Raw genomic sequence first — 56,533 nt, 5'->3', positions numbered from 1 at the left:
ATGGCTGTGCTCCTGTCGTCAGTACCCGACGCCTCCCGGAGTGGCCCGGTCGGCTGCCTTCTTTCGCCGAGAACATACCATACCCCCCTAGGGTACCGAGAGGCGTCGCTCAGCACTGGTAAACAGTACCCCCCTAGGGTATGTTCGGCGACGTTCTCACCGGGGTCGTCGACCGGCGCGCTTGCCGTGCCTGTCGCGGAAGTTGACGACCACTGAGGTCGCCGCCGGCCTCTCCGTCCACGGCTGATACCCCCAACAGGTAGGGAGTAAGAGATGGCAATCGACAACACCGGGCCGAACCCCCGGAGGTGGCGCGCACTGGCGCTGATCGCCGCCGCGCAGTTCGTGGTGATCATGGACACCTCGATCATCGGGGTGGCCCTGCCCAAGATGAAGGACTCACTCGGCTTCGGCCAGGAGAACCTGTCCTGGGTCTTCAACGCGTACGTGGTCGCCTTCGGCGGCCTGCTGCTGCTCGGCGGCCGGCTGTCCGATCTGCTCGGCGCCCGCCGCCTGTTCAGCGCCGGCTGGGCGATCCTGGGCGCCGGCTCGCTGCTCGCCGGCCTCGCCCAGAACGTTCCGGCCGAGCTGGCCGGCCGCGCCGTCCAGGGCCTCGGCGCCGCGCTGATCGCCCCCTCGGCGCTCACCCTGCTGATGATGCTCTTCGGCGGCAGCCCGAAGGAGCTGACCAAGGCCTTCGCCCTGTACGGCGCGGCGGCCCCGGCCGGCGGCACCGCGGGCGTCTTCCTCGGCGGCCTGATCACGCAGTACATCAGCTGGCCCTGGGTGTTCTACATCAACATCCCGGTCGCCGCGGTCGCCCTGCTCGCCACCCCCTCGCTGATGCCCTCCGCACCGCGGCGCAGCGGCGGCATCGACGTCCTCGGCGCACTCACCGTCACCGGCGGCCTGGCCGCCGCCGTGTACGCCATCGTCCGCGCCCCGGAAGCGGGTTGGGCCTCGGCCCCGACCCTGCTGACGCTGGCCGGCGCGGCCGTGCTGCTGATCGCCTTCCTGGTCATCCAGGTCAGGCGCCGCGAGCCGCTGATGCGGCTGGGCATCTTCAAGGTGCCGAACCTCGGCGCCGCCAACCTCGCCCAGTTCCTGCTGGCCGCCGCCTGGGTGCCGATGTGGTTCTTCCTGAACCTCTACCTGCAGCAGGTGCTCCACCTGGGCGCCTTCGCCAGCGGCGCGGCGCTGTTGCCGATGACCGTCGCCATCATGGGCATCATGATCACCCTGGCGCCCAGGCTGATCGCCCGCTTCGGCCCCAAGGCACTGGTCGTCACCGGCATGCTGGCCCTCGGCGCCGGCCTCGGCGGGCTCTCGCTGGCCCGCCCGGACGGCAACTTCTGGACCGACGTACTGCCCGCCTCACTGCTCGCCGCGATCGGCATGGCACTCGCCTTCATCCCCTCCCTCGGCACCGCGATCTCCAGCGCGCCCCCGGAGGACGGCGGCCTCGCCTCCGGCATCGTCAACACCGGCTACCAGGTCGGCTCGGCGCTCGGCCTGGCCGCGATGACCGCCATGGCCGGCGCCCAGACCCCCGACACCACCGTCGAAGGCCTCACCTCCGGGTTCTCCGCGGCCTTCGTCGGCTCCGCAGCGATCGCGGTGGCCGGCGCCCTGCTCGCGGTGGCCACCCTGCGCACCCCGCGCCCCGACGGTGCGGCCGCCTCGGCCGCGTCGGCCGCCGAGGCGCGGTCCGCGGCGGTCGGGTGAGGCCGTGCGCCGTCCCACCGCGGGGCGGGCCCCGACCGGGCGGCCGTCCCGCCGGGCCCTTGCCGCTCCGGGCGCTCGGCGTGCCAGGGTTCTCCATACCCCGTACGGGTATAGCGTGATCAGCGCCCATCAGAGCCCCACGGCACAGCCGCAGGCTCCGGCACCGGCACCACGGGAAGGCGGACCCCCATGCACGCGATCCTGCACGCGCTGTCCATCACCGGGTCGATGACCTGGGAGATCACCTGGGCCCTGATCCTCGGCTTCCTGCTCTCCGCCGTCGTCCAGGCCGTCATCCGCAAGTCCACCGTCGTCCGGATGCTCGGCGACGACCGCCCGCGCACCCTCGCCGTCGCCGCCGGTCTCGGCATGGCCTCCTCCTCCTGCTCGTACGCGGCTGTCGCGCTGGCCCGCTCGCTGTTCCGCAAGGGCGCGAACTTCACCGCCGCGATGGCCTTCGAGATCGCCTCGACCAACCTGGTCGTCGAACTCGGCGTCATCCTGGCCCTGTTGCTCGGCTGGCAGTTCACCGCAGCCGAATTCGTCGGCGGGCCGGTGATGATCCTGCTGCTCGCCGTCCTCTTCCGACTGCTGCTGCGGGACCGGCTGCTGCGCGAGGCCCGCGAACAGGCGGAGCACGGCCGGGCGGGGTCGATGGAAGGGCATGCGGCGATGGACATGTCGGTGGGCGGGGAGGGCTCCTTCGCCCGCCGGCTGCTGTCCGGCCGGGGGCTGACCTCGGTCTCGCACGTCTTCGTGATGGAGTGGGCGGCGATCCTCAGGGACCTGGTGATCGGTCTGCTCATTGCCGGCGCCATCGCCGCCTGGGTGCCGGATTCCTTCTGGCAGGCCTTCTTCTTCGTCGACCACCCGCTCGCCGGCAAGCTCTGGGGCCCGCTGGTCGGCCCGCTGGTGGCGATCGCGTCGTTCGTCTGCTCGATCGGCAACGTGCCGTTGGCCGTCGTGCTGTGGAAGGGCGGCATCAGCTTCGGCGGCGTGGTCGCGTTCATCTTCGCGGACCTGCTGATCCTGCCGATCCTGAACATCTACCGGAAGTACTACGGCGCCCGGATGACGCTCTTCCTGCTCGGCACCTTCTACGTCGCGATGGTCCTCGCCGGGTACGCTGTCGAGTTCCTCTTCGGCGCCCTCGGCCTGGTGCCGGACCAGCGGGACGCGGAGGTCCCGATGTCCGGCGTGGAGTGGAACTACACCACCTGGCTCAACATCGCCTTCCTGCTCCTGGCGCTGGGACTGCTCATCCGCTTCCTCCGCACCGGCGGCGCCGCGATGCTACGGATGATGGGCGGCGCCCCGGATGCGGGCGAGCACGCGGGCCACGACCACCACTGACAACACGTGCGCGAGAAGTCGGCCCGGCCGACTTCTCGCGCAACGATGTATCAGGCGCCCGGAAGGTTCCCGGCCTTGATGGCGGTGATGAACGCCGTCCAGGCGTCGGCGGGGAAAGCCAGAGCCGGACCGTGGGGGTCCTTCGAGTCTCGGACGGCCATGCCGCTGCTGACGACGCGCCCGGTTTCTACGCACTCCGTCGCCTGAGCGCTGTAGCTGCTCTTGTACCAGCCCTGGGTGGGGATCTCCGGCATGGTCATACGCTCACCCTCTTGTTTGATCTGGCACTCACGTCTCTGCCGCGATGGCGGTGATCATATCGAGTGACTGGGTCGGGTTGAGGGCCGACGACCGCAGGTAGTCGAAGACGAGCCCGTAGCCGTCCAGCTCTGGCTCCTTCTCAAGGTAGTGACTGCTGGTAAGCGTTTCGAGAGCCACCGCGCCCGAGGCCGACGAGTCTGTGAACCCGAGCATCACAAACCCACCGCAGGCTCCGGCCGTGGCGCCGACATCCAGCGGCACGACCTGCATCGTGACGTTTGGGAGTTGCGATGCCTCTGCGAGGGAGTGCAACTGTGCTCGGTGCACCTCGGCCCCGCCCACAGGACATCGAAGGGTCGGTTCCCAGATGATTGCCCAGAAGCGTGCCGGGTCCGGCTTGGTCAGAACCGCCTTGCGCTCCATCCGCACCTTGACCAGCTGATCGATGCGTTCCGGGCGAACAGCGGCGGGGTTCGCCTCCAGCAAAGCCCGGGTGTAGTCCTCGGTCTGCAAGAGGCCTGGGATGACCAGGGGTTGCCACGTTCGGATGTACCGGGCGTCGCCCTCCAGATCAAGGTAGTCGGCGTAGGCAGGCGGGACCGTGTCGCCGTAATCACGCCACCAGCCACGCTTCTTGCCTTCCCGGGCGAGCGTTTCAAGAGCGTCCCTGTCGCGTGACTCCGTGACACCGTAGAGGTCCAACAGGATTCCGAGATCCAAGCGCCGGATCCCCACCGAGCCGGTCTCTATCCGACTGATCTTCGCGCGGGAGCACTTGAGCGCGCCCGCAGCATCGTCGGTCGTCTTGTTCGCCGATTCCCGGAGCCGGCGAAGCTCCGACCCCAGACGACGGCCGCGCACGGTCGGCCTCGATTCGTCGGTCACGGTGTTCCCTTCTTGAGCCCATCCCAGTCTGCCTTGTGACGAGGCATTGGATCCAGGCTAGTAAATCTGCACTGATGCAGAAACGCTTGTTGCGAGCCGCACTGATACGGGTGCATGCTACTCGTCGTAGTGCGATGCAACACACAGCGTGATCCTCGCGGCTCATGACTCGGGCATCCCTTTGCCCTCCGCCGCCCCTCGGATCGCGAACTTTCCCACCACCCCCGGAGGAGGCCCCGCCATGCCCGGAACGTTGGAGAAGCCGCCCGCTCCCACCAATCCGTACTCCTGGTGGCTGCCCAGGCACCACAAGTCCGCCGGCTTCGCCCGGCGGCTGCTCCGAACCTTTCTCACCAACCAGCCCGATGGTGAACGGTTCATCGAAACCGGCGAGTTGGTGCTCGGCGAGCTCGTCACCAACGCGGTCCTCCACGCCAAGACCCCGCCGGGGCGGCTCATCTTCATCTGGTTCGAGCTGCGCCCCGACTCGCTCCGCATCGAAGTGCACGACGCCGACGCCAACCGGCCGTCCGTGCCGCGCCCCGCTGCCGAGTACGACGAGACGGGGCGCGGGCTCTGGCTCGTCTCCCACCTGGCGTCCGGCTGGGGCTGTTGCCCGCGTGCGGGTGGCATCGGCAAGGTGATGTGGGCGCTGATCGGTGGGGGCGCGCAGTGAGCGTCGAACTTCCCTTCGCCGTCACCGTCGAGATCAAGGGCGTCACGAAGGCCGCCACCTTCGCCAAGCTCGCCGATGCCCTCGATGGCATCCGGACCAGCCTGGCCCGGCTCCCGTTGGACGACGACCAGGCCGGCTACCTCGCCGACTACTTCTCCCCGGCCTCCACCGGGCGGATCGCCCACCAGCTGGTCGAGTTCGGCGAGGTGCGTGCGATCGCCTTCATCGGCGTGGAGTCTGCCCACCCGATCTGCCTGTGCGCGGCGGCGCCCGAGTGATCGGGCAACTCGCCTGGGCCCGCGTCGAGATGTGGTGGTGCCTCAGCGCCCAGTTCTCCCGTCCGATCCGTGCCATCAGCCCGCGCCGCCAGGCCGCCCACGCCGAGATGCAGCTTTGGTCGGCCACCCCGGGCAACCCGGAAGCCCTCCTCCTCGCAGTGCTCCGGCAAGCCGCACGACACCCGTTCGCGTAAACCTCGGTGCCGGGCGTTCCCGTGGGGGAACGCCCGGCCCTGTTCGTGCGGGTGTTGCTCAGTGCTGGTGGGCGCCGGCAGCCTCGGTCGGCTCGGCGGGGGCCGAGGCGGGGGTGCCGGTCGTCGTCATGGTGAAGGCCGCCGTGTGGACGGTGCCCTGGTGCTGGAAGTCCAGGAAGAGGCGGTAACTCCCGCTGCTCGGGGCGGTGGTGGTGAAGCCGATCTCCGGGCCCGGGGTGGTGGTGTCCGGGTGGACGTGGAGGTAGGCGAGGTCGCCGGCGCGGAGCGCGACCAGGTGGCCGTAGGCACCGAGGTAGGGCTGGAGGTCGGTGACCGGTGTGCCGTCCTTGCTGACGTTCAGGGTGAGCCGGCCGCTGCGCCCGGGGGTGAGGTCGCCGCCGAGGGTGACGGTGTAGCCGTCGACGGTGACGGTCCGTCCGGTCTCCGGCAGCGGGGCCGGGCGCAGGTCGCCGGCGGCGTGCAGGTCGGCGCCGAGGGTGAGGCCTTCGGCGTCGCCGGCCGGGGTGAAGTCGGCGAAGACGCGGTACTCCCCGGCGGCGGGTACGGCGGTCGTGGCGCTCCAGGTGCCGTCGGCGGCGAGGGTCGGGTGCAGGTGCTGGAAGGTGGACAGGTCGCGCGGGGCGACGATCAGGTGCAGTTCCTTGTCGTGCTGCTGCTGGTAGGCGGTGACCGGCTTGCCGTCGGCGCCGAGGATGCGGAACCGCAGGTCGGTGGGGGAGCCGGCGGTGACGAAGGGGTTCTCGACGCTGAGCGTGTAGCCGCGTTCGGAGATCTGCAGCCCGCCCGGCAGGTGCTCGGCGGCTGCTCCGCCCCCCGCGTCCTCGGTGTGTCCGGCGTGTCCGCCGGCGTCGTGTCCCGCGTGCCCGGCGGTGGCGGGCTTGGGGGAGGGACCGCTGCCGGTGGCATTGCCGACGCCGAGGGCGAGGCCGAAGGCGGCGGCGAGGCCGGCGGTGAAGGCGGTGATACGCAGCGCGGTGTTCATGGCGGGTTCTCCTCGGGCGGTCGGGTCTGCGGTCGTGTCGGCGGTCGTACAAGCGGTCGTACGGACGGAACGGAAGGGGCTCAGGCGCGCATGAGCCGGGCGATGGCCTGGGAGGCCTCGGCGACCTTCGCGTCGGCTTCGTCGCCGCCGCCCGCGATGGCGTCGTGGACGCAGTGGGCGAGGTGGGAGTCGAGCAGTTGCAGTGCGACGGACTGGAGGGCTTTGGTGGCGGCCGAGACCTGGGTCAGTACGTCGATGCAGTAGGTGTCGGTGTCGACCATGCGCTGGAGGCCGCGGATCTGGCCCTCGACGCGGCGCAGTCTGCGCAGGAGCTGGTCCTTCTCGGTGCGGTAGCCGGCCATGCGGTCCTCCTCGGGATTCCGGCGGGGTGTGCGGGGGGTGCAGGAGGCGCGGGGCTGCGGCGGCCCCGGCTCGACACCCTCGAGTGAATACCCCGTGGGGGTATCAAGTCAAGCAGTCGGGCGCCGCGAGAAATACCTGCCAGGGGTATCGCCCGGGGCTTGCCCTCGATACCCCATGGGGGTATAAATGAACCCGGCACCGCCCGCTACCCCTCCTGGGTATGAAGGCCCGGCCGCCGAACGAACCGCACGACGACTGTGACGAGGAGCGACGATGACTACGCAGGCACCCGCCTCCGCGGAGGTGGAACTCTCGATCGGCGGAATGACGTGCGCCTCCTGCGCGGCCCGCATCGAGAAGAAGCTCAACCGGATGGACGGGGTCACCGCCAGCGTCAACTACGCCACCGAGAAGGCGAAGGTCTCCTTCGAGGACGGCGTCGAGGTCACCGACCTGATCGCCACCGTCGAGGCCACCGGCTACACCGCGGCGCTGCCCAAGCCCCCGGCCACCGACGGCCGGGCCGACTCCGGCGAGCCGGCCGAGCCGGCGGACGACCTGGCCCCGCTGCGCGCCCGGCTGTTCACCGCGCTGGCGCTCGCCGTACCCGTGATCGCGATGGCGATGGTGCCGGCCCTGCAGTTCGACAACTGGCAGTGGCTGTCCCTGACCCTGGCCGCCCCGGTGGTCACCTACGCCGCCTGGCCGTTCCACCGCGCCGCCTGGACCAACCTCAAGCACGGCGCCGCGACGATGGACACCCTGGTCTCGCTCGGCACCGGCGCCGCGTTCCTGTGGTCGCTGTGGGCCCTGTTCTTCGGCGACGCCGGGATGCCCGGCATGCGCCACGGCTTCGAATTCACCATCGCCCGCAGCGACGGTGCGTCCAACATCTACCTGGAGGCGGCGGCCGGCGTCACCGCCTTCATCCTGGCGGGCCGCTACTTCGAGGCCCGCTCCAAGCGCACCGCCGGCGCCGCGCTCAAGGCGCTGCTGGAACTGGGCGCCAAGGACGTGACGGTGCTGCGCGGCGCGACCGAGGTCCGCATCCCGATCGCCGAACTCGCCGTGGGCGACCGCTTCGTGGTCCGGCCGGGCGAGAAGATAGCCACCGACGGAGTGGTGGTCGAGGGCGCCTCCGCGGTGGACGCCTCGATGCTGACCGGCGAGTCCGTCCCGGTCGAGGTCGGGGCCGGCGACAACGTCACCGGTGCCACCGTCAACGCGGGCGGCCGACTGGTGGTCGAGGCCACCCGGGTCGGCTCGGACACCCAGCTGTCCCGGATGGCCAAGCTCGTCGAGGACGCGCAGAACGGAAAGGCCGCCGCGCAGCGCCTCGCGGACCGGATCTCCGCGGTCTTCGTGCCGATCGTGATCACCCTCGCGGTGGCCACCCTCGGCTACTGGCTGGGCACCGGCGAGGGCTGGACCGCCGCCTTCACGGCAGCAGTGGCCGTGCTGATCATCGCCTGCCCGTGCGCCCTCGGCCTGGCCACCCCGACCGCGCTGCTGGTCGGCACCGGCCGCGGCGCCCAGCTCGGCATCCTCATCAAGGGCCCCGAGGTCCTGGAGTCCACCCGCAAGGTCGACACCATCGTCCTCGACAAGACCGGCACCGTCACCACCGGCCAGATGACCCTGCTCACCGTCCACACCGCCGGCACCACCACCGAGGCCGAGGTGCTGCGCCTGGCCGGCGCCCTGGAGCACGCCTCCGAGCACCCGATCGCCCGGGCCATCGCCAACGCCGCCGCCAAGGCCGGCGAACTGCCCGCCGTCGAGGGCTTCGAGAACGTCCCGGGCCTGGGCGTCCAGGGCGTGGTGGACGGCCACGCGGTGGTGGCCGGCCGGGAGGCGCTGCTCAACGAGTGGTCGCAGTACCTGCCGGAGGGCCTGGCCGAGGCCAAGCGCACCGCCGAGGCCGCCGGCCGTACGGCGATCGCGGTCGGCTGGGACGGTGAGGCGCGGGCCGTCCTGGAGGTCGCCGACGCGGTCAAGCCGACCAGTGCCGAGGCGATCCGCAAGCTGGGCGAACTGGGCCTCACCCCGGTGCTGCTGACCGGCGACAACCGGCTGGTCGCCGAGGCCGTGGCGGCCGAGGTCGGCATCAAGCCGGAGCACGTGATCGCCGAGGTCATGCCCCAGGACAAGGTCGACACCGTCAAGCGGCTGCAGGCCGAGGGCAAGGTCGTCGCGATGGTCGGCGACGGCGTCAACGACGCCGCGGCCCTCGCCCAGGCCGACCTGGGCCTGGCGATGGGCACCGGCACCGACGCCGCGATCGAGGCCGGCGACCTCACCCTGGTCCGCGGCGACCTTCTGGCCGCGGCGGACGCCATCCGGCTCTCCCGCAAGACCCTCGGCACCATCAAGAGCAACCTGTTCTGGGCCTTCGGCTACAACGTCGCCGCGCTGCCGCTGGCCGCCGCCGGGCTGCTCAACCCGATGATCGCGGGGGCGGCCATGGCCTTCTCCTCGGTCTTCGTGGTCGGCAACAGCCTCCGGCTCCGCCGCTTCCGCTGAGTCCGACTCCTGCGGGCGAGGCCCCGGAACCGACACCGGTTCCGGGGCTTCGGTGCGTCCGGGCTGCCGGGCCTCGGGGCCGCCGCCCGCGGGGCCGCCGTTACGCACCGTAGCGGCGAGTCGATGGCCGGCCGACTCCTCCCAGGTGGGCCGCTTCCTCCCGTTCCGGCCTGTTCTTGAAGGGTGTTTTGCGTTCACTTGGGGTAGCGCTCACCAAAGTCCTACCCTGTCGCGACCGGACCGAGATGTGACGCTCCGACACTTGTTAGGCAAGCCTTCCCTGCCCTAGGTTCTGGTGTCGCCAGCCCGGTCCCCCGCGTCGACCGCGGGCCCGTACGGCCGACCCCCGCCACCCTCGGAGGACCCTCACCATGCCCGGAACCACCCTGCCCGGCACCGTCCGACCCCTCGCGGCCCTGTCCCTCCTCGCCGCCTGCGCGCTCGCCCTCACCGCCTGCGGCAGCAGTGGCTCCGGGAACACCCCCACGGACTCCGGCACGGCGTCGGCCGGCCAGACCATCACCGTCTACAGCGGTCAGCACGAGCAGACCGTCAAGGCCCTCACCGAGGACTTCACCAAGCGCACCGGCATCAAGGTCGAGCTGCGCTCCGGCGACGAGGCCGAGCTCGCCAACCAGATCCTCCAGGAGGGCGGCGCCTCCCCGGCCGACGTCTTCTACGCCGAGAACCCGCCCGCACTCACCGTCCTCGGCGACAAGGGCCTGCTCTCCAAGGTCGCCCCCGACACCCTCAAGTCCGTTCCGGCCGCCGACAGTTCCGGCAACGGCGACTGGGTCGGCATCTCCGCCCGCACCTCCGCCTTCCTGGCCGGCACCGGCAAGGGCGCCGACACCGCGCCGCCCGCCTCGGTGCTCGACCTGGCCAAGCCCGAGTGGAAGGGCCGCCTGGGCATCGCCCCCGGCGAGACCGACTTCGCCCCCGTCGTGACCCAGGTCCTCAAGGCCAAGGGCGAGGACGCCGCCAAGCAGTGGCTCAAGGGCCTCAAGGACAACGCCAAGGTCTACGACAGCAACGAGGACCTCTCCGCCGCGATCAACAGCGGCGAGGTCGAGGGCGGCGTCATCGACCACTACTACTTCTACCGGATGCGCGACGAGAAGGGCGCCGCCGAGACCCACGCGACCCTGCACTACTTCCCCAAGGGCGACCCGGGCTCGCTGGTCGACGTCTCCGGCGCCGGCGTCCTCAAGCACGGCAAGCACCAGGCCGCCGCCCAGGCCTTCCTCGGCTACCTCGCCTCCGCCCCGGCCCAGACCGTCATCGCCGACTCCGCCAGCTACGAGTACCCGCTGGTCCCCGGCGTCCAGGGCAAGCCCGAACTGCCCGCCCTGGACGGCCTCGGCACCGTCGCCGACCCGGCCCAGCTCGGCGACGGCAAGCAGGCCCTGGCCCTGCTGCAGGACGCCGGACTGCTCCAGTGACATTCCCCCGCGACCCGCTTCGCGCCAAGGGCCCGTCCCCGCTCCGGCGGTGGCGGGCCACCGGCCTGCTCGCACCCGTCGCCGTCGCCGTCGTCGCGGTGGTCGCCTCGCCGCTCGGCTTCGTCATCGCCCAAGCCGCCCAAGCCGGTTGGGGTCAGACCCGGCGACTGCTCGGCCGCCCGCTGATCGCCACCCTGCTCGGGCACACCCTCGGCCTGGCCGCCGCCGTCACCCTCGCCACCGCCGTCCTCGGCTTCGGCGCCGCCTACCTGGTCGAACGCACCACCATTCCCGGCCGTCGCGCCTGGACCGTCGCGCTCGCCCTGCCGCTCGCCGTACCGGAGTTCGTCCGCGGCTACTCCTGGGTCTCGCTGTTCCGCTCCGTCCACGGCTACTGGGGCGCGGTCCTGGTGATGACCTGCTCGCTCTACCCCCTGGTCTTCCTCCCGGTCGCCGCCGCCCTGCGGCACGGCGACGCCGCCGCCGAGGAGGTCTCCCGCTCGCTCGGCCACGGCCGGCTCGCGACCCTGTGGCGAGTCACCCTCCCGCTCACCCGGCCCGCCCTGGCCGGCGGCGTCCTGCTCGTCTCGCTCTACCTGCTCGGCGAGTACGGCGCCTTCGCGATGCTGCGCTACACCACCTTCGCCACCGCCGTGTTCACCCAGTACAAGCTCGGCTTCGACGCGGCCTCCGCCTCCCTGCTCACCCTGGTGCTGGTCGGACTCGCCCTCCTGCTCGTCGCCCTGGAGGCCTGGGCCGGCCGCCGGGCCCGGATCACCCGGCACGGCGCCCTCGCCCGCCCCGCCGTACCCGTACGCCTCGGCGGCTGGACCCTCCCGGCCCTGGTCGCACTGGCCACGCTGGTCGGCGTCTCGCTCGGCGTGCCGCTGTACGCGCTGGCGTACTGGCTGGTCAAGGGCAGCTCCACCACCCTGCCCTCCGCCTCCGTCCTCGGCGCCACCCTCGCCACCCTCGGGTACGCCCTCGGCGCGGCCCTGGTCGCGACGGTCTGCGCCATCCCCGTCGCCCTGTACGGCTGGCGGCGCGGCACCCGGCCCGCCCGCGCCGTCGAGCGGATCGCGTACCTCACCCGGGCGCTGCCCGGCATCGCGGTCGCCCTCTCGGTGGTGTTCTTCGCCGTCCGCTGGGCCCAACCCCTTTACCAGCAGCCGCCGATGCTCATCCTCGGGTACGTCCTGCTGTTCTTCCCCCTCGCCCTGACCGCGGTACGCGCCGCCCTCGCCCAGGTACCGCCCGGCGTCGAGGAAGCCGCCCGCTCGCTCGGCACCCGGCCCCTCGCCGTCCTCGGCCGGGTCACCCTGCCACTGGTCCTGCCCGGCCTCGGTGCCGCCGTCGCCATGGTCGGCCTCACCGCCTCCACCGAACTCACCGCCACCCTGCTGCTGCGCCCGACCGGCACCCAGACCCTGGCCACCCAGTTCTGGGTCTACACCAGCGGCCTCGCCTACGGGGCGGCCGCGCCGTACGCGGCGCTGATGGTGGCGCTGTCCGTCCCCTCCGTCCTGCTGCTGACCCGTCGAAGCCTAGGGAGCACCCGATGACCGGGTTGTCCGTCGTCGACCTGCACGCCGCCCACGGGCGCAGCCCCGTCCTGCACGGCATCGACCTGACCGTGCCGGACGGCGCCCTCGCCTGCGTCCTCGGCCCCTCCGGCTGCGGCAAGTCCACCCTGCTGCGCGTACTGGCCGGCTTCCATCCGGCCGCCGCCGGGCAGGTCGTGCTGCACGGCCGCGTCCTGGACGACGGCCGCAGCCGGCTCGCCGCCGAACGCCGGGGCATCGGCCTCGTCCCGCAGGACGGAGCCCTGTTCCCGCACCTGAGCGTCGCCGCCAACATCGGCTTCGGACTGCCGCGTTCGCAGCGCCGTGCCCGGGTCGAGGAGCTGCTGGAGCTCGTCGGCCTGCCCGGCCTCGGCGAACGCCGCCCGCACCAGCTCTCCGGCGGCCAGCAGCAACGCGTCGCCCTGGCAAGAGCGTTGGCGCCCCGCCCCCGACTCCTGCTGCTCGACGAGCCGTTCGCCGCCCTGGACGCCGCGCTGCGGGCCGAACTGCGCCGCGAAGTCGCCAGTACCCTGCGGCAGGCCGGCACCACGGCGGTCCTGGTCACCCACGACCAGGACGAGGCGCTCTCCTTCGCCGACACCATTGCCGTGCTGCGGGATGGCCGGATCGCCCAGTCCGGCAGCCCCGACGAGCTCTACCATCGCCCGGCCGACGCCGCCGTCGCCGGCGTCCTCGGCGAGGCGAACCTCATCCCCGCCGAGGCCGGGGGAGTCGACGCCCGCACCGCCTTCGGTGTCCTCCCGCTCGCCACCCCCGCCTCCGGAAGTGCCCTCGCCCTGCTCCGCCCCGCCCAACTCCGCCTCACCGCCACACCGGTGGCGGGCGCCGTCCCGGCCAAGGTGCTCGGCAGCGACTTCCGTGGCCACGACCACCGGGTCGAACTGCGGCCCGAGGCCGTCGACCTGCCGGACGGGCTGATCGCTTCCGCCGACCGCCCGTGGCCGGTCGGCGGCGAGGCGTACGTGAGTGCGGTCGGCCCGGTCCACGTCCTGCCGGAGGCCTGATCGGGCCTCGACCCGGGCCGCCTTCGGCGCGGTGGACGACGCGGCCGACCTCCGCTGCGCAGACGGGCGGCCCTACGGCTCCTCCGGCAGCTCCACCGCCTGCCAGCGGTAGGCCGCGTCCTCCTGCCACACCTGCAACTCGCCCTCCACCACCGCCGCCAGGCAGAGCCGCCAGTCGTCGCCCATCGCGAGCGCGACGCGGGTGGCCGGGCGCAGGGTCGGTCGCCACCAGCGCGGCCGGCGGGAGGCGCCGCCGGCCGGCAGCCGCAGCCGTACGCCGCCCGCGCCGGCCAGCGCGATGGTCGGGCCGCCGCGGTGGCCCGCCATGGCGATGCCGAGGGAGGGCTCGCCGTCGCCGATCTCGGTGCCCGGCCCGGCGGTGCCGAGGGTGTGCAACTGGACGGAGCCGTCGGGTCGCAGGGTGGCGGCCTGCGGTCCGGCGGAGGTGCGGGCCAGTGCCCCGGCGCGCGGCGCGCCGTTCGGGCCGAGCGGGGCGGGCGGTTCGGCGGAACCGGGCCGCCAGCTCAGGACCCGGCCGCGGTGCTCGACCAGGACCAGCCACCAGCCGGGCCGCTCCTCGACGGCCGCGAGCACCCGGTCGGCGGGGCAGCCGGGCAGCTCCTGGCCGGTGAGGGTGAGGCCGGGTGCCCAGCGGTAGGAGCGCAGCGCGCCGCCGACGGCCGTCCAGACCGTCATCTCCCCGGCCGGACCGACCGCTCCGGCCAGCCCGTTGACCCCGCGCGCGGCCTCCCACCAGCCGGCCGACGTGCCGATCCACAGGGTGTTGCCGCGGTCCTCGGCGCAGACCACCAGCTCGCCCTGGCGTCCCGCCCAGCCGGCCATCAACTCCCGTACGGCGCCGGGCCCCTGGCCGGTGGGCAGTCGGTGCCCGGCGCGGCCGGGGCCGGCCAGCGCGGTGCCGTCACCACCGCCGGTGACCACCAGGGGGCGTCCGGCCCGGTCGGGCAGGACGGCCAGGCCGGCGGTGCGGGCCACCGGCCGGTGGGCGCGGAGCAGTTCGCGGCCGCGGCCGGCCCACGGGCCGAGCGGGGAGGGGCGGCGTTCCGGGGCGCGGGCCAGCGGCTCGCACGCCCAGCGCGCCAGCTCCTCGCCGTAACCGGCCGCGAGCAGTTCGGCGCGGGCCTGTTCGGCGGCGAGCCGGTGGTCGAGCCGGCCGTGGTCGGGCAGCAGCAGGGTGCGGGCGAGGGTGCCGACCGCGAACAGGTCCTTGGCGGTGGTCGGGAAACCGCCGACCTGTTCGGCCTCCGGCGGGACGTGCCCGGGGGTGAACACCGCGACGGTCAGGGTGTGGTCGAGCGGGGCGAGGAAGGTCAGGTCGATCAGCTTGACGTGGCCCTGGCCGTCCACCAGGACGTTGGCGGGGGAGATGTCGCGGTGCACCCAGCGCTTGCGGTGCAGCTCGTCGACGATCCGGCAGAGCCCGGCCAGGACCTCGGCCACCGCCGCCGGACCGCCGCGCTGGGAGCGGGCCCAGGTGTGCAGCGGCACGCCCTCGACCCAGGGCGAGATCTGGTAGCCCAGCAGCGCGCCGGAGGGCACCGCGCCGGGCCGGTGCGGGGAGGGGCCGAGCAGGAAGCTGGGCACCACCAGGTCGGTGACGTCCAGCCGGTGCGCGTTGTGCGAGACGTCGTCCCAGCGCCCGAGCCAGCGCCGGACCTCGGAGGGATCGCGCTCCAGCATGATCTTCGCGGCGACCAGCTCCTTGCGGCCGTTGTGGCCGGTGCGCACCGCCCGCCACACCTCGGCCTCGCCGCCCCGGTGGTGGAATTCGAGGAGTTCGTACTGCTCGGGGTCGAACTCCGGCCCGAACCGGAGCCCGGGTACCCAACGAGACTCGGACACAGGACCCCCGACGCTTCTGACCGCTCGACGCTGACCGCTCGACGCTTCCGACTGCTCGGCGCTTTTGACCGCCCGCCGCTTCCGACCGCAGTTGACGCGCTTGTTCACGTCCTGCTGACGCGTTGCCCAGGATAGTGCTCTTCGCTGTTCGTCTGTCCGACCGAGGGCCTATTCTGATGGCGCCCGAGCAACATCACGACACAACGTCAACTCATGATCGGTCGAACCTCATTGATCATGGAGTGGGCGACATCCTGACACAGGGGGACGGTGCATGGCGCTGCTAGCGGTGCTGCTGATCGTGGTGGCACTGGCCGGAGCGGCCGCCGTCGTACTGGCGCGCCGCCGACGGGCCCTGGACGCCGCGACGGTGACGAAAGCCCTGGCCACGGCCGCCGAACGGCTCGCCGCCGGCAAGGCCGCCCAGGCCCGGCGCCGCTACGCCCGGCTGGCGAAACAACTGGCCGCCGGGCCCGCGGAACTGGGCCCGCAGCGCGGCCTCGCGCTGATCGGCCAGGCCGAGGCCACCCTCCCCACCGGCGACCAGCAGGCCACCCTCGCCCTGCACCGCGAGGCCTTCCCGCTGCTCCCCGACCCGGCCCGCCAACTGCCCCGGTGGAGCCTGCGCCACCTCGCCGAGGAACGGATACAGGCCCCGGACGGCGACCTCGGACCGCTGCTCGCCTTCCTCCAGGCCACCGACGCCGGCGCCGAGCCCGGCGAGGAGGCCGACGCCGCCGCCCGCACCCTCGACTGGCTGCAGCGCCGGTGCCGTGACGGCGCCCCCGGGCAGCGCGACGACGCAACCGCCCGCGCCCTCGCCGCCCTGCCCGGCCGCGACTGGCCGGTGCTCGCCCGCGCCGCCCTGCTCCGCGACACCGACCGGGCCGCCGAGGCCGAGGCCCTGCTCGCCGCCGCGGCCCCCGCCGGCAGCGGCGAACTCTGGTTCCGCTGGGGCGCCCAGCTGTACACCCTGCACCGGGACGAACCCGCCATCGCGGCCTTCGACGAGGCGCTGCGGCGCGACCCCGGCGAGCCCTCGCCGTGGGGACGCGGCCCGGCGCTGCGCACCGACAGCCTGCTCTTCCGCGGCCTGGCCCGGCAGCGGCTCGGCGCCACCGAGACCGCCTGGACCGACTTCGCGTCCGCCACCGTCGAGAACCCGACCGACCCCCGCCCCCGCTACGCCCTCGGCCGGCTCGCCCTGCTGCTCGGCGCCGACGACCAGGCCCGGGAACAGTTCACCGCCGCCCTGACCGTCCAACCCTCCTTCGCCCCGGCCCGGTTCGGCCTCGCCCTGGTCCACGAACGGGCCGAGCGCCCCGCCGAGGCCGCCGCCGACTACCGCGCCGGCCTCGGCCAGGCCCCCGACTGGCGCCCCGCCCGGGTCCGGCTCGGCGCCGCCCTGCTCGCCGCCGGGCAGGCCGAGGAGGCCCAGCCGCTCCTGCGCGCCGAATCCGACACCGAACCCGGCTCCCGCTGGACCCGGATCGCCGCCTTCCACCACGGCCTCGCCCTCGCCCGCACCGACGACCCGGCCGGCGCCCTCGCCCGCTGGGAACCCCTGGACGACGCGGACCTGCGCGAGCGCCAGGCTCTGGCCCGCGACACGCTCGCCCGCACCCGCCTGGCCACCGACCCGGTCGCCGCCCGCGCACTCTGGCAGCGGGCCACCGCCGAACACCCCGCCGCCCCCGGCTACCGCACCGCGCTGCGCGAAGCCGCCCTGCGCGAGGCCGCCCACCTGCTGGTCACCGGCCGCGACCGCCCCGAGCAGCGCGAACGCGCCACCGCCGCGCTCGCCCTCGCCGACACCCTGCCCGGCGCCCTCACCCACCGGCAGGCCCGGCTGCGCGCCGCCCTCGCCCTCGCCGAGGGCACGCCGGAGACGGTCACCACCCTGCTGGACGCCGCCGGCGGCCTGCGCGACCGCTACCACCTGGCCGCCGTCGCCCTGCTGTCCGGCCGCCCGGCACAGACGATCGCCCTGCTCGGCCCGCCCGACCCGACCGGCGACCCGGCGATCGCCCGGCTGCGCGCCCTGCTCGCCGAACGGGCCGGCAACTGGGCCGCCGCACTGGACTGGTACCGGCACTTCCTGACCGCAGGCACCGCCCCTTCCCCGGGCACCGCCCCGTCGGGTTCAGCGGATGCCGCCGGCGACTGCGCGGTCTGCGACCGGCCCGCCACCGGCTCCTGCGGCGGCTGCGGCCGCGAGGCCTGCACCGACCACCTGCACACCCCCGACGGCGCCGGCTCACCCCGCTGCGTCCGCTGCGCCGGCCCCGCGCTGCGCGCCGTCCTGGACTGCGCCCGCCGCGTCGGCACGCCCGAACAGGCCGAACCCGTCCTCGCCGCCTGGGCGGCGGCGCTCGGCGACAGTGCCGCCGCCGCGCCCGTCCGGCTCGACCTCGCCCTGCTGCGCGCCGAACTCGGCCGCCACGACGAGGCGCTGGCCGAACTGCCGCCGGACGCCACCGCCGTCCGCGCCGCCGTCCTGGTCCGCCGGGCCGGCGCCGCCCTCGCCGCCGAACAGCCCGGACGGGCCGCGGGGGACCTGCGCCAGGCCCTCGCCCTCGCCCCCGTTCACCCGCAGGCGGCGGGCACCCTGGTCCTGCTCGCCGAGCACGAGGCGCACCAGCACGCCACCGAGGGCCGCCACCGCGAGGCCTGGGAGGCCTACCGCGAGCTGCTGCTCAAGGACCCGGCTCACCCACGGCTGCTGCACGCCCTCGGCCTGGCCGGCTACCGCCTCGCCGCCGCCGCGTCCGCGTCCGCCGCCTCCGTCACCCCCGGCGTCTCCGGGACAGCGGACGAGGAGGTCTGGGCCTGGACGCTCGGCTGCCTGGTCGCCGCCCTCTACCAGCCCGAGCTGTGGGCCGAGTCCGCCCGGATCACCGGCCGCACCGCCGAACCGCAGCGGCTGGCCGCCGCCCGTACCGGGCTCATCGACCGCCTCCGGGACGACCTGCGCGCCGTCGACCGGGCCGCCGGCCGCAGCGGCGACGAGGTGAGCGCCTGGACGCTGCTCCTCGGCATGGAGGCCCACAGCGCCGACGCCTTCGCCGGCGAGGACGTCCGAATAGCGCTGCCCGGCCGCCCCGCCCGCCGCCTGACGGCCGGCCCCACGCTCGACCGGCTGCTCCGCGCCGAGCCCGAACTCGCCGCCTGGGGCGAGGCCTTCGAGCAGGCCGTCCGGGTCTGGCGGCGGCCCGCCGGCCCCGACGCCCCCGCGCCCACCCGCGCCCTCGCCCTGTTCGGCGCCCTCGGCCCGCAGCGCTACCTGCAGCTGCAGGGCCGGCAGGCGGCCGCCGTCGCCGCCCTGGACGCGGTGGCAGAGAGCGAGCGCGGCGAGGGCTGGCAGGCGCTGCTCGGCGAGTCCCTGGTCAGCCAGGCCCGCGAGCACCACCGCAACCAGGACTGGCGCGAGGCCCTGGACTGCCTCACCCGCGCCCGCTCCGTCCCCGGCGCCGTCCTGCCCGCCGACGCCGCCGCCATCGCCGCCGAGTCCGGCGTCCGGGCCGCCCGCGCGCTGCTCAAGAAGACCGTCGACGACCAGCCCGGCGCGGCCGAGCTGCTGGAGAAGGCGTTCGCGCTGGCCCCCGACGACCCGGAGGTGCGCGGCGACCTCGGCGCCACCTACGCCCAGTGGGCCCGCAAGATCAACAACGAGGACAAGGACTACACCCGCGCCCTCGACCTGCTGCAGAAGAGCATTGAGCTCGTCCCCGGCGACCCGACCGCCCGGCACTTCCTGGAAGCCGCCCTCGGCAACCGGGCCGGCCAGCTCAGCCGCCCTGAATCGACCGACGCGGAGCTCGAGGAGGCCGCCGACGCCTGGCGGAAGCTGATCTCCCTCAACTCCGACCCGGACCACAGGCTCGGCCTCGCCTTCGTGCTGCGCCAACTCGCCCGCTCCGCCGCCTTCGCCGACGACCGCGTCCGCGCGGTGCGGCGGATGGCCGAGGCGCTGGACGCCGACCCGGAGTGGGACGGCGACGTCGAGCGCGAGGCCCCGCGCCGGGTCGCGGTGATGCTCGCCAACCACGTGCTGGACGCCATGCAGGACAAGCCGTTCACCGCCCAGGCCGCCATGCTGCAGAAGGCCAAGTCCTACGACGACTCGACCGACATCCGCCGCCTGATGGTCAGCGTCTGGCGCGGCGAGGCCATCGGCCACTACGAGGCCCGCCGCTACCCCGAGGCGATCCGGCTGCTGGAGGAGGCGGTCAGCCTCTCCGACACCCCGGAGGACACCGGCAAGCTGCACCGCGAACTGGGCATCGTCTGCGGCTCGTTCGCCGTCCAGCGGGCCAACGCCCGCCAGCTGCGGGAGGCCCGCGACCTGGCCCGCAAGGCCGTCGAGTACAGCCCGGAGGACACGGAGCTGCGAGCGATGCAGCGACGGATCAACTCGCTCTACTGACCACCCCGACCGGCGGCAACCGCACGGCAGTTGCCGTCGTCCTAGACCGTGCGCGCCACCGGCCCGTCCGACCGTCGTCCCAGCCGTACCGATCGAGGCGCCATAGCGATCGACCCGCTGCACCGAGCGTCCCCGTCGTACCGATCGACCCCGTCGCCGTGAGGAGAGAGACCGCCCGCCATGCCACTGCCTGAACCGTCGCCGTACGAGGTCCTGGGCATCCCGCTCACGGCCGGTGTGCGCGAGATCAACCTCGCCGTCGGACCGGCGATGCGCACGGCCCGCTACACCCGCCAGCAGATCCAGGAGGCCGCCGCGCTGCTGCGGAATCCGGACCGGCGGCTGGAGGCGGACCTCCAACAGCCTCTCCCGCCGGAGCCCGTCGGCCAGGCCGCCGAGCTGCTCGCGCCCGCCCTCGCCGAACCGCTGCTGGTGATCGAGCGCCCGCCGCTGCCGCCTGTCCCCGCCCTGCTGGCCCTGCACCGTGCCGAGCTGGCCGCCGACTTCGCCGAGCCCGCCCCGGGCGGCGCCGACCCCGAACCGCCCGTCCCCGCCCGCTACGCGGCCGACCTGTCCGTGCTGCCGCAGATCGAGGTACCCGAGTGACCGACGCAACGACCGCATCCCTGCTCGACGGCCATCAGCGGCTGGAGCTCCCCGCTGGCGTCGAGGATGTCGACCTGGAGCAGAAGTTCGGCCAACTGCTCTTCCGGGCATCCCTGTTGGGGAACAAACTGGCCGAACAGCGGCAGACCGCCCGGGCCGAGCAGCGCGAACTGCTGGGCATCCTGGTCGACGTGGACGACGCGCTCGCCGCCCTCGGCCTGGACCGCGAACTGGTCGCGCTCGGGCGCGGCGAGGGCATCGAGGCCACCCGGCGACGGCTGCTCGGCCGGCTCGCCAAGGCCAAGGTCCGCCCGATGCGGCTGGAGGGCATGACGGCGGACCCGGATCTGGCCGAGATCGTCGGCGTCGAGGCCCGGCCGGGGGTGGCGCCGGAGACGGTGGTGCGGACGGTCGTCACCGGGTTCTTCTGGGAGAACGAAGTGCTGCGGCGGGCCCAGGTTGTGGTCGCCGCACCGGAGTCGGCGCAGGAGCCGGCCGGGCCCGTGGCACCCGCCGAGCCGGCCGTGCCCGAGACACCCGCCGAGTCGGCCGTGCCCGTGGCACCCGCCGAGCCGGCCGTGCCCGAGGCACCCGCCGAGCCGGCCGTGCCCGAGGCACCCGGCGCACAAGCCGTCCGCGCCCAGCCCAAGCAAGCCCCGCCCCGGGCCCGTCGCAAGGTCACGGTCGCGGGCAAGCGGGCCAAGCGCAAGAAGTAGCCAGAACCACGAGGGGCAAGAGGGGAACGACATGTACCGCACACTCGGCATCGACCTGGGCACCACCAACTCCGTGGTCGCCCACCTGCGCCGGGGCGAGCCGGAGATCATCTTCAACCGGCAGAACCAGGAGGCCACGCCCTCCGTGGTCGGCAGCGGCCGCAAGGGCGAGCTGCTGGTGGGCTCCACCGCGCGCGGCCGGGTCGCCATCGACGGCGCCAACGTGATCCGCTCGGTCAAGCGCTTCATGGGCCGCAAGTTCAAGGACCCGCAGGTCCAGGCCGCCCTGAAGGAGGTCGACTACAAGGTCACCGCGGGCACCGACGGCGACGTCAACGTCTGGTTCAACGGCCGCTCCTACACGCCGATCGAGATCTCCGCGATCATCCTGCACCGGCTCAAGGAGGACGCTGAACAGCGCTTCGGCGAGCCCTTCCCCCGGGCCGTCATCACCGTCCCCGCCTACTTCGGCGAGCGGCAGGTCGCGGCCACCCAGGAGGCGGGCCGGATGGCCGGCCTGCACGTGCTGCGGATCATCAACGAGCCGACCGCGGCCGCGCTTGCCTACGGGATCACCTCGGAGGCGGGCGACGAGGGCAAGACCGTACTGGTCTACGACCTCGGCGGCGGCACCTTCGACATCTCCATCCTGCTGCTGGTGCCCGGCTCGGTCTCGGTGCTCGGCATCGAGGGCGACAACCTGCTCGGCGGCGACGACTTCGACCGCGCGATCACCACCGCGCTGCTGGAGGACATCCGCGAGGAGTACGGCTCGGACTACCAGCCCGACCTGCGCGACCGCCCGAAGATCGCCTCCACCGCCGAGACCATCAAGATCGAGCTGTCCAACCAGGAGTCCTCCGAGGTCATCCTGCCCGGCCTCGGCGCCGGACAGCTGGTGCTGGAGACGGAGTTCGAGCGCGCCCGCTTCGAGGAGCTGATCGAGGCCCAGATCGAGCGCACCATCGAGCTGACCCACAAGGCCATCATGCAGGCCAACCTGACCGTCGGGGACATCGACGAGGTGGTGCTGGTCGGCGGCTCGACCGCGATCCCGCTGGTCGCGCGGCGGCTCGGCGAGGTGTTCGGCCCCCGCCGGATCCGGCGCGGCGTCAACCCGATGCAGTGCGTGGCGCTCGGCGCGGCCGTGCAGTCCGCGCTGGTCGGCGAGGTGGAGTGCCCCGAGTGCCGGGCCCCCGGCGACCTCTCCGCCTCCAACTGCGCCAACTGCGCGACCTCCCTGCTCGGCGGCGACCGGGTCTCCTGCCCGACCTGCCACATCCCGGTCCACTCCGAGGCCGCCGACTGCCCCAAGTGCGGCCAGGACATGGCCGGTTCGGGCGCCGGCGGCACGGCCATCCCGAAGCAGGCGCAGGCCGCCACCGTGGTGCGCAGCGACAACTGCCCGCGCTGCGGCACCCCGGCCGCGCCCGGCGTCACCGCCTGCGAACTGTGCGGCGAGGCGCTCAACTCGGCGGCCCCCGGCCAGACCAAGGTGATCGCCACCGCCGCCGAGGACGTCGGCCTGCGCTGCGCCTCCTGCGGCCAGGTCAGCCCGCCCGGCAGCGAAATCTGCACCGGCTGCGGGGAGTTGATGCAGGTCACCAACCCCTTCGACATCACCCCGAAGAACCTCGGCATTGAGCTCAACGACGGCCGCCTCGCCGTCATCATCCCCAAGAACTCCAGCTACCCGACCAGTTCGCCGGTCAGCCGGGAGTTCGTGGTCTCCGGCAGCGGCCGCCAGCGGCTGGAGATCGCGGTCTACGAGGGTGAACACGAGATCGCCCAGCAGAACGAGCTGATCGGCCACCTCACCCTGCGCCTGCCCGAGGGTCTCGGCGGCCGCACCCCGGTCGACGTCTCCTTCGGCCTCGACCGCGACCGCACCATCACCCTGTCCGTACGGATCCAGGGCGGCGCGGAGAAGACCGTCAAGCTGGAGCGGGTCACCCTGGACCCCGAGCTGAAGGTCCAGGTCGAGGAGCAGCAGCGGCAGATCGAGACCTTCACCGACCGCTGGGGCGGCGAGCTGACCGAGGCCGAGATGCGCGAGGCCCAGCGGCTGATGGACGCCCTGGACGACCTGGCGGCCGGCCAGACCCGCGGCCAGTCGGTGGACGAGGCGCTGGAGCGGGCCCAGCGCCAGCTCAAGGCCCAGCGCTGGGTGCGCGGCTCGGAGGCGTACCTGAGCCTGTTCATCCACTACTGCGAGAAGCACCTCGACCCGAGCGACCTGGACCGGCTCCGGTCGGTCTCCGCCGAGCTGCGGCTGCGCCGCGAGGCCGCCGACTGGGAGGGCGCGATGCGCGCGGCCCAGCGCGCGGACGAGCTCTGCGACGCGCTCGGCCACACCATGCGGATGCTCACCATGTGCAACGTCTACGTGACCCAGAACATGGTCTCGCCCGCCCTGGGGCAGCTGATCATGGCCGAGCTGCGGGGTCTGGACGCCGCGGTGGAGGCGCCCAACATGGAGGAGGTCAACAAGCACATGTCGAACCTGCTGGCCCTGTACGCGCAGGCGCAGCGCGAGCTCGGCAGTGAGCCGGCCGCCGAGTCGCTCGGCCCGGTGCGCCCGGAGGAGGCGGGGCCGCGATGAGTGCCGTGGTGGACCTCGAGGTGCCCTGCCCGCTGTGCAAGGTCGCGGCGGACCCGCAGAGCCTGTGCTGCCCGTCCTGCCGGGAGGACCTGTCCGCGCTGTTCCGGCTGCGTTACGCCGGTCGGATCGATTACAACCGGGCGCTGGAGGCCCTGGCGGCCGGTGACGAGGCGACGGCGCGGTTCCGGCTGCGCGGCGCTTTGGAGGCGGAGCCGGGACTGCATCCGGCCCGGGAGCTGCTGGAATCACTGAGCGTGCCCGGGTCCGCCAGGCCCGCGCCGGCGGGGCGGGACGGCGACACGCCCTCTGAGTGACCAATTCGGACGCTCCCGGCCTGCCGTCGAGTTCGATCGGTGCGAGTGTGATCGTCACACGGATGTTCGCCATCCTCACAAGGAGTGACGCAATGCGTATTCGCACCTACCTCGCCGCCCCGGCCCTCGCCGCGGTGTGCGTGCTCGCCGGTGCCGGTACCGCCGCCGCCGACGCCGACGCCCATGGTGTCGCCGTCGGCTCGCCGGGTTTCCTGTCCGGCAACGTGATCCAGATCCCGATCCACCACCAGATCAACATCTGCGGGAACTCGGTCAACCTGTTCGGCATCGCCAACCCGGCCGTCGGCAACACCTGCGTCAACGCGTGACCCGAGCCCTGGGGCCGTCCGTCGAGCACGACGGGCGGCCCCAGCGCCGTGCCCGGCTCGCGTCGTGTCCGGCTCGCGTCGTGTCGTGCGCGGGTACCCCCGTTCGGGGGTGGCGGGGTGGCCCGTGGACCGGGACCATGGTCCCCGACCCGCCCCGCCGTACCCAGGAGTCACCACGTGCCGACCACGCCGACCCCGCGCAGCTACGCCTCCGGCACCTCGGACGTCCCGCTGCTCGGTGACACCATCGGGGAGAACCTCGACCGCGCGGTACGCGCCTTCCCCGACCGCGACGCCCTGGTCGACCGCCCCACCGCCCGCCGCTGGACCTACGCCGAACTCGCCGCCGACGTCGACGCCCTGGCCCTCGGCCTGCTGGAACTCGGCATCGCGAAGGGTGACCGGGTCGGCATCTGGGCACCCAACTGCCCCGAGTGGACACTCACCCAGTACGCCACCGCCAAGCTCGGCGCGATCCTCGTCACGGTCAACCCCGCCTACCGCGCGCACGAGTTGGAGTACGTGCTGAACCAGGCCGGCATCCGGCTGCTGGTCGCCGCCGATCGGTTCAAGACCTCCGACTACGCCGCGATGGTCGAGGAAGTCCGGCCACGCTGCGTCGAGTTGGAGCGCGTGCTGCTGATCGGCAGTCCGGCCTGGGACGACACGCTCGCCGCCGGCCGACGGGCCACCCCGGCGCTGGCCGCGGAATTCGCCGAACGCCAGGGCGAGTTGGCCACCGACGACCCGATCAACATCCAGTACACCTCGGGGACCACCGGATTCCCCAAGGGTGCGACCCTGTCGCACCACAACATCCTCAACAACGGGTACTTCGTCGGCGAGCTGCTCAACTACACCGAGCAGGACCGGATCTGCATCCCGGTGCCCTTCTACCACTGCTTCGGCATGGTGATGGGAAACCTGGCCGCCACGTCGCACGGCGCCTGCATGGTCATCCCGGCCCCCTCCTTCGAACCCGGCGCCACCCTGGCCGCCGTCGCCGCCGAGCGCTGCACCTCGCTGTACGGCGTGCCGACCATGTTCATCGCCGAACTCGCCGACCCCGACTTCGAGCGCCACGACCTCGGCAGCCTGCGCACCGGCATCATGGCCGGCTCACCCTGCCCGAGCGAGGTGATGAAGGAGGTCATCGGGCGGATGGGCATGGCCGAGGTCTCCATCTGCTACGGCATGACCGAGACCTCGCCGGTCTCCACCCAGACCCGGGTCGACGACGCGGTCGAGCGCCGGGTCTCCACCGTCGGCCGGGTCGGCCCGCACCTGGAGGTCAAGGTCGTCGACCCGGCCACCGGCCGCACCGTCCCGCGCGGCGAGCCGGGCGAACTGTGCACCCGCGGGTACTCCGTCATGCTCGGCTACTGGAACGAGCCCGAGCGCACCGCCGAGGCCGTCGACGCCGCCCGCTGGATGCACACCGGGGACCTCGCGGTGATGGACGAAGACGGCTACCTCGCCATCACCGGGCGGATCAAGGACATGGTGATCCGCGGCGGCGAGAACCTCTACCCGCGCGAGATCGAGGAGTTCCTCTACACCCACCCGGACATCCTCGACGTCCAGGTCATCGGCGTCCCCGACCCGAAGTACGGCGAGGAGCTGATGGCCTGGGTCCGGATGCGCGAGGGCGCCGAACCGCTCACCGCCGAGGCCGTCCGGGCGTACTGCACCGGCCGGCTCGCGCACGTCAAGATCCCGCGCTACGTGCACGTGGTCGAGGAGTTCCCGATGACGGTGACCGGGAAGATCCGCAAGGTCGAGATGCGGGAGGCGGCGCTGCGGATCCTGGGGCTGTAACGCCCCGGGGCGGTGGTGTGTCGGGCCGGTGGTGCGTCGCATGGCGGGGCGGCGCGTGCCGGGGGTGTGCGCTCGTCCGGGTGGGTGGAAGAGCGGGCCATGGAGAATGCGGCACCGTCGGGGTGCGCACAGTCCAGCCATGACCGCTCACACCCCGGTCCGCTCGCTGCTCGCGGACGCCGCCCTCGCCGTGGTCCTCGCCCTGGCCCTCGCGTACCCGGCCGCGCCCGCCCTCGCCGACCCGGCAGGACCCACGGCCGCCTGCGCCCGCAACCCCGTCGACCGGCACCCCGTCGACCGGCACGGCGACGCCGCCGACCCCGCTCCGGCCGGCCCCTGCGCCCGCTGACCGGGCCAGTCCGGAGAGCGGACCCGCACACCCGGCGGGACAGTGTGATCATGCCCCTCGACGTCACAGTGGAACACCTGATCCCCCTGCCGCCCGCCACCGTCGCCGGCTACGCCATGGACTGGCGCCACGACCACGAGTGGACCCAGGGCATCCGCAACGCCACCCTCACCCGGGAGGCCGACACCGGCGGTTTCGGCGTCGGCGCCGAGGTCACCCGGACCGCCCACTTCCTCGGGCGGCGCTTCGACTACGTGCTACGGGTGGCGGGCTACCACCCGCCGCAGATGCTCGACATGGTCTCCGTCGCCGGGCCGATGCCCATGCACGTCACCTACACCTTCGAACCCACCCAGGCCGGAACCTTCGCCCGCATCCGCGTCCGCGGCGGCACCTCCCTCCACCACCGGCTCACCGCGCCGCTGATGTCCCGCCAGGTCCGTACCTCCCTCACCAAGGACCTCCGCGCGCTCGAGGCCCGCCTCACCAACTGACCTCCTCACCAACCGGCCGCCTCATCTCCTGGCCGCCGCATCGACGTCGCACCTGCCCCTTCGCCCTGTCCCCGCCCGTCCCCTGCCGTTCCACGTCCTCCGGTATCGTGCGCCGTCGTCCAGGCCCGACGAGGAGAGGTGCAGGTCGATGAGTGGGGTGGCGTCGGGGTCGGCGGCCGGGTCGGGTGAGCTGCGGCGGCACCTGGGCGCGTTCGACGCCGTGGTGATCGGGCTGGGGTCGATGGTCGGCGCCGGCGTGTTCGCCGCGCTGGCGCCCGCGGCGGCCGCCGCCGGGTCCGGGCTGCTGATCGGGCTGGCGCTGGCCGGCGTGGTGGCGTACTGCAACGCGACCTCCTCCGCCCGGCTCGCCGCTCGCTACCCGCAGTCCGGCGGCACGTACGTCTACGGCCGCGAGCGGCTCGGCGAGTTCTGGGGCTACCTCGCAGGGTGGGGCTTCGTCGTCGGCAAGACCGCCTCCTGCGCGGCGATGGCGCTCACCGTCGGCTCGTACGTCTGGCCGGCCCAGGCGCACGCCGTCGCGGCCGCCGCGGTCGTGGCGTTGACCGCGGTCAACTACGTCGGCGTACAGAAGGCGGCCTGGCTGACGCGGGCGATCGTCGCCGTCGTGCTGGCCGTGCTCGCCGCCGTGGTCGTGGCCTGCCTGACCGGCGGCGCTGAGGACACGGCCCGCTGGGCGGTCGGTGCCGACGCCGGCTTCCACGGCGTGCTGCAGGCCGCCGGCCTCCTCTTCTTCGCCTTCGCCGGGTACGCCCGCATCGCCACCCTCGGCGAGGAGGTCCGCGACCCGCAGCGCACGATCCGCCGGGCGATTCCGCTCGCGCTCGGCATCACCCTGGTCGTCTACACCGCCGTCGCACTCGCCGTCCTGGCCGTCCTCGGCCCCGAACGCCTCGCCCACGCCGCGGCGCCGCTGGCCGACGCGGTCCGGGCCGCCGGGGCCCCCGGACTGGTCCCGGTGGTGCGCGCCGGGGCTGCGGTCGCCGCCCTCGGCTCGCTGCTCGCGCTGATCCTCGGCGTCTCCCGCACCACGCTCGCGATGGCCCGCGACCACCACCTGCCGCACCCCCTCGCCGCCGTCCACCCCCGCTTCGGCGTGCCGCACCGCGCCGAGCTCGCGGTCGGCGCGGTGGTCGCCGTCGTCGCGGCCGTCGGCGACGTGCGCGGCGCGATCGGCTTCTCCTCCTTCGGCGTGCTCGCCTACTACGCCGTCGCCAACGCCTCGGCCTGGACCCTCACCCCCGCCGAAGGCCGCCCGGCAAGGCCCGTCCCGATCGTCGGCGCGGCCGGCTGCCTCACCCTGGCCCTCGCCCTCCCGGCCGCCTCCGTCCTCTGGGGCGCCGCCGTCCTCACCCTCGGCGCCGCCGCCTACGGCGTCCGCAAGGCGGCGGCCCGCCGCTGACGGCCGCTCGGCCGACGCAGCAGACGCTGCCCGGCACCTCGGCGAACGCGTCGCCGTTCGCGGTGACGACGCACACCTCCCAGCGCTCATGGCCCGGGCGCCGCCACTTGCTCGTACGTCCGAAAACGCCGACGGCCGGCGCGGCCTTTCCGCCTCGCCGGCCGTCCGTGGGTCGTGCGAGTTACCGGGCGCCCCACTCCTGGTCGGTGTGGACGATCTCGCGGCCGAGCGGCATCAGGGAGATCGGGATCATCTTGAGGTTCGCCCAGCCGAAGGGGATCCCGATGATCGACAGGAACAGCGGAACGCTGGTGATCAGGTGTGCGAGGGCCAGCCACCACCCGGCGAACACCAGCCAGATGACGTTGCCGACGCAGGACGCGGCCCCGGCGTCCGGCCGCTCCACCGCCGTCCGCCCGAACGGCCACAGGATGAAGCCGGCGATCCGAAAGGACGCAATGCCAAATGGGATGGTAATGACAAGCAGGCAACAGATAATTCCGGCGACAACATAGGCCAGGGCCATCCAAATTCCGCAGAAAACCAGCCAGATGACATTGAGAATGAATTTCACCGCACTCATACGTGGCACCTTCTCACGGCTGATGGCGTTGCACTACGACCGTGCCATGCCCACTGGCGAGCGTGTCTACGCCCTTAGGGGTTGTTCCTCAGGGGGCGGTCCGGGTTCCCGCCTCAGGTAGGGGCTCCTTCGGCCTCGGCAGCCGCAGGGAGGGCCAGGTGGCCACGAAGGCGTAGTAGCCGAGCATGATCCGCTCACGCGCCGGGTTCGCCGCCCGCGGGGTTCGGGCCGGGCCGTCGGCCTCGATGACATCGCTGCGGCTGCGCGTGAGGTGGACGACCGTGACGAGGATCGCGGCCAGGAAGATCACGCTGGTCACGGCGGTGCCCAGGCCCAGGCGATACGGATTCCAACAGGTCGCCCGCATTGGTCCGGACGGGCGAAGATCCAGAGATGTCCGTCATGAAGGGGAACCCTCTCGCCCTTGATGGCGCTGAGATGTGGAGTTCCCGGGCCGAGCATAAGCTGTCGGGAGATCTCCCAGCGGCCGGTATTCAGTCTTGAGGCTGCCCTCATTTCTACTCTGCCCATCCGTCGTCCTGCTTTCCAGAACTCCCCCTTTCGAGCAGAAGGTTCAGCAATGACCACGATCACCACCGCCGACGGCACGGACATCTTCTACAAGGACTGGGGGCCGCGCGACGGCCGGCCGGTGGTCTTCCACCACGGATGGCCGCTGAGTGCGGATGACTGGGACAACCAGATGCTGTTCTTCCTGTCGCACGGCTACCGTGTGATCGCGCACGATCGCCGGGGTCACGGCCGGTCCACCCAGACCTCGACCGGCCACGACATGGACACCTATGTGGCCGATGTCATCACGCTGACCGACGCTCTCGACCTCCGGGAGGCCTTCCATATCGGCCACTCGACCGGCGGCGGCGAGGTGGCACGGTACGCAGCGCGCGCCAAGGCCGGACGAGTGGCCAAGGCGGTGCTGGTCGGCGCGGTGCCGCCGATCATGGTCAAGTCTGATAAAAACCCTGGCGGTACGCCGATCGACGTCTTCGACGGGTTCCGCGCAGCGCTCACCGCCAATCGCGCGCAGTTCTACATCGATGTCCCTACGGGCCCGTTCTACGGCTTCAACAGGCCGGGCGCGGAGGTCTCGCAGGGCCTGATCGACAACTGGTGGCGCCAGGGCATGATGGGCGCGGCCAACGCCCATTACGAGTGCATCAAAGCCTTCTCCGAGACGGACTTTACCGAGGACCTCAAGCAGATCGACATCCCTGTTCTGGTCTGCCATGGCACAGGAGATCAGGTCGTCCCCTACGAGGACTCCGGACCGCTTACCGCGAAACTCCTCAAGAACGGAACCCTCAAGAGCTACGAGGGCTACCCACATGGGATGCTGCAGGTCCACCCGGACGTCCTGAACCCCGACATCCTCGCCTTCCTGAAGTCCTGACGGTGCTGGCTGCCGGAGACGATGGCCGCGTTGGGTCTGCGCACCTTCCCGATCCCGCTCGAACTCGCCCCGCTGGAACCGGGGATGGCCTGGCATCCGCGCAACTCGGCGGATCCGGGCCATCGTTGGTTCCGCGAGCACCTGGCGGCGGCGGTCCGGCAGGCGCGGGGGGACTGAGCGAGGCGTTGAGGGGATGTGGGCCGGGCGCGGTACGGATCCCACTGTCCGTACCGCGCCCGGGAATCGGCTGAACCGGCAGCTACCGGCGGCTACCGGCGGAGCGGTCCCTCGCAGGTGTAGTCGGCGGTTCCGGCCTTGCCGTTGGTCCAGACGTCGACCTTGCCGAAGCTGCAGTTCATGTCGTTGAGGTTGTTCGCTTCCTCGACGTTCTTGGTGCGGGTGAGGATGAAGTAGTCCACGGTGTCGGACATGTCCTTGAAGACCTTGTCCGGGTTCTTGGCGTCGGAGAGGTTGGCGGTGATCTTGCCGGTGCAGATGAAGCGCATCGGCTTGTTCGCCCAGTCGCCGTTGTTCTTGCAGGTGGGGGTGGCTCCGGTGGCACCGGCGAACTCGTCCTGGACGTCGGAGGCGTCGGAGAGGTCGAGAGCGCCGTCGGCTATGAAGGAGGTCGACGGGACGTACAGGTTGTCGACGTTCTTGATCTGCGCGTCGAGGAAGGCGGAGTACTCGCCCTGCAGGGCGGCGTCGGCGCCGACGCGGTCGCGCCAGGCGTCGAAGCCGGCCGGGTCGTCGGCGCGCTGGTAGCCGTACATCTCGCGCAGCAGCGAGGGGTGCTGCTGCCAGAGGAACTCGAAGAAGGTGCCGGCGTAGTTGTAGAAGTGGAACGCCGGGGTGTCGGTGTAACGGGCGTGCAGGAGTTGGGCGATGGTCATCCGGGGGATGCCGGCGGCCTCGTCGGCGGCGAGTTTGCGGACCAGCGACTTGCGTACCAGGATGCCCTGGTCGCGGGTGGAGCCGTCGAAGAACTCGGCGGTGCCCTCGTCCATCGCGGTGGTCTTGTCGTTGGCGTACCAGCGCGGGTCGCCGAAGTAACCCGGCACCGCCCAGCGGCCGTTGAGGTAGTGCACGTACTCGTGGCGGAACAGTTCCTCGAGGGTGAGCATCGAGTCCTGCGGGACGCGCCGCTGGTAGGTGTAGAAGGTGGCGCCGCTCTCGATGTACATGCCGCCGTTGCTGGTGCTGTAGCCGGTGAGGATCGGCTGGTAGACCTCGTAGTCGGCGCGCGAGGCGTACAGGTGGATGTGCAGGGTGGAGTTGACGTCGCCGGCGAGCGGCTGGTCGGTGCCGAGGACGCGGAAGTACTGGCTCTTGACCTGCTTGCTCGCGTAGTACATCTGGTCGACGGTGGCCTTGTCGAGGGCGGTGCGGACCTCGATGGCGCCGTTGTCGTAGGTGTACGTGTGCGGGAAGAGCTTCGTCTCCAGGTCGGAGATGCAGACGCCGTACTGCTTGCAGACGCCGTAGGTGTTGGCCCAGCCGATGGCCTTGGCCCACGGGTCGGACCACTCGCCGAAGGCGGTCTTGGTGGCGGCGATCACCGGGCCGAGGTCGGCGAGGGTGGCGTCGCGCAGGGCCGGGACCTGCCCGAAGCGGCCGTACTCGGCGACGGCGTCGCGGGCGGCCCAGGCGTTCTTGGTGCCCTTGAGGTGACCCCAGGAGGCGTAGGCGCGGAACGCGGCGCGGTAGTCGGCGTCGGCGGCGACGGCGGCGAGGAAGACCGGGTCCTGGTTGTAGATGCCGAGGTAGTTGAGGTTGAGCGCCTGGAGGACGGCGTTGCCCCAGGGGCCGCTGTCGGCGACGGTCGTGCCGGGGGCGAGGACGCCCAGGATGCGCCGGGCGAGGCCGAGGTTGTGCTGGCGCAGGCCGTCGGCGCCGGCGGTGATGGCGGTCTCACGCAGGATGTTCGCGGCGAGGTCCGTGCGGTCGAAGGCGTGCGCGCTGCCCGCGTACGCCGTGATCGCCTGCTGGACGGAGCCGAGGGTGGCCGGGTCGCCGAGGTTCAACTCGTGGTGGCCGTAGGCGTGGTAGGCCGTGGCGTGCAGGTACGTCCACAGCTCGTACAGGTGTGAGGCGCCGGTGCCGTCGTCGGTGGCGGACAGCTGGGTGATCCGGTCGGCGACCGCCCGGACGTGGGCGTTGTCCATGGTGGTCGTGAAGCGGGCGTCCCAGGTCCAGATGACGGAGCGCAGGCAGCCGTCGGCGGTGACGGCCGGGTCGGTGAGGAAGGCGGTCAGCTGGTCGGCGCCGAGGCCGGTGAAGCCGTCGACGGTACAGGGCACGCCGGCGGCGGTGCGCGGTGCGGTGGCGGAGGGTGCGGCGGCCACCTGGTCCGCGGTGGGGGCGGGGGCGCCGACGTGGTCGGGCAGCAGGCCGGGGACGAGGCCGGTGCCGAGCGAGCCGCCGCCGGGGGCCGGGGCGGGGGCGCCGGGCTTGGCGGTGGCGGTGCCGAGGTGTTCGGCGTCGTCGTAGGCGGTGGGCTGGTCGGCCGTGGCCGGGGTGGCCGGGCCGGCCGGGGTGGGGTTGGCAGCGGCCGTTGTGGTGGAGGCGGTGGCGGAGGGGGAGGTGGTCGTGGGTGTCGGGGTGAGGGCCTGGGCCGTCTGCAGGGTGGGCAGGGTGAGGGTGACGGCCATGGCGGAGGCGAGCAGGACTCGCCTGGCAACGCGGGAAGTTGACACCGGATCTCCTGGAGGGGGAAGTGGCAGGGCGGTGCGCGGCGGCAGTGCCGTGGGTTCCGGCCCGGGACTGCCGGGGGAGGCGAGGGCGGGCGTTGCGGGGTTGGGGCGCCCTCGAGTGAGCCGTAACATAGCAATGTGAAATTGCACCTGCCAAGAGGGTGAACGGGGTTGACTCCGAGTCGGTCCGCCGCCGCAGTTCGCGATACCCTGTGGGGGTACACGCGGGCGGAAGTGGACGCGGAAGCGGTCGGGAGGCGGAGGATGGCGCAGCGGCAGCCGTTCGGTCCCTCGGTGCCGTGGGCGCTTCGCCTGCTGCTCCTGGCCGCGCTGCTGCTCGGTGTCGTGACGATGCACACGCTCGGCCATCCGACCGGTGGACACGGCGGGTACGGCGGGTACGCGGATCACGGCGGGCACAGGGATCCGGGGCCTCGCGCGGTCGCGGCGCAGCAGCCGCCGGAACACCACGTGATGGCCGGCCGGCCCGGACCTGCCGAGCCCGTCCGGTCCGCGACCGCCGACCCGGTCTCCTCCGACGGTGGCATGGACCCGATGACGGTCTGCCTCGCCGTCCTCGCCGCCTGGACCCTGGTGCTGCTCGCCGCCGGCCCGCTGCTGCGCCGCCGTGGCGACGCGGCCGCCGACGTGCGGGCCCGCCTGCTGCGGGCCGTCCGCGCGCTGCCCCCGCCCGGGGGCGGCCGGATACTCCTCGCCCGGCTCTCGGTGCTGCGTCAGTAGGCGCGCGCCCGCCGTCCCGTGCCCGCGTGCGCTCCGAAGCGCTCGCGCCCGCGCGGGGAACGGCTGACGCGAAGTCCTGCATGCCCACACCACCACCGCACGAGGTGCACTCCGTCATGCGTACACCCACCCGTCGTACCGTCCTCGGCGCCGCGCTCGCCGCCGCCGGGACCGGCCTGCTCACCGCCTGCTCGTCCGACTCGATGAAGGGCATGGACCACGCGTCCATGAACCACGGCGCCACCGGCGACACGGCCGGTGCGAGCGCCCCGGCCGGTGCGAGCGCCCAGGCCTCCGCCGCCCCCGCCGGATTCGTCGCCCCGAACGGTCCCGAGGTCGCCGCCGCCGAGGCGAAGCGCAACCCCGGCCCGGAGCGGAAGATCACGCTCACCGCCACCGAGACCACCCTCGACCTCGGCGGCCGCACCGTCCGCAGCTGGGCGTACGGCGACCGTCTGCCGGCCCAGGAGGTCCGCGCCACCGTCGGCGACACGCTCGCCGTCACCCTTGCCAACCACCTGCCGCAGCCCACCTCGCTGCACTGGCACGGCCTCGCGCTGCGCAACGACATGGACGGCGTGCCGGGCCTGACCCAGGCCGTCGTCAAGGCCGGCGCCTCCTTCGACTACCGCTTCGCGCTCGCCCACCCGGGCACGTACTGGTTCCACCCGCACTCCGGCGTCCAGCAGGACCGCGGCCTGTACGCGCCGCTGATCGTCGAGGACCCGAAGGAGCCGCTGCGCTACGACAAGGAGTGGGCCGTCGTCCTGGACGACTGGGTGGACGGCATCGACGGCAGTACCCCGGACGCGGTCCTCGCCGAACTCGCCCAGGGCATGGGCGGGATGGACCACTCGGGCGGCTCCGGCGGCTCGGGCAACTTCGGCCATGACATGTCGGGGATGACGGGGATGACGGGGATGCCGACGATGCCCGGGACGGACGCGGGCGGAACTGCGGGCGCAGCCGCCGGCCCCGCCCGGATGCTGATGGGCGCCCGGAGCCCCCTGCTCGGCGGCGACGCCGGCGACGTCGCCTACCCGTTCCACCTGGTCAACGGCCGCCTCGCCACCGCGCCCGAGACCTTCACCGCCAAGCCCGGTGACCGGATCCGGATCCGGCTGATCAACGCGGGTGGCGACACCGCCTACCGTGTCGCCCTCGGCGGCCACGAGCTGACCGTCACCCACACCGACGGCTTCCCGGTCGAACCGGCCACCACCCAGGCGCTGCTGCTCGGCATGGGCGAACGCTACGACGTCCTGGTCACCGCCAAGGACGGCGTCTTCCCGCTGACCGCGCTCGCCGAGGGCAAGAACGCCACCGCGCTGGCCGTGCTGCGCACCGGCGGTGGCGCCGCGCCCGACGCCTCGGTGCGCCCGGCCGAGCTGGACGGCCGGCTGGTCACCGCCGGGCAGCTCAAGGCCGCCCCGAGTGTCCGACTGCCCGCCAAGTCCCCTGACCGCACGGTGCAGTTGGAGCTCACCGGCGGCATGGCGAAGGCCGACTGGGCGTTCAACGGCCGCCGGTACGACCCGGCGCAGCGCTACCCGGTGGCCGCGGGCGAGCGGGTGCGGCTGGAGTTCCGCAACAGCACGAGCATGTGGCACCCCGTCCACCTGCACGGACACAGCTTCGCGCTGCCCGGCGACGGCCCGCGCAAGGACACCGCGATCGTGCTGCCGGGTACGACCCTGGCCGTCGACTTCGACGCCGACAACCCGGGGCTGTGGATGGTGCACTGCCACAACGTGTACCACGCGGAGGCGGGCATGATGACCGTCCTCGGCTACCGGGCCTGAGCGCGGGGTCCGCCGGCGCCCCCGCGCCCCGAGCCGCCCCGGCGGACCCCGAGCCGCCCCGATGGACCCCGAGCCGCCCCGGCGACTCGGGGTCCGCCCGCTGCGCCGCCGGGTCCCGCACCCGGGCCACTGCACCGTGCCACCCACGCCGACCTGCGTCTTCATGACGCTTTCTTAACGCGGGCCGATGACGTCTCCTTAACGGTGGTCGCATAGCCTGGCGCACTGCCGTCGCCCGACGGCGCTTTTACGGGGTCTTTAAACAAGAGGTGCAAGGTGGTTTCGTCGGGTTCGACGGGGTCGACGGAGAAGCCGGTGGTGGCTTCTCCGTCGGCGCGAATACGCGTGCGCAACTGGCTGCTGGCGGATGTGTCCGCATCCAAGACCGCGGAGGACGCGGACACGCACGGTGACGCGGAGGCGGAGAACTCCGCGCCGCACGGCGCGCAGGATGCGCACGAGGGTCAGCGCTGGTGGCGGGTCATGTGCCTGACCGGCGTCGACTACTTCTCCACGCTCGGTTACCAGCCGGGCATCGCCGCCCTCGCGGCCGGCGTGCTGTCCCCGATCGCGACGATCGTGCTGGTGATCGTGACCCTGCTGGGCGCGCTGCCGGTCTACCGGAGGGTGGCCCAGGAGAGCCCGCACGGCGAGGGCTCGATCTCGATGCTGGAGCGGCTGCTGTCCTTCTGGAAGGGCAAGCTCTTCGTGCTCGCGCTGCTCGGCTTCGCGGCGACGGACTTCATCATCACCATCACGCTGTCCGCCGCCGACGCGAGCGCGCACCTGGTGGAGAACCCGCACCTGACCGGCGTCCTCAGCGGGAAGCAGGTCCTGATCACGTTGCTGCTGGTCGCGCTGCTCGGCGCGGTCTTCCTCAAGGGCTTCAGCGAGGCGATCGGCCTGGCGGTCTTCCTGGTCGGGATCTACCTGGCGCTCAACGTGGTCGTCGTGGCGGTCGGTGTCTGGAAGATCATCCAGGCCCCGCACGTGGTCACCGACTGGACCAGCGCACTGACCACGGAGCACGGGAACCCCGCCCTCATGGTCGGCGTGGCCCTGCTGCTCTTCCCCAAGCTGGCCCTGGGCATGTCCGGCTTCGAGACCGGTGTGGCCGTGATGCCGCACATCCAGGGCGACGCCGATGACACCCGGGCCAACCCGGCGGGCCGGATCCGCGGCACCCGCAAGCTGCTCACCACCGCCGCCGTGATCATGAGCTGCTTCCTGATCGCCACCAGCTTCATCACCACGCTGCTCATCCCGGCCGACCAGTTCAAGCCCGGGGGCGACGCCAACGGACGTGCCCTGGCGTACCTGGCGCACGAGTACCTCGGCGGCGCCTTCGGCAGCGTCTACGACCTGTCCACCATCGTCATCCTCTGGTTCGCCGGTGCCTCGGCCATGGCGGGCATGCTCAACCTGCTGCCCCGCTACCTGCCGCGCTACGGCATGGCGCCGCACTGGGCACGTGCCGTTCGTCCGATGGTGATCGTGCTCACCCTGGTCGCCTTCCTGATCACCTGGATCTTCGACGCCGACGTGGACGCCCAGGGCGGCGCCTACGCGACCGGTGTGCTGGTGCTGATGAGCTCGGCGGCCATCGCCGTCACCATCGCCGCGTACAAGAAGCGCGAGCGGGGCTGGACCGTCGCCTTCGCGGCGATCTCCGCCGTTTTCCTCTACACCACCGTGCTGAACGTGATGGAGCGCCCCGACGGTCTGAAGATCGGCGCCTGCTTCATCGCCGGCATCATCCTGGTCTCGCTGCTCTCCCGGCTGCGCCGGGCCTTCGAGCTGCGGGTCACGAACGTGGAGCTGGACGATGTGGCGGAACGTTTCATCAGGGACTACGCGCACCGTCCGCTGCGGCTGATCGCCAACGAGCCGAGCCACCGCGACCACGCCGAGTACCGCGACAAGATCCGCCAGATCCGCGCCGACAACGACATCCCCGGCGAGGACGACCTGGTCTTCGTCGAGGTGACCGTCCGCGACGCCTCCGACTTCGAGTCCGCGCTGACCGTCCGGGGCGAGGTCCTGCACGGGCGCTACCGGGTGCTCACCCTGGAGAGCTCCAGCATCTCCAACGCGATCGCCGCGCTGGCGCTCACCGTCCGGGACCGCACCGGGCAGCGGCCGCACCTCTACTTCGAGTGGACCGAGGGCAACCCCTTCGCCCAGTTCCTGCGGTTCTTCCTGTTCGGACAGGGCGAGGTCGCGCCGGTCACCCGCGAGGTGCTGCGCGAGGCCGAGCCGGACCGCTCGCGCCGCCCGCGCGTACACGTCGGCTGACCGGCGGCCCCTGACCCCCTCGGCCCCCCCGGCGCCTGCACCACGGCCCGTCCGCTCCCGGTGAGCGGGCGGGCCGCCGTCGTTCCCGGTGCTCGCGGCGGTGCTCCCGGCCGTCTGACAGCGTGGCGCCGCCCACGCCCGGGAGGGGAGGGCGTGGGCGGCGGGTCGGGAGGGGGGTCAGGACGGGAGGTCGAGGACCATGCCGGGCTGGATGAGGTCCGGGTCCTCGCCGACGGTGCGGCGGTTCAGGGCGTAGAGGGCGGGCCAGCCGCCGGGCACGTGGAGGCTCTCGGCGAGGTCGGCGAGGTTGTCGTTCTCGCGGACGGTCCAGGTGCCGTCCGTGGAACCGGAACCGGAGGCGGAACCGGAATCGGAGGCGGAGACAGCGGGGGCGGAATGGGAAGGCCGGGCGGCCGCGGGCGGCGGGGTGGTGGCCCGGGGCGGCAGGGCGCCGTCGCGGTCGTGGCGGCGGGTGGCGCGGGCGCCGCAGACCGGCCAGGGGGAGAGGCCGCGGCGGCCGGCGAGGTGCCGGGCGACGGCGATCTGCTGGTCGCGGGTGGCGAGGTCGGGGCGCGGGGCGTAGGCGAGGCCGCCGTTCTCGCGCCAGGTGGGCTGGTCGAACTGGAGGCCGCCGTAGTAACCGTTGCCGGTGTTGACGCGCCAGTTGCCGCTGCTCTCGCAGGCCGCCACCCTGTCCCAGTCGTACCGGTCGCCGCCCGGCCGGCCGGGGTCGGACCCGGTGGCGGGGCCCGGTGGTGCGGCGTGGGCCGCAGGGGCGGCGAGGGCCACGGTGAGGGCGCAGAGCGCGGTGGGGACGAGGCGACGGAGACAGGCGGTGGCAGGCATCGGCGGCTCTCAGGTTCGGGGACAGGACGCGCGCCGTCCGGAGGCGGCGCACTTCCACCGACGCACGACTGATGGGGCGCCGCGCCGCCGACACGTCCGGCAAGTCACCCGCACGGCCGCCCGGGACCACCCCGCCGGCCCGCGGCCAACCGGCCGTACCCCCCTTCACCCGCCGATCCCAGAGTGACCGGGACGTTCCTCGAAGAAGAGTACGAACGATGACGATCGATCAGGGCACCGTACGGGCCGAGTTGGGCGTGATCGGCGGCACGGGGCTGTACGTGCTGGGTGATCGAGGGGCCGCGCTTCTCCACCCGCGCCGAATCCCGCTGGTTCACCGCCGACGGCTGGTCGGTGGTCGGCATGACCGGACAGCCGGAGGCCGTGCCGGCCCGTGGACTCGTCCTCTGCTACACCTCGTTCGCGCTGGTCACCGACCTCGACGCGGGCGTGGAGAGCGGCGAGGGCGTCACCCACGCGGAGGTGCTGAAGGTCTTCTCCGGGAATGTCGACCGGCTGCGCACCGTGCTCTTCAAGGCGCTGGAGAGCCTGCCCGCCGAGCGGGACTGCGTCTGCTCGCACGCCCTGGACGGGGTCGCCACCGGCCTGCCGGGCGTGGTCACCGGCTGAGCACCGCGTTCGTCGGTCGGTTCGCCGGTCAGTCCGCCTGTCAGTTCGCCCGTGAGGTCGCCCGGCAGGTTGTGTACCGAAGGTTTTCCGGCCGACCGGTGTTCAGCTGCCGTTCGCCGTCCGCACGGTCGGGTGTGGTCCGGCCGTGCGGTTCGGCTGGGAGCCTCCTGGGCGATTCCCGGAGCCCTGGAGGCGGCAGTGGTGGCACACTCTTCGACACGTCCTTCCCGTAGAACGGTCCTTCGGACGGGGACGGCGGTCGGCGCGCTCGCCGCGCTGCCCGCGTCCACGCTGCTGTGGACGCAGCCGGCGGTCGCCGGCACCCCCGGTCCGGAGCAGATCCACCTGCAGTGGGGCGCCGAGCCGTCCCGCGAGATGACGGTCTCCTGGGCGACGGCCGCCTCCGTACAGCGCCCCCGGGTGCGGATCGGAACCCCGCGCGAAGGCGCCGGCCGTACGGTGGACGCGCGCACCCGCAGCTACGTCGACGGGCTCAACAAGGTCGAGACCTTCACCCACCACGCCCGACTGACCGGCCTGCAGCCCGACACCACGTACGTCTACGAGGTGCTGCACGACGGCGCCCAGCCGGTGCGCGGCACCTTCCGCACCGCGCCCGCGCGCGGCCGGGCCGCGTTCCGCTTCACCAGCTTCGGCGACCTGGGCACCGGCGACAACGTGTTCAGCAAGTCCTCGATCCACGGCGCGGCCGCCGTCCGGCAGGTCGAGCAGTTCGCACCGCTGTTCCACCTGCTCAACGGCGACCTCGCGTACGCCAACAACAACCCGCAGCGCCAACCGCAGGCGTGGAACGCCTTCATGAACAACATGGCGACGTCGGCCGCCAACCGCCCGTGGATGCCCACGCCCGGCAACCACGAGGTGGAGGCGGGCGGCGGCGACCTCGGATACGCCTCCTACCTGACCCGCTTCGAACTGCCGGACAACGGCACCCGCGACCACTGCGGCAACTGGTACGGCTTCCAGGTCGGCTCGGTGCTCTTCGTGAGCCTGGACGGCAACGAGATCGCGGTCGAGGACGACGCCAGCATCGACCCGGCCACCGGGCAGTCCATCTACATCAGCGACTACAGCGAGGGCGCCCAACTCCGCTGGCTGGACCGGCTGTTGTCACGCGCCCGGGGCGGGCGCTCGGTGGACTGGATCGTCGTCTACCTGCACCAGTTCGCGATGTCCTCGTCGGCCGCCAGCCACGGCGGCGACATGGGTATCCGCGAGAAGCTGCTGCCGCTGCTCGACCGCCACTGCGTCGACCTCGTCCTCGCCGGCCACGACCACGACTACGAGCGCACCCACCCGGTGCGCGGCACCGAACCGGGCGGCCTGCTCACCCCGGCCGTCGCCGACGACGACCTGCGGCAGATCGACACCTCGCAGGGCACCGTCCACCTCATCCTGGGCGGCGGCGGCACCGCCGGCCACGACGACGTCTACCTGCCCGCCGACGAGAACGGCGTCCGCGAGGCGAGCGTGCGCACCCAGCGGCTCACCTTCAAGGCCGACCCGGACGCCAAGGAGAAGGCCCACTGGTCGGCCGTCACCGACCCGGACACCCAATTCCCGTACGGCGTCGCCGTCTTCGACGTCGACCCCGGGCTGGTCCCGGGCGGCCGGACGACCATCACGGTGTCCTACTACCACTCGGTGCCGGCCACCGCCGCGAACCCGGCCCCGACGCCGGTGCTGTTCGACCGCTTCACCCTGTACCGCGACCGCAGCGACGGCTGGGACGGCTGGGACGAGGACGACCAGGGCGAGGACGGGAACGCCCGGGGCGAGCGCGCCGCCGCCCGGCGGTAGCCGTTCTTCCAGGAGGGCCCGCCGCCCCGGGGCGGCGCGGCGGGCCCTGTCACGTGCCGGTGGCCCGGACGTAGACGTCGGCGGGCTCCGTCGCCGCCTCCGCCAGTGGACGCGCTGTTCGTCAACACCGGCGTCACTGCGTCCGCGCCGTTCGACTCGACGACGGAGGAGATGTAGGACGAGCTGTTCGGCATCAACGCCGAGGGCCCGTACTTCACGGTGCAGGCGTTGGTGCCGCTGTTGCGCGAGGGAAGCGGTGTGGTTCTCACCACGTCGGTGGTGAACGTCCCGGGGCCTCGACGCGCTCAGTGTCCTGGGCCGTGTGGGGGATCAGCAGGCGGTGACCGGGGCCATGGCGGTTCGGCGGGCTGGTCAGGCGGCCGTCAGGAGTCCGGTGGCCGTGCGGGCCTGGTCGTAGCGGTGGAGGATCAGTCGGGCCACGGCGGGGTGGGCCGCCAGTGGGGCGCCGGTCCAGGTGGCGGGGGTGGTGGCCGCGCGTCGGGCGAAGAAGCCGGGTGAGAGGAGGTAGGTGGCGAGGGCGACCCGGGGGTGACCGGTGGCCTGGAGCTCGGCCACTGCCTGGTGGGGGGTGGGGGTGGCGGCGGAGAGGTGGGCGGGGGTGACCGGGCGGCCGAGGTGGGCGGCGAGAAGACCGGCCATCCGGGTGGTGTCGGCGAGCGCGGTGGGGTCGGAGGAGCCGGCTCCGGCGAGGACCACGGAGGCGTCGGGCGGGGCGCCGGCCTCGGCGAGGCGGTCGGCGAGGGCTTCGGCGAGCAGCGGGTGGGGGCCGAGGGCGGGGGCGAGCCGGGCGTGGGGGAGGCCGGCGCGTGCGAGGACGGCGGGGATGTCGACCCGGATGTGGTAGCCGGTGCCGAGGAGGAGGGGGACCAGGATCGGTTGCCGGCCGGAGAGTCGGGCGAGCGCCTGGTCGAGCGAGGGGCGGGCGAGGTCCAGGAAGCAGCAACGGACGGTCAGTTCGGGGCGGAGTGTGCGAATCAGCCGCAGCACGGCGCGTGTTGCGGTGACCGCCGCCGGGTCCCGGCTGCCGTGGGCGACGGCGAGCAGGACCGGCTTCATCAGCCCGCCGCCAGCCGGTAGCCGCGCTTGGGGACGGTGCGGATCAGCGTCGCGTGCGGCCCCAGCGAGGCGCGCAGCCGGCCGACGGCGGCCTCGACGGCGTGTTCGTCGGCGCCGGTGTCCGGCCAGGCGGCGCGCAGGAGTTCGGCGCGGCTGAGCACCCGGCCGGGGTGTTCGGCGAGGGCGCGCAGGACGGCGGCGCCGCGCGGGCTGAGCAGGTGGCTCTGCCCGTCGACCAGTGCGGCGTTCCCTTGGAGGGTCAACAGCTGTCCGGCGAGGGGAACTTCGCGCCTGCCGCGGCCGGGGAGGACGTCCGCGAGCAGCCGGACCAGCGAGCCGAGCCGGCCGCGTTCGGGGTGGACTGCGGGCAGGCCGAGGTCGGTGAGCGGCCGGGCGCACAGGGTGCCCACGCAGACCGGCAGGACGTCCTCGCGCAGGGCGTCGACCAGCGCCTCGTACAGCCCTTCGGTCTCGGCGGCGGCGAGCAGGGCGGTGATCGCGGGGGCGCTGGTGAAGGTGAGGGCGTGCAGTTGGCGCCGTACGGTCTGGTCGAGCAGGCGTCTGACCGCGCCCGGGTCCTCCGGGGGCGCCCAGCGGTAGACCGGGACGGAGATCACCTCGGCGCCGCGCTCACGCAGCGCCGCCGCGAATGCGTCCAGCCGCACCCCGTGCTCCTGGACGGCGATCCGGCGCCCGGCCAGCGGGCGGGCGAGCAGCCAGGTCAGCAGCTCGTCGGTGGCCTCGGTGCCGGGGGAGTACCCCTCGTCCAGCCCGCTGGCGCGGACCGCGCCGGTGGCCTTGGGGCCGCGGCTGAGCACCACCGCGCCGCGGCAGGCCTCGGCGAGCGCGCTGCCCCGGCCCCAGCCGTCGGCCGCGCTCATCCAGCCGCGCCAGCCGACCCCGGTGGTGGCCACCACGTAGTCGAGGGGGGCGGCCAGGCAGCGGTCGGTGGCCTTGCGCAGGGCGAGGTCGTCGGCGAGCGGCAGGATGCGCAGCACCGGCGCCTCGACCACCTGCGCGCCGCGCCGGGTCAGCAGGGCGGTGAGTTCCTCGCGGCGGCGGGCGGCGGTGACCCCGACGGTGAAGCCGGTGAGCGGTCCTGGCTGGGTGAGGGTTGCTGCCATGCGGGCCAGCCTCCGCCGCGCGTGTTACGGCATCATTGCCCGCCCGTCACTTGCCGGTAAGTGAAAGTGCCGCTCCGGTTACGGCAGATGTCCGGCCGTGCACCCCGGTGGCCGGGCGCCGTGAGCGAGGTGTACCGCGCCCGCAACATCGGCGACCCGATCGCGAAACAGCGGGTGGCGAAATTTCTCGGCATGACGTTGACCAGCCCCATCGCCGTTGTGGCCGACCCGGCCGGCGAGCCCGCGGTGGCCGCCACCGACACGCACTGCCCGTACTGCTCGCTGCAGTGCGGCATGCGGCTGTCGCCGGTCGCGGGCACGTTGGCCAACCCGGGCACGGGCACCGCGGCCCCGGACCTGCCGGTCGAGGTGCTGGAGCGCCCGGACTTCCCGGTGAACCGCGGCGCGCTCTGCGGCAAGGGCCGTTCGGCGCCTGCGCTGCTGGCCCGGGACGTCCGGCTGACCGGCCCGCTGCTGCGGGACCGGCCGGGTGGGCCGTTGCGCTCGGCCGGCTGGCCGGAGGCGCTGGACCGGGTGGCGGCCGGGCTGGCCCGGACGCGGGCCGAGTACGGGCCGGACGCGGTCGGCGTGTTCGGCGGCGGCGGGCTGACCAACGAGAAGGCGTACCTGCTGGGCAAGTTCGCCCGGGTGGTGCTGGGCACCGCCAACATCGACTACAACGGCCGGTTCTGCATGTCCTCGGCGGCCGCCGCCCACCGCCGGGCCTTCGGCCTTGACCGCGGGCTGCCGTTCCCGCTCGAGGACATCCCGCACACCGGCTGCCTGATCCTGGTCGGAGCCAACCCGGCCGAGACGATGCCGCCCGCCGTCCGCTACTTCCGTGAACTGCGGGAGAACGGGGGCACGTTGATCGTGGTCGACCCGCGCCGCACCCGCACCGCCGAGCTGGCCGACCTGCACCTGCAGCCGCGCCCCGGCGGGGACCTGGCGCTGGCCCTCGGCCTGCTCCACCTGGTGATCGCGGACGGTCTGGTGGACGAGGAGTTCGTCGCCGAGCGGACCACCGGCTTCGAGTGGGCGCGCGAATCGGCGATGGCCCACTGGCCGGACCGGGTGGAGCGGATCACCGGCGTTCCCGCCCACCAACTCCGGGAGGCTTCACGGCTGTTCGGTGAGGCGCCGACCGGCATGGTGCTCACCGCGCGCGGCCCGGAGCAGCAGAGCAAGGGCACCGACACCGTCGGCGCCTGGATCGACCTCTGCCTGGCCACCGGCAACGCCGGCCGCCCGTACAGCGGCTACGGCTGCCTGACCGGCCAGGGCAACGGCCAGGGCGGGCGCGAGCACGGCCAGAAGGCCGACCAACTGCCCGGCTACCGCTCGATCGAGGACCCGGCGGCCCGCGCGCACGTCGCCGCGGTGTGGGGCGTCGACCCGGCGACGATCCCCGGCCCGGGCAAGTCCGCCTACGAGCTGCTGGACGGCCTCGGCCGCCCTGACGGCGTCCGGGCGCTGCTGCTGGCCGGCTCCAACCCGGCGGTGTCCGCGCCCAACGCCGGGCACGTCACCGAGCGGCTGCTCGCGCTGGACCTGCTGGTCGTCGCGGACCTGGTGCTCTCCGAGACGGCCCGGCTCGCGGACGTCGTGCTGCCGGTCACCCAGTGGGCCGAGGAGGACGGCACCACCACCAACCTGGAGGGCCGGGTGATCCTGCGCCGCCGCGCCCTCGACCCGCCGGAGGGCGTGCGCAGCGAGCTGTGGGTGCTGCGCGAACTGGCCGCCCGGCTCGGGGTGCCGGACGGCTTCCCGGCGGACGGCTTCCCGGTCGAGGCCGAGCAGGCCTTCGACGAGCTGCGGCGTGCCTCGGCCGGCGGCGACGCCGACTACGCGGGCGTCAGCTACGCCCGGATCGTCGCCGAGGACGGGGTGTTCTGGCCCTGCCCGTCCGAGGACCACCCCGGCACGCCCCGGCTCTTCCTCGACCGTTTCGCCACCCCGGACGGGCGGGCCCGCTTCGCCGCCGTCACCCACCGCCCGGCGGCCGAGGAACCGGACGAGGCGTACCCGCTGTACCTGACCACCGGCCGGGTGCTCTCCCAGTACCAGAGCGGCGCGCAGACCCGCCGGGTCGCCGAGCTCAACGCGGCCGCGCCCGGCCCGTACGTCGAACTGCACCCGCGGCTCGCCGAGCGGCTCGGGATCGCGGACGGCGAGCCCGTCGCGGTCACCAGCCGGCGGGGCCGGGCCGTCGCCCCGGCGCGGATCACCGACGGGATCCGGCCGGACACCGTCTTCATGCCCTTCCACTGGGCCGGCGCCGGCCGGGCCAACAGCCTCACCAACCCGGCGCTCGACCCGGTGTCGCGGATGCCGGAGTTCAAGCTCTGCGCCGTCCGGGTGGAGCCTGCGCAACAGGAGGTCACCCGATGACCCCGAGGATCCCAGTGACCCCGAGGATCCCAGTGACCCCGAGGACCCTCAGGATCCCGAGGGCACCGATGACCGGGACGACCACCGCGGCGCCCGCGAGGACCCCGAGGATCGCCGTGGTCGGCGGCGGCATGGCGGCCGCCCGCTTCGCGGAACGGTACGGCGCGCTCGGCGGGCCCGGCACGGTCACCGTGTACGGCGCCGAGCCGCGCGCCCCGTACAACCGGGTGCTGCTCGCCGAGGTGCTGACCGGACGCTACGACGCGGAGGCGATCGCGCTTCCGCTCGGCGGGGCGAAGGCCCGGCCCGGCTGCGAGGTCGTCGCACTGGACGTGGACGGCCGGATGCTGCGGCTCGCGGACGGCAGCGTCGAGGCGTGGGACGAACTGGTCCTCGCCACCGGCGCCAACCCGGTGCTGCCGCCCGTCCGGGGACTGCGCCGCGCCGACGGGTACGGGCTGGTCGAAGGGGTGCACACGCTGCGCACCCTGGAGGACTGCGCGCGCCTCGCCGAGGAGGCGGTCGGCGCCGAGCAGGCCGTGGTGATCGGCGGCGGGGTGCTCGGGGTGAGCGCCGCCCGGGCGCTGGCCGCGCTCGGCGTCCGTACCGAAATCGTCCACCAGGCACCGCATCTGATCGAACGTCAACTCGACTACGAGGCGGCGGCGGTGCTGCGGGAGCGGCTGCGGGTGCTCGGCGTCGAGTGCTACACCGGCAACCGCGCCCGCGCCGTGCACGTCGGGACGGGGGAGCCCCCGGCCGGAGGCCGGGGGCGGGTCGGCGCCGTCGAACTGGCCGGCGGCTACCGGCTCGACTGCGACCTGGTCGTCCTGGCCTGCGGAACCCGCCCGCGCACCGCGCTCGCCCACGCCGCCGGACTTCCCGTCGCCACCGGCGTCCTGGTGGACGACGGCCTGGCGGTCGCCCCCGACGTGTACGCCATCGGCGACTGCGCCGAACACCGCGGCACCGTCCACGGCCTGGCCGGCCCCGCCTGGGAACAGGCCGACGTCCTCGCCCGCCGGCTCTCCGGCGCCGAGCCGGACGCCCGCTACCCCGGCACCCGCCCGCGCGCCCGGCTCAGCACCGGCGGCCTGGAGTACGCGGCCTTCGGCACCGTGGACGAGACCCTCGACCCCGGCCTCGACGTCCTGCGGCTCACCGACGCCACCCGCGGCAGCTACAAGAAGCTCGTCCTGCGCGGCGACCGCCTGGTCGGCGCCATCCTGCTCGGCGACCTGGCCACCGTGGACGCGCTTGCCGGCGCCTTCGCCGACAGCGGCGAACTCGCCGGCCACCCCCTGCACTTGCTCACCCGAGGAACCGCCATGACTGGAGTAGTGCGATGACCACAGACGACCGTTCGGTTTCGGACGTCCGGCCCGTCCGGGACCTCGTCCTGGTCGGCCACGGCATGGTCGGCCAGCGCTTCCTGGAAGCCTGGACCGAGCAGCCGGCCGCGCGCGGCTGGCGGGTCACCGTGCTCGCCGAGGAGCCCCGACCCGCCTACGACCGGGTCCACCTCAGCGCGCTGTTCTCCGGGAGCACCACCGAGGACCTCGCGCTCTGCCCGCAGGGCTTCCTCGCCGAGCACGGCATCGACCTGCGCCTGGGCGACCCGGCCACCGCGATCGACCGTGAACGGCGACTGGTGCGCACCCGCTCCGGCTCCGAAGTCCGGTACGAAGCACTGGTGCTGGCCACCGGCTCGGTGCCCTTCGTGCCGCCGGTGCCCGGCACCGACGCCCCCGGCTGCCACGTCTACCGGACCATCGAGGACGTCGACGCCATCCGCGCCGAGGCGGTGGCTGCCGGGACCGGCGTCGTCGTCGGCGGCGGGCTGCTCGGCCTGGAGGCGGCCGGCGCGCTGCGGGCCGGCGGACTGGACACCCACGTCGTCGAGTTCGCGCCCCGGCTGATGGCCGTACAGGTCGACGACGGCGGCGGCGCGACGCTGCGCCGCAAGATCGAGGACCTCGGCGTCACCGTCCACACCAGCGCCGGCGCCGGCGGCGTCCTCACCGGCCCGGACGGCCGGGTCCGCGGCCTCGCCCTCTCCGACGGGCGCGAACTGCCCGCCGACCTTGTGGTGTTCTCGGCCGGTGTACGCGCCCGCGACCAGCTCGCCCGGGACTGCGGACTGCCGGTCGGCCAGCGCGGCGGCGTGGTCGTCGATGCCCGGTGCCGCACCGAGGACCCGGCGATCCTCGCCATCGGCGAGTGCGCCCAGGCCGTCGACGGCCGGGTCTACGGCCTGGTCGCCCCCGGCTACCAGATGGCCGAGACGGCGGCGCGCACCCTCGCGGAACTCGGCGGCGCGGGCTTCACCGGCGCCGACACCTCCACCAAGCTCAAGCTGCTCGGCGTGGACGTCGCCAGCTTCGGCGACCCGCACGGCAGCGCCGAGGGCGCCCTCGACGTGCTCTACAGCGACAGCCGCAGCGGCGTCTACCGCAAGCTCGTCATCGGCGCCGACGGTGCGCTGCTCGGCGGAGTCCTGGTCGGCGACACCGAGGGCTACGGCACCCTGCGCCCGCTCGCCGTCGGCGGCAAGCCGCTCACCGTCGCCCCCGAACAGCTCGTCCTGCCCACCGGGTTCGCCTCCGCCGGACCGGTCGCGCTGCCAGACGACGCGGTGCTCTGCTCCTGCCACAACGTCACCCAGGGCGAGGTGCGCGCCGCCGTCCACGACCAGGGCTGCGACAGCGTCGCCGCCGTCAAGAAGTGCACCCGGGCCGGCACCGGCTGCGGCAGCTGCCTCAAGCAGCTCGGCACCGTCGTCACCGAGGAGCTGGAAGCCGCCGGGGTCAGCACCCTCAAGGGCCTGTGCGAGCACTTCGCCCACACCCGCGCCGAGTTGTACGAGATCGTCCGGGTCACCGGAGCGACGAGCTTCTCCGACCTGCTCGCCACGCACGGCAGTGGCGGCGAGGGCTGCGAGATCTGCAAGCCGACCGTCGCCTCCATCCTGGCCAGCCTCGGCAACGGCCACATCCTGGACGGCGAGCAGGGCGCGCTGCAGGACTCCAACGACCACTTCCTGGCCAACCTGCAGCGCAACGGCTCGTACTCGGTCGTACCCCGGGTGCCCGGCGGCGAGATCACCCCCGAAGGCCTGATCACGATCGGCGAGATCGCCCGCGACCACGGCCTCTACACCAAGATCACCGGCGGTCAGCGGATCGACATGTTCGGCGCCACGGTCGACCAACTGCCAGTCATCTGGCGCAAGTTGGTCGACGCCGGCTTCGAGTCCGGACACGCCTACGGCAAGTCGCTGCGCACCGTCAAGTCCTGCGTCGGTGAGACCTGGTGCCGCTACGGCGTCCAGGACTCCACCACCCTCGCCATCGAACTCGAGCTGCGCTACCGGGGATTGCGCTCCCCGCACAAGCTCAAGGCCGCCGTCTCCGGCTGCGCCCGCGAATGCGCCGAGGCGCAGAGCAAGGACTTCGGCATCATCGCCACCTCGGCCGGCTGGAACCTCTACGTCGGCGGCAACGGCGGCATGACCCCGCGCCACGCCGACCTGCTCGCCGCCGACCTCGACCGCGACACGCTCATCCGCGCCATCGACCGCTTCCTGATGTTCTACATCCGCACCGCCGACCGGCTGGAACGCACCTCGGTCTGGCTGGAGCGACTGGAAGGCGGACTCGACCACCTGCGGGCCGTCGTGCTGGACGACTCGCTCGGCATCTCGGCCGAGCTGGACGAACTGATGGCACGTCACATCGGCTGCTACCGGGACGAATGGGCCGAGACGCTGGCCGACCCCGAGCGGATGCGGCGCTTCTCCTCCTTCGTCAATGCCCCCGGCACCCCCGACCCCGCCGTGACCTTCGTGCCCGAACGCGGCCAGATCCGCCCCGCCCGCCCCGGCGAGGCCGGCCACCCCCTCGACACCCCGGTGCTCGTCGCCGGAACCCGACTGGAGGTGCTCACCCCGTGACCGTACAGATCCACGACGGGACCCGCTGGCAGGCCGTCTGCGCCCTCGCCGACCTGCAACCCGGCCGCGGCGTCGCGGTGTTGCTCCCGGAAGCGGGTCAAGTCGCCCTCTTCCGGGACCGCGCCGGAACGCTCTACGCCGTCGACAACCTCGACCCGTTCAGCGGCGCCCCTGTCCTCTCCCGCGGTCTGCTCGGCAGTCGCGGCGACCGGCCGACCCTCATCTCCCCGATGTACAAGCAGGTCTACGACCTCACCGACGGGCACTGCCTGGACGAGGACACCACCCCTGACGGCGCCCCCGCCGTGCTGCGGCGCTGGCCGGTGCGGGTCGCCGGCTCCGAGGTCTCCGGAGGTGGGGAGTGACCGCCGTCCTCGACGTGAGAAAGCCCGCTCCGCTGGTCGGTTGGGACCCGGAGGACGAGGAGTTCTGGGAGCGCACCGGCGCCCGGATCGCCCGCCGCAACCTGGTGTTCTCCGTCCTCTCCGAGCACATCGGCTTCTCGGTCTGGAGCCTCTGGTCGGTGCTCGTCCTCTTCCTCGGGCCCGAGTACCACATCGACACCGCAGGCAAGTTCACCCTCACCGCCCTCCCGACCGCGCTCGGCGCCCTGCTGCGACTGCCGTACACCTTCGCCGTCGCCCGCTTCGGCGGACGCAACTGGACGGTGATCAGCGCCCTGCTGCTGCTCGTTCCCACCGTGCTCGCCGTCGTCGTGCTCGAACCCGGGGTCTCGTACGGGACGCTGCTGGCCGTCGCCTGCGTGGCAGGGGTCGGCGGCGGCAACTTCGCCTCCTCGATGGCCAACATCAACGCCTTCTACCCGCACCGGCTCAAAGGCTGGGCACTCGGCATCAACGCGGGCGGCGGCAACCTCGGCGTACCGGCCGTGCAACTGCTCGGACTGCTGGTGCTGACCACCGCCGGCGCCACCCACCCGCGGCTGCTGCCCCTGCTCTACCTGCCGCTGATCGTGTTCGCGGCGGCGGGGGCGTGGTGGCGGATGGACAACCTGGCGGTGGCGTCCGGGAGTTCGGCAGCCGGCTCGGCGCCCGGCTCGGCCTCAGGCGAAGGGCGTGCCCTGCGCGAAGTGGCCCGCGATCCGTACGGCTGGGCCGTATCGACCCTGTACATCGGGACGTTCGGCTCGTTCATCGGCTTCGGCTTCGCCTTCGGGCAGGTGCTGCAGGTGCAGTTCCACGAGCGCTTCGACACCCCGGTCAAGGCGGCCGCGCTCACCTTCCTCGGGCCGCTGCTCGGCTCGCTGCTGCGACCGGTCGGCGGGCGGCTCGCGGACCGGTACGGCGGGGCGGTGGTCACGCTCTGCACCTTCCTCGCCATGGGCGCCGGAACGGCGGTCGTCCTCGCCGCGTCCCGGGCGGGCTCGCTGCCGCTGTTCCTCGCCGGGTTCATCGCCCTGTTCGTCCTCAGCGGCCTCGGCAACGGCTCGACGTACAAGATGATCCCCGCCCACTACCAGGCCGTTGCGCGGTCGGCGGTCGCCGCCGGCGCCGATCCTGCCGCCGCCGAGACCGACTCCAGGCGCCGGTCCGCCGCACTGATCGGGCTCGCAGGGGCGATCGGGGCGTTCGGCGGGGTGCTGGTCAACCTGGCCTTCCGGCAGTCCTTCCTCGCCAGCCACAACGGGGACGCGGCGTACCTGGGGTTCCTGGCGGCGTACGTGCTCTGCTCGGTGCTGACCTGGGCGGTCTGGCTCCGGCGGCGGTGACACGGCGGCGCCGGTGGCACCGGGCGCGATGGGGCGCTGAGCCGTTGGTGTGACGATCGGACGGCCCCGGCCCCGGCGCGCGGCCGTCCGGTCGTCCGGTTAGCGTCGGCCGCAACACGTCCTCAGCACCGGGAGGTTGCAGTGCAACGGTGGATCATCCTGACGGTCGCCACCACGACCCTCACCGGCCTCACCTGCCTCGCCGCACCCGCCCAGGCCGCCGGCCCGGTCCCGGTCACCGGCCCGGTCCCGGCCGCCACGGTCGTCCACCCTCGGCGACGCCGAGATCGACGCGAAACTCCCCGGCCGCGTCCGGGTCGACGTCGGCTACCTCTGCTCCGTCGCCACCGAAGCCCGCTCGCTCACCGTCTCCGTCGAACAGAAGGACCCGCAGGACTTCTCCTCGATCGCCTTCGGCTCCAGCCGCACCGCCGAAGCCGACGTCATCTGCGACAGGACGCAGCAGCAACGGCAGATCGTCCTCCAGTCCAGGACCTTCAACTGGATCCCCGGCGCCGACGCCGTCCTCACCGCCACCGTCTCCAACATCGGCGCCACCCCGACCGCCGCCGCCGAGGCCAAACGCGCCACCCTCACCACCACGACCTGAGCCCGGACTGCCCTACGCTCGTTCCCTGCACTGGGGGAGGGGCGCGAGCGGTGGTCGACCAGTCCAACGCGATCAACAGCAGCACGGTCAACGGACCGGTCGTGCAAGCCGATCGCATTGATGCCGGTCGGATCGGCTCCTTTCCCGGGGACACGGAGGTCTTCCACGTGCTCGGTCTCGGCCTTCCCGTGTGATGTCGTATCGCGAGCTCTTCGAAACCTCGGAGATTCGCAGGGGCACCCCGAACGAGGTGCTCCAGCGGTTCCGTTCATCCGAGTTCCGGTCTTCCGTGCCAAAGACGCTCACCCACCTCGACCTGGAGCTGTTCTCGACGCGTGGCCCGATCGAGTGGTCGGAGTTGACGAGGAGCTTTGCCCGGAGGATCGGCGACGCCCTGGTCCGGGTGCCCCTGGCCGACCCCTCGTAGGGGTGACCCCGCCGGTGATCAGGGCTGCTGTGGTGCGCCGTGATGTTCTACAGTGCTGTAGAAATAAACGACCGGTGAACGGGGACGCACCATGTACAAGCCGCTTCGGCTGCCGCAGCAGGATCGGGCCGACTTCGAGACGGAGCTCGGGCGGGCGCTCGCCGCGCCGCAGGTGCGGGAGGCGCTGCGGGATGCCGTGGGTGGCGCGCGCGGGGTGGAGTGGTTGCGGGGGGTGGCGCGGGAGAACGCGGAGTTCGTGCTGGCCGCGGCGGCGCCGGAGTACGAGCGTTATGCGGCCCTGCGCGCGGATGCGGACGCGGTGGCGCGGCTGCCGGTGGACGTGCCGGCGCGGGAGCGGGCGTCGGGGTGGTGGGGGGTGCTGGGGGTGATCGTGCCGATCATCGGGGTGGCGGCGGCCCTGGCGTTCCTGCTGCTCGGGTACGCGCTGGGGCTGTCCGAGGACTTGGAGGTGCCGGCCCACGGGCTGCTGACCGCGGGGTGGGTCGCGGCCGGCGTGGCGGCGGTGAGTCTGCTGGTCGGCGGGCTGGGGTTGCTGGGTGCGGCGGCCCGGTCGGCGGAGGCGGCGGACGGGGAGGAGGAAGGGCCGGGGGAAGGGCCGGGGGAGTTGCTGCGGGCGCGCAACGCCTGGCGGGTGGCGTTGGCGGAGCGCGGGCTGGTGCCGTACCTGGTGGCGCAGGCGAATGCCGTGCCCGGTCAGTGACGCCGGTCGAGTTTCGGTGAGCGGGCGGCGTCGACGAGGAGGTGGACGGCGTCGAGGGGGATGCCGAGGCGGCGGGCGATCCAGGGGGCGGGGCGGCCGGCCTTGGCGAGCATCCAGGCGGAGTACAACTGACCGAGCTGGGGCGCGTCTTCGGCGAGCAGGAGGGGGCGGATGGCCTCCATGGGGAAGCCTTCGAGGGCGCGGGCGCTGTACTCGCGCCCGTTGGGTCCGACCGGGGGCAGGGGGAGCGGGCGGCGGGCATCGAGCCAGCGGCTGAAGAGTACGGCGCCGACGACCAGCAGGCCGGCGCCGGAGGCACCGATGAGGATGCCGCCGATGACGGGCCGGTCGTCCTCCTCGGCCATGCCGAGGGCGATCTCCTCCAGAATGAGCAGGCCGAGCACGGCGAGCAGGGCCGCGGTCTCGCCGGGGCGCGGGTGGAGCCGGGACGTCGTCATGCGGAACCTCTTCCTCGGCGGGGTGGCCGGGGCGTTCGGGCGGGCGCGGCGATTCACCTTCCGTACAACGGCGGCGGGCGGCGCGGGGCACGCCCCGACAGGCCTGGTGGTGAACGCCGGATCGATGTTGACGTACCGTCAGAGAGCGTGCACAAGAGGCTGGTTGGCTGTAAACCGGAGGCCGCCTCGGGCCAGAATAGCCCGGACATGACAACTTCGACAGAGCTGTCGAAGTTGCGGAACCCGACCGTACGGCAAGGCGTCGACCCACGCCGGCCTGACCGCCCCGGGTGTGGACCTCCGGTTTCGCGACCGGCACTCCACAGCGCGAGGGGAGGCCGGCACTGATGGGACTCGTCGGTCACGCGACGGCGGCAGCGGACCGGCCTCAGCGGGCCAGGAGGGGGAGGGGTGCGCCGGTGCGGGCCGGGAGTTCGAGGCGGGTGAGGAGGGCGGAGGGTGAGACCTCGACGACGCGGCAGCCGGCCCGGTGGCGGCAGTGGCGGGCGACGGAGCCGTGGCGCAGGCGGTCGAAGCGGCGGCGGGTGGCGGCGCCGAGGACGAGCAGGTCGTCGGGGCCGGTGACGGCGCCGATCAGGGCGGCCCCGGGGTCGGCGTTGATCACCAGCGGGCGGATGACCAGGCCGGACGGGTAGCCGCCGTAGGCCTGCTCGAAGGCGACGTCGAGGCGGCGGCGGGCGGCGTGTTCCGGTTCGGAGCGCGGTCGCAGCCCGTCGCGCTCGCCGGCCGTCCACGCGGCGACGGGCACCAGCACAGCTTCGTTCCGGGCCGCCTCGCCGACGGCGTGGTAGAGGGCGGCCAGACTGCTGAGTGATCCGCTCAGGCCGACGATCACTCGGGTGGTCCCGGTCATGGCCGTTCGCCTCCGTCTCTCCGGATTCGCTCCGGATCCGCTCTCTGGGGTTCGCTCCAGTGGGGCCGTCCGGTGGGGTTCTCCGGGTTGGTGCTCCTCGCTTCGGATGACTCCAGTGAACCCCGGAACGGCCTCCTCCGTACCGGCGCTGACACGACCATGACGCCGGTCACACGCATCTTGACGGCCTCATGACGACCTTCTGGCGACCTTCTGCCGGGGCGACGCCGACGTCTGCCTGGGCGAGCGGGGGCGTTGGTGCCGTCGCCGGTGACCGTCACGCGCGGATGCCCATCCTGCGCACCACCTCCCTGACAGTGCGTTCGAAGGAGCGTCAGAAGAGTGTCAAGGTCGGCGGCGACGGCGTAGGCGCTGCGTCAATGACGGGTGCGGTCGGTGTGCGGAGGGTCTCCACTGGAGAGGTCCGGCCGTACGGCCAGCGCTTGAAGGGATCCCGCCATGACCGACACCACCCTCGCCGTCGAGCCGCCGCTACGGCGCGTGGTGCGGCTGATCGACCGCCCGGCCGATCCGGAACCGCCGGCCCGGAGGCCGGAACCCGGGTCCGGGGCCGAGCCTGCCCACGACCGTAGCCGCCCGGCCCACTGCCGCATCGCGATGCAGTTCGAAGACTGACCGAGGAGCGCCGCCATGACCGAGCTCCTCGCCCCACCCGTTGTCGGTGACGCCCGCGCCGCCGGGCACGCCGCACCCGCCGCCGATGCGCTCGGCGCCCCCTGGCCGGCCTCGGCGCGGCCCGGCCGGGGAGCCGATCTGCTGGTCGGCGGGGTCGGGCTGGCCGAGGCCGCCGAGCGGTTCGCCACCCCGCTGTACGTGCTGGACGAGGGCGAGGTCCGGGCCCGAGCCCGGGCGTACCGGCGGGCGCTGCCGCACGCCGAGGTGCTGTACGCGGCGAAGGCCTTCCTGTGCAGCGCGATGGCCGACTGGGTCGCCGACGAGGGCCTGGGCCTGGACGTGTGCTCCGCCGGTGAGCTGTGGCTGGCGGTCGCGGCCGGATTCCCGGCGCAGCGGATCCTGCTGCACGGCAACGCGAAGTCCCCGGAGGAGCTGCGACTGGCGCGTCGGCTGCGGGTGGGGCGGATCGTCATCGACGGCCCGGCGGAGATTGCGAGGCTGGCCGCGCTGGTGGCCGCCGACACCCCGCAGAGGGTGCTGGTCCGGGTCGTCCCGGGGATCGCGGCCGGGCACCACGCGGCGGTGCGGACCGGCGTCGGCGGGCAGAAGTTCGGCTTCCCGATCGAGGGCGGTGAGGCGGCCGACGCGATCGCCCGGGTGCTCGGTCAGCCGGGGCTCGAACTCGCGGGCCTGCACTGCCACTTGGGCTCGCAGATCACCGAGGTGCAGCCGTATCTGCGGGCGGTGGACGCGCTGGTGCGGCTGCTGGCCGAGGTCCGGGAGCGGCATGGTGTGGAACTGTCCGAGCTGGACCTGGGTGGCGGCCACGGCATCCGCTATCGGTCGGGGGACACGGAGTTGGACCTGGCCGAGTTCGCCGTACGGGTGACCGACCGGCTGGCGGTGCGCTGCGCCGAGGCGGGCCTGGAGGTGCCACGGCTGCTGGTCGAACCCGGTCGCGCGATCGCCGGGCCGGCGGCGGTGGCGGTGTACCGGGTGCTGTCCGTCAAGCACGGAGCGGACGGCCGCTGCTTCGTCGCGGTGGACGGCGGGATGAGCGACAACCCGCGCCCGGCCCTGTACGGATCGCCGTACGCGGTGCGGTTGGTCGGCCGCCGCTCGGAGGCGGGAGAGGCGACGGTGGACGTGGTCGGCCGCCACTGCGAGGCCGGTGACGTGCTGGTCCGGGATGCGGTGTTGCCCGCCGACCTGCGCCCGGGCGACCTGCTGGCGATGCCCGCCGCCGGCGCGTACCAGCTGTCGATGGCGTCCGGCTACAACCTGGTCGGCCGCCCGGCGGTGGTAGCGGTGCGCGACGGCCGGGCCCGCCTGCTGATCCGCCGGGAAACGGTCGAGGACTTCCGCATTCGCGAAGTCGGCCGCTGAGGAGGCCGGGTGGGGGGGGGTTGGGGCCCGCCCGCCGAAACCGCCCCCCCCCCCCCCGGGGGGGGGGGGTTTAGGCGGGCGGGCCCGCGGGCGCCGCCG

At 73.2% G+C, this 56,533-nt stretch carries 50 protein-coding genes and 1 pseudogene (1 of these 51 cut by a window edge); 36 read left to right on the top strand and 15 right to left on the bottom strand.

Going from position 1 to position 56,533, the window contains the following annotated elements; all coding sequences use genetic code 11:
- Positions 1 to 2: a 2-nt sliver of a cation transporter gene (locus ACIBEC_RS03465; RefSeq protein WP_360492097.1), read on the bottom strand. 325 nt of this gene lie to the left of the window's left edge; a 2-nt sliver of its 327-nt coding sequence is all that appears in the window; the start codon is cut by the window's left edge — 2 of its three bases fall inside, at positions 1 to 2; its stop codon lies off the left edge, out of view.
- Positions 3 to 273: 271 nt separating this feature from the next.
- Here ACIBEC_RS03465 and ACIBEC_RS03460 point away from each other — a divergent pair, with 271 nt between their 5' ends.
- Together ACIBEC_RS03460 and ACIBEC_RS03455 are read left to right on the top strand one after the other, a co-directional pair.
- Entirely contained in the window at positions 274 to 1,725 is a 1,452-nt protein-coding gene (locus ACIBEC_RS03460; protein ID WP_360492094.1) for an MFS transporter, read from the top strand.
- 189 nt (positions 1,726 to 1,914) lie between these two features.
- Entirely contained in the window at positions 1,915 to 3,078 is a 1,164-nt protein-coding gene (locus tag ACIBEC_RS03455; protein ID WP_360492091.1) for a permease, read from the top strand.
- A 50-nt stretch (positions 3,079 to 3,128) separates the two neighbouring features.
- On the opposite strand, the gene ACIBEC_RS03450 is transcribed toward ACIBEC_RS03455, so the two are convergent.
- On the bottom strand, positions 3,129 to 3,332 hold the full coding sequence (locus ACIBEC_RS03450) for a DUF397 domain-containing protein (RefSeq protein ID WP_360492088.1): 204 nt from the start codon (positions 3,330 to 3,332) through the stop codon (positions 3,129 to 3,131).
- 34 nt (positions 3,333 to 3,366) lie between these two features.
- Positions 3,367 to 4,224, bottom strand: coding sequence for a helix-turn-helix transcriptional regulator (locus tag ACIBEC_RS03445; RefSeq protein ID WP_360492085.1), 858 nt, complete (start codon positions 4,222 to 4,224; stop codon positions 3,367 to 3,369).
- Between the two features lie 241 nt (positions 4,225 to 4,465).
- Here ACIBEC_RS03445 and ACIBEC_RS03440 point away from each other — a divergent pair, with 241 nt between their 5' ends.
- The 3 genes from ACIBEC_RS03440 to ACIBEC_RS03430 are packed head-to-tail and all read left to right on the top strand — an operon-like array spanning position 4,466 to position 5,372.
- Positions 4,466 to 4,900, top strand: a complete 435-nt coding sequence (locus ACIBEC_RS03440) for an ATP-binding protein (RefSeq protein WP_360492082.1) — start codon at positions 4,466 to 4,468, stop codon at positions 4,898 to 4,900.
- Positions 4,897 to 5,178 carry a hypothetical protein gene (locus ACIBEC_RS03435; protein WP_360492079.1) on the top strand — a complete coding sequence of 94 codons (282 nt, stop codon included), beginning with the start codon at positions 4,897 to 4,899 and terminating at the stop codon, positions 5,176 to 5,178. The genes ACIBEC_RS03440 and ACIBEC_RS03435 overlap by 4 nt, the downstream gene beginning before the upstream one ends.
- Entirely contained in the window at positions 5,175 to 5,372 is a 198-nt protein-coding gene (locus ACIBEC_RS03430; protein WP_396287713.1) for a hypothetical protein, read from the top strand. Before ACIBEC_RS03435 ends, ACIBEC_RS03430 begins: the two co-directional genes overlap by 4 nt.
- 58 nt (positions 5,373 to 5,430) lie before the next feature.
- Here the strand turns inward: ACIBEC_RS03430 and ACIBEC_RS03425 are convergent, their stop codons facing one another.
- A complete protein-coding gene (locus ACIBEC_RS03425) occupies positions 5,431 to 6,375 on the bottom strand; it encodes a hypothetical protein (RefSeq protein ID WP_360492076.1) in 945 nt (314 codons plus the stop codon).
- 80 nt (positions 6,376 to 6,455) lie between these two features.
- Positions 6,456 to 6,737, bottom strand: coding sequence for a metal-sensitive transcriptional regulator (locus ACIBEC_RS03420; protein WP_360492073.1), 282 nt, complete (start codon positions 6,735 to 6,737; stop codon positions 6,456 to 6,458).
- A 274-nt stretch (positions 6,738 to 7,011) separates the two neighbouring features.
- Between ACIBEC_RS03420 and ACIBEC_RS03415 the strand changes: the two genes are divergently transcribed.
- The 4 genes from ACIBEC_RS03415 (at position 7,012) to ACIBEC_RS03400 (ending at position 13,290) form a co-directional block, all read left to right on the top strand.
- Positions 7,012 to 9,261 carry a heavy metal translocating P-type ATPase gene (locus ACIBEC_RS03415; RefSeq protein ID WP_360492070.1) on the top strand — a complete coding sequence of 750 codons (2,250 nt, stop codon included), beginning with the start codon at positions 7,012 to 7,014 and terminating at the stop codon, positions 9,259 to 9,261.
- A gap of 371 nt (positions 9,262 to 9,632) precedes the next feature.
- A complete protein-coding gene (locus tag ACIBEC_RS03410; protein ID WP_360492067.1) occupies positions 9,633 to 10,703 on the top strand; it encodes an iron ABC transporter substrate-binding protein in 1,071 nt (356 codons plus the stop codon).
- Positions 10,700 to 12,265 carry an iron ABC transporter permease gene (locus tag ACIBEC_RS03405; protein ID WP_360492064.1) on the top strand — a complete coding sequence of 522 codons (1,566 nt, stop codon included), beginning with the start codon at positions 10,700 to 10,702 and terminating at the stop codon, positions 12,263 to 12,265. Before ACIBEC_RS03410 ends, ACIBEC_RS03405 begins: the two co-directional genes overlap by 4 nt.
- Positions 12,262 to 13,290, top strand: a complete 1,029-nt coding sequence (locus tag ACIBEC_RS03400; RefSeq protein ID WP_360492061.1) for an ABC transporter ATP-binding protein — start codon at positions 12,262 to 12,264, stop codon at positions 13,288 to 13,290. Before ACIBEC_RS03405 ends, ACIBEC_RS03400 begins: the two co-directional genes overlap by 4 nt.
- A gap of 72 nt (positions 13,291 to 13,362) precedes the next feature.
- Here ACIBEC_RS03400 and ACIBEC_RS03395 read toward each other — a convergent pair whose 3' ends face one another.
- Positions 13,363 to 15,153: a hypothetical protein gene (locus tag ACIBEC_RS03395; RefSeq protein WP_360492058.1), complete on the bottom strand. Its 1,791-nt coding sequence runs from the start codon at positions 15,151 to 15,153 to the stop codon at positions 13,363 to 13,365.
- Positions 15,154 to 15,427: 274 nt separating this feature from the next.
- Here ACIBEC_RS03395 and ACIBEC_RS03390 point away from each other — a divergent pair, with 274 nt between their 5' ends.
- The 10 genes from ACIBEC_RS03390 (at position 15,428) to ACIBEC_RS03345 (ending at position 28,227) form a co-directional block, all read left to right on the top strand.
- On the top strand, positions 15,428 to 19,579 hold the full coding sequence (locus tag ACIBEC_RS03390) for a hypothetical protein (RefSeq protein ID WP_360492055.1): 4,152 nt from the start codon (positions 15,428 to 15,430) through the stop codon (positions 19,577 to 19,579).
- A gap of 180 nt (positions 19,580 to 19,759) precedes the next feature.
- Positions 19,760 to 20,185 carry a hypothetical protein gene (locus tag ACIBEC_RS03385; RefSeq protein ID WP_360492052.1) on the top strand — a complete coding sequence of 142 codons (426 nt, stop codon included), beginning with the start codon at positions 19,760 to 19,762 and terminating at the stop codon, positions 20,183 to 20,185.
- Positions 20,182 to 20,901, top strand: a complete 720-nt coding sequence (gene grpE, locus ACIBEC_RS03380) for a nucleotide exchange factor GrpE (protein ID WP_360492050.1) — start codon at positions 20,182 to 20,184, stop codon at positions 20,899 to 20,901. The genes ACIBEC_RS03385 and grpE overlap by 4 nt, the downstream gene beginning before the upstream one ends.
- Before the next feature lie 31 nt (positions 20,902 to 20,932).
- Positions 20,933 to 23,503, top strand: a complete 2,571-nt coding sequence (locus ACIBEC_RS03375; protein ID WP_360492047.1) for an Hsp70 family protein — start codon at positions 20,933 to 20,935, stop codon at positions 23,501 to 23,503.
- Positions 23,500 to 23,817, top strand: a complete 318-nt coding sequence (locus ACIBEC_RS03370; RefSeq protein ID WP_360492044.1) for a hypothetical protein — start codon at positions 23,500 to 23,502, stop codon at positions 23,815 to 23,817. Before ACIBEC_RS03375 ends, ACIBEC_RS03370 begins: the two co-directional genes overlap by 4 nt.
- Positions 23,818 to 23,909: 92 nt before the next feature.
- On the top strand, positions 23,910 to 24,146 hold the full coding sequence (locus tag ACIBEC_RS03365; RefSeq protein ID WP_360492042.1) for a chaplin: 237 nt from the start codon (positions 23,910 to 23,912) through the stop codon (positions 24,144 to 24,146).
- A gap of 177 nt (positions 24,147 to 24,323) precedes the next feature.
- Positions 24,324 to 25,964: an AMP-binding protein gene (locus tag ACIBEC_RS03360; protein WP_360492039.1), complete on the top strand. Its 1,641-nt coding sequence runs from the start codon at positions 24,324 to 24,326 to the stop codon at positions 25,962 to 25,964.
- 139 nt (positions 25,965 to 26,103) lie between these two features.
- The gene (locus tag ACIBEC_RS03355) at positions 26,104 to 26,313 is read left to right on the top strand and encodes a hypothetical protein (protein WP_360492036.1); all 210 of its coding nucleotides are present in this window, start codon (positions 26,104 to 26,106) and stop codon (positions 26,311 to 26,313) included.
- Positions 26,314 to 26,363: 50 nt separating this feature from the next.
- On the top strand, positions 26,364 to 26,807 hold the full coding sequence (locus tag ACIBEC_RS03350; protein WP_360492033.1) for an SRPBCC family protein: 444 nt from the start codon (positions 26,364 to 26,366) through the stop codon (positions 26,805 to 26,807).
- A 148-nt stretch (positions 26,808 to 26,955) separates the two neighbouring features.
- The gene (locus ACIBEC_RS03345; protein ID WP_360492030.1) at positions 26,956 to 28,227 is read left to right on the top strand and encodes an APC family permease; all 1,272 of its coding nucleotides are present in this window, start codon (positions 26,956 to 26,958) and stop codon (positions 28,225 to 28,227) included.
- Positions 28,228 to 28,408: 181 nt separating this feature from the next.
- Here ACIBEC_RS03345 and ACIBEC_RS03340 read toward each other — a convergent pair whose 3' ends face one another.
- Positions 28,409 to 28,810, bottom strand: a complete 402-nt coding sequence (locus tag ACIBEC_RS03340) for a YccF domain-containing protein (protein ID WP_360492027.1) — start codon at positions 28,808 to 28,810, stop codon at positions 28,409 to 28,411.
- An 88-nt stretch (positions 28,811 to 28,898) separates the two neighbouring features.
- Positions 28,899 to 29,129: a hypothetical protein gene (locus ACIBEC_RS03335; protein WP_360492024.1), complete on the bottom strand. Its 231-nt coding sequence runs from the start codon at positions 29,127 to 29,129 to the stop codon at positions 28,899 to 28,901.
- Positions 29,130 to 29,390: 261 nt separating this feature from the next.
- Between ACIBEC_RS03335 and ACIBEC_RS03330 the strand changes: the two genes are divergently transcribed.
- Positions 29,391 to 30,221: an alpha/beta hydrolase gene (locus ACIBEC_RS03330; protein ID WP_360492021.1), complete on the top strand. Its 831-nt coding sequence runs from the start codon at positions 29,391 to 29,393 to the stop codon at positions 30,219 to 30,221.
- Between the two features lie 30 nt (positions 30,222 to 30,251).
- Positions 30,252 to 30,398 carry a hypothetical protein gene (locus ACIBEC_RS03325; RefSeq protein WP_396287712.1) on the top strand — a complete coding sequence of 49 codons (147 nt, stop codon included), beginning with the start codon at positions 30,252 to 30,254 and terminating at the stop codon, positions 30,396 to 30,398.
- Between the two features lie 92 nt (positions 30,399 to 30,490).
- Here the strand turns inward: ACIBEC_RS03325 and ACIBEC_RS03320 are convergent, their stop codons facing one another.
- Positions 30,491 to 32,917, bottom strand: coding sequence for a collagenase (locus ACIBEC_RS03320; protein WP_360492018.1), 2,427 nt, complete (start codon positions 32,915 to 32,917; stop codon positions 30,491 to 30,493).
- A 261-nt stretch (positions 32,918 to 33,178) separates the two neighbouring features.
- Here ACIBEC_RS03320 and ACIBEC_RS03315 point away from each other — a divergent pair, with 261 nt between their 5' ends.
- The 3 genes from ACIBEC_RS03315 (at position 33,179) to ACIBEC_RS03305 (ending at position 37,752) form a co-directional block, all read left to right on the top strand.
- Positions 33,179 to 33,655: a hypothetical protein gene (locus ACIBEC_RS03315; protein WP_360492015.1), complete on the top strand. Its 477-nt coding sequence runs from the start codon at positions 33,179 to 33,181 to the stop codon at positions 33,653 to 33,655.
- Positions 33,656 to 33,771: 116 nt separating this feature from the next.
- Complete coding sequence (locus tag ACIBEC_RS03310) at positions 33,772 to 35,457, top strand: multicopper oxidase family protein (protein ID WP_360492012.1); 1,686 nt, start codon at positions 33,772 to 33,774, stop codon at positions 35,455 to 35,457.
- Between the two features lie 318 nt (positions 35,458 to 35,775).
- Positions 35,776 to 37,752: an amino acid transporter gene (locus ACIBEC_RS03305; RefSeq protein ID WP_360492009.1), complete on the top strand. Its 1,977-nt coding sequence runs from the start codon at positions 35,776 to 35,778 to the stop codon at positions 37,750 to 37,752.
- 177 nt (positions 37,753 to 37,929) lie between these two features.
- On the opposite strand, the gene ACIBEC_RS03300 is transcribed toward ACIBEC_RS03305, so the two are convergent.
- A complete protein-coding gene (locus ACIBEC_RS03300) occupies positions 37,930 to 38,598 on the bottom strand; it encodes a transglycosylase family protein (protein WP_360492006.1) in 669 nt (222 codons plus the stop codon).
- Between the two features lie 273 nt (positions 38,599 to 38,871).
- Here ACIBEC_RS03300 and ACIBEC_RS03295 point away from each other — a divergent pair.
- Both ACIBEC_RS03295 and ACIBEC_RS03290 read left to right on the top strand, forming a co-directional pair.
- Positions 38,872 to 39,228 (top strand): annotated as a pseudogene (locus ACIBEC_RS03295) (5'-methylthioadenosine phosphorylase); the annotation flags it as partial.
- A gap of 201 nt (positions 39,229 to 39,429) precedes the next feature.
- Positions 39,430 to 41,049, top strand: a complete 1,620-nt coding sequence (locus tag ACIBEC_RS03290; RefSeq protein ID WP_360492003.1) for a metallophosphoesterase family protein — start codon at positions 39,430 to 39,432, stop codon at positions 41,047 to 41,049.
- 372 nt (positions 41,050 to 41,421) lie between these two features.
- On the opposite strand, the gene ACIBEC_RS03285 is transcribed toward ACIBEC_RS03290, so the two are convergent.
- Together ACIBEC_RS03285 and ACIBEC_RS03280 are read right to left on the bottom strand one after the other, a co-directional pair.
- Positions 41,422 to 42,126, bottom strand: coding sequence for a sirohydrochlorin chelatase (locus ACIBEC_RS03285; protein ID WP_360492000.1), 705 nt, complete (start codon positions 42,124 to 42,126; stop codon positions 41,422 to 41,424).
- Positions 42,126 to 43,250: a uroporphyrinogen-III synthase gene (locus tag ACIBEC_RS03280; protein WP_360491997.1), complete on the bottom strand. Its 1,125-nt coding sequence runs from the start codon at positions 43,248 to 43,250 to the stop codon at positions 42,126 to 42,128. Before ACIBEC_RS03280 ends, ACIBEC_RS03285 begins: the two co-directional genes overlap by 1 nt.
- Positions 43,251 to 43,442: 192 nt before the next feature.
- On the opposite strand from ACIBEC_RS03280, the gene ACIBEC_RS03275 reads away from it, so the two are divergent.
- The 5 genes from ACIBEC_RS03275 (at position 43,443) to ACIBEC_RS03255 (ending at position 51,322) form a co-directional block, all read left to right on the top strand.
- Positions 43,443 to 45,641 (top strand): molybdopterin oxidoreductase family protein, encoded by a 2,199-nt coding sequence (locus tag ACIBEC_RS03275; protein WP_360492323.1) that lies wholly within the window; start codon positions 43,443 to 43,445, stop codon positions 45,639 to 45,641.
- A 68-nt stretch (positions 45,642 to 45,709) separates the two neighbouring features.
- Complete coding sequence (locus ACIBEC_RS03270) at positions 45,710 to 46,990, top strand: FAD-dependent oxidoreductase (protein ID WP_360491994.1); 1,281 nt, start codon at positions 45,710 to 45,712, stop codon at positions 46,988 to 46,990.
- Entirely contained in the window at positions 46,987 to 49,593 is a 2,607-nt protein-coding gene (nirB, locus tag ACIBEC_RS03265; RefSeq protein WP_360491991.1) for a nitrite reductase large subunit NirB, read from the top strand. Before ACIBEC_RS03270 ends, nirB begins: the two co-directional genes overlap by 4 nt.
- Complete coding sequence (gene nirD / locus ACIBEC_RS03260; RefSeq protein ID WP_360491988.1) at positions 49,590 to 49,958, top strand: nitrite reductase small subunit NirD; 369 nt, start codon at positions 49,590 to 49,592, stop codon at positions 49,956 to 49,958. Before nirB ends, nirD begins: the two co-directional genes overlap by 4 nt.
- Positions 49,955 to 51,322 carry a nitrate/nitrite transporter gene (locus tag ACIBEC_RS03255; RefSeq protein WP_396287711.1) on the top strand — a complete coding sequence of 456 codons (1,368 nt, stop codon included), beginning with the start codon at positions 49,955 to 49,957 and terminating at the stop codon, positions 51,320 to 51,322. Before nirD ends, ACIBEC_RS03255 begins: the two co-directional genes overlap by 4 nt.
- A 327-nt stretch (positions 51,323 to 51,649) precedes the next feature.
- Here ACIBEC_RS03255 and ACIBEC_RS03250 read toward each other — a convergent pair whose 3' ends face one another.
- Positions 51,650 to 51,913, bottom strand: coding sequence for a hypothetical protein (locus ACIBEC_RS03250; protein ID WP_360491981.1), 264 nt, complete (start codon positions 51,911 to 51,913; stop codon positions 51,650 to 51,652).
- A gap of 69 nt (positions 51,914 to 51,982) precedes the next feature.
- Here ACIBEC_RS03250 and ACIBEC_RS03245 point away from each other — a divergent pair, with 69 nt between their 5' ends.
- From ACIBEC_RS03245 to ACIBEC_RS03235, 3 genes are all read left to right on the top strand, one after another.
- The gene (locus ACIBEC_RS03245; RefSeq protein ID WP_360491978.1) at positions 51,983 to 52,126 is read left to right on the top strand and encodes a hypothetical protein; all 144 of its coding nucleotides are present in this window, start codon (positions 51,983 to 51,985) and stop codon (positions 52,124 to 52,126) included.
- Between the two features lie 95 nt (positions 52,127 to 52,221).
- Positions 52,222 to 52,359 (top strand): hypothetical protein, encoded by a 138-nt coding sequence (locus tag ACIBEC_RS03240; RefSeq protein WP_360491975.1) that lies wholly within the window; start codon positions 52,222 to 52,224, stop codon positions 52,357 to 52,359.
- A 91-nt stretch (positions 52,360 to 52,450) separates the two neighbouring features.
- Positions 52,451 to 53,080, top strand: coding sequence for a hypothetical protein (locus tag ACIBEC_RS03235; RefSeq protein ID WP_360491972.1), 630 nt, complete (start codon positions 52,451 to 52,453; stop codon positions 53,078 to 53,080).
- On the opposite strand, the gene ACIBEC_RS03230 is transcribed toward ACIBEC_RS03235, so the two are convergent.
- Together ACIBEC_RS03230 and ACIBEC_RS03225 are read right to left on the bottom strand one after the other, a co-directional pair.
- On the bottom strand, positions 53,074 to 53,538 hold the full coding sequence (locus tag ACIBEC_RS03230; protein ID WP_360491969.1) for a hypothetical protein: 465 nt from the start codon (positions 53,536 to 53,538) through the stop codon (positions 53,074 to 53,076). The genes ACIBEC_RS03235 and ACIBEC_RS03230 overlap by 7 nt on opposite strands.
- Before the next feature lie 388 nt (positions 53,539 to 53,926).
- Positions 53,927 to 54,412, bottom strand: a complete 486-nt coding sequence (locus ACIBEC_RS03225; protein WP_360491966.1) for a universal stress protein — start codon at positions 54,410 to 54,412, stop codon at positions 53,927 to 53,929.
- 459 nt (positions 54,413 to 54,871) lie between these two features.
- Here ACIBEC_RS03225 and ACIBEC_RS03220 point away from each other — a divergent pair, with 459 nt between their 5' ends.
- Complete coding sequence (locus tag ACIBEC_RS03220; protein ID WP_360491963.1) at positions 54,872 to 55,048, top strand: hypothetical protein; 177 nt, start codon at positions 54,872 to 54,874, stop codon at positions 55,046 to 55,048.
- A 15-nt stretch (positions 55,049 to 55,063) separates the two neighbouring features.
- On the top strand, positions 55,064 to 56,434 hold the full coding sequence (gene lysA / locus ACIBEC_RS03215; protein WP_360491960.1) for a diaminopimelate decarboxylase: 1,371 nt from the start codon (positions 55,064 to 55,066) through the stop codon (positions 56,432 to 56,434).
- Positions 56,435 to 56,533: the final 99 nt, after the last annotated feature.

The sequence above is a fragment of the Kitasatospora sp. NPDC051164 genome, assembly GCF_044455625.1.
Classification (GTDB): Bacteria; Actinomycetota; Actinomycetes; order Streptomycetales; family Streptomycetaceae; genus Kitasatospora.
Note: the sequence above shows the minus strand (reverse complement) of the source record. Positions and strands in the feature narration are given on the sequence as shown.

Coding starts and splice junctions, on each gene's coding strand:
- ACIBEC_RS03460 (WP_360492094.1), top strand. CDS start 274: ATGGCAATCGACAACACCGGGCCGAACCCCCGGAGGTGGCGCGCACTG.
- ACIBEC_RS03455 (WP_360492091.1), top strand. CDS start 1,915: ATGCACGCGATCCTGCACGCGCTGTCCATCACCGGGTCGATGACCTGG.
- ACIBEC_RS03450 (WP_360492088.1), bottom strand. CDS start 3,332: ATGCCGGAGATCCCCACCCAGGGCTGGTACAAGAGCAGCTACAGCGCT.
- ACIBEC_RS03440 (WP_360492082.1), top strand. CDS start 4,466: ATGCCCGGAACGTTGGAGAAGCCGCCCGCTCCCACCAATCCGTACTCC.
- ACIBEC_RS03425 (WP_360492076.1), bottom strand. CDS start 6,375: ATGAACACCGCGCTGCGTATCACCGCCTTCACCGCCGGCCTCGCCGCC.
- ACIBEC_RS03420 (WP_360492073.1), bottom strand. CDS start 6,737: ATGGCCGGCTACCGCACCGAGAAGGACCAGCTCCTGCGCAGACTGCGC.
- ACIBEC_RS03415 (WP_360492070.1), top strand. CDS start 7,012: ATGACTACGCAGGCACCCGCCTCCGCGGAGGTGGAACTCTCGATCGGC.
- ACIBEC_RS03410 (WP_360492067.1), top strand. CDS start 9,633: ATGCCCGGAACCACCCTGCCCGGCACCGTCCGACCCCTCGCGGCCCTG.
- ACIBEC_RS03400 (WP_360492061.1), top strand. CDS start 12,262: ATGACCGGGTTGTCCGTCGTCGACCTGCACGCCGCCCACGGGCGCAGC.
- ACIBEC_RS03390 (WP_360492055.1), top strand. CDS start 15,428: ATGGCGCTGCTAGCGGTGCTGCTGATCGTGGTGGCACTGGCCGGAGCG.
- ACIBEC_RS03385 (WP_360492052.1), top strand. CDS start 19,760: ATGCCACTGCCTGAACCGTCGCCGTACGAGGTCCTGGGCATCCCGCTC.
- ACIBEC_RS03375 (WP_360492047.1), top strand. CDS start 20,933: ATGTACCGCACACTCGGCATCGACCTGGGCACCACCAACTCCGTGGTC.
- ACIBEC_RS03370 (WP_360492044.1), top strand. CDS start 23,500: ATGAGTGCCGTGGTGGACCTCGAGGTGCCCTGCCCGCTGTGCAAGGTC.
- ACIBEC_RS03365 (WP_360492042.1), top strand. CDS start 23,910: ATGCGTATTCGCACCTACCTCGCCGCCCCGGCCCTCGCCGCGGTGTGC.
- ACIBEC_RS03355 (WP_360492036.1), top strand. CDS start 26,104: ATGACCGCTCACACCCCGGTCCGCTCGCTGCTCGCGGACGCCGCCCTC.
- ACIBEC_RS03350 (WP_360492033.1), top strand. CDS start 26,364: ATGCCCCTCGACGTCACAGTGGAACACCTGATCCCCCTGCCGCCCGCC.
- ACIBEC_RS03345 (WP_360492030.1), top strand. CDS start 26,956: ATGAGTGGGGTGGCGTCGGGGTCGGCGGCCGGGTCGGGTGAGCTGCGG.
- ACIBEC_RS03340 (WP_360492027.1), bottom strand. CDS start 28,810: ATGAGTGCGGTGAAATTCATTCTCAATGTCATCTGGCTGGTTTTCTGC.
- ACIBEC_RS03330 (WP_360492021.1), top strand. CDS start 29,391: ATGACCACGATCACCACCGCCGACGGCACGGACATCTTCTACAAGGAC.
- ACIBEC_RS03315 (WP_360492015.1), top strand. CDS start 33,179: ATGGCGCAGCGGCAGCCGTTCGGTCCCTCGGTGCCGTGGGCGCTTCGC.
- ACIBEC_RS03310 (WP_360492012.1), top strand. CDS start 33,772: ATGCGTACACCCACCCGTCGTACCGTCCTCGGCGCCGCGCTCGCCGCC.
- ACIBEC_RS03300 (WP_360492006.1), bottom strand. CDS start 38,598: ATGCCTGCCACCGCCTGTCTCCGTCGCCTCGTCCCCACCGCGCTCTGC.
- ACIBEC_RS03285 (WP_360492000.1), bottom strand. CDS start 42,126: ATGAAGCCGGTCCTGCTCGCCGTCGCCCACGGCAGCCGGGACCCGGCG.
- ACIBEC_RS03280 (WP_360491997.1), bottom strand. CDS start 43,250: ATGGCAGCAACCCTCACCCAGCCAGGACCGCTCACCGGCTTCACCGTC.
- ACIBEC_RS03275 (WP_360492323.1), top strand. CDS start 43,443: ATGACGTTGACCAGCCCCATCGCCGTTGTGGCCGACCCGGCCGGCGAG.
- ACIBEC_RS03270 (WP_360491994.1), top strand. CDS start 45,710: ATGACCGGGACGACCACCGCGGCGCCCGCGAGGACCCCGAGGATCGCC.
- nirB (WP_360491991.1), top strand. CDS start 46,987: ATGACCACAGACGACCGTTCGGTTTCGGACGTCCGGCCCGTCCGGGAC.
- ACIBEC_RS03235 (WP_360491972.1), top strand. CDS start 52,451: ATGTACAAGCCGCTTCGGCTGCCGCAGCAGGATCGGGCCGACTTCGAG.
- ACIBEC_RS03230 (WP_360491969.1), bottom strand. CDS start 53,538: ATGACGACGTCCCGGCTCCACCCGCGCCCCGGCGAGACCGCGGCCCTG.
- ACIBEC_RS03225 (WP_360491966.1), bottom strand. CDS start 54,412: ATGACCGGGACCACCCGAGTGATCGTCGGCCTGAGCGGATCACTCAGC.
- ACIBEC_RS03220 (WP_360491963.1), top strand. CDS start 54,872: ATGACCGACACCACCCTCGCCGTCGAGCCGCCGCTACGGCGCGTGGTG.
- lysA (WP_360491960.1), top strand. CDS start 55,064: ATGACCGAGCTCCTCGCCCCACCCGTTGTCGGTGACGCCCGCGCCGCC.